Origin of the sequence: Hahella sp. CCB-MM4 (assembly GCF_002260525.1) — a bacterium.
GTDB lineage: Bacteria > Pseudomonadota > Gammaproteobacteria > Pseudomonadales > Oleiphilaceae > Hahella.
In genome coordinates this window covers 749,165-793,051 of record NZ_MRYI01000002.1, presented here as the reverse complement: position 1 = coordinate 793,051, position 43,887 = coordinate 749,165, and the positions used below count along the sequence as shown (strand labels likewise).

Annotated in this window: 40 protein-coding genes and 1 pseudogene (1 of these 41 running past the window's edge); 27 read left to right on the top strand and 14 right to left on the bottom strand. The window is 49.7% G+C overall.

All coding sequences use genetic code 11. The features are described from left to right. Window positions 1–163 (top strand): annotated as a pseudogene (locus BTA51_RS07150) (carbohydrate ABC transporter permease); the annotation flags it as partial. A 215-nt stretch (window positions 164–378) separates the two neighbouring features. Here BTA51_RS07150 and BTA51_RS07145 read toward each other — a convergent pair. Then, on the bottom strand, window positions 379–1,758 hold the full coding sequence (locus BTA51_RS07145) for a substrate-binding domain-containing protein (protein ID WP_094706700.1): 1,380 nt from the start codon (window positions 1,756–1,758) through the stop codon (window positions 379–381). 133 nt (window positions 1,759–1,891) lie between these two features. Here BTA51_RS07145 and BTA51_RS07140 point away from each other — a divergent pair, with 133 nt between their 5' ends. From BTA51_RS07140 to BTA51_RS07120, 5 genes are all read left to right on the top strand, one after another. Further along, complete coding sequence (locus BTA51_RS07140) at window positions 1,892–2,656, top strand: DUF1566 domain-containing protein (RefSeq protein ID WP_246840957.1); 765 nt, start codon at window positions 1,892–1,894, stop codon at window positions 2,654–2,656. Window positions 2,657–2,696: 40 nt separating this feature from the next. Then, the gene (locus tag BTA51_RS07135; protein ID WP_094706699.1) at window positions 2,697–3,695 is read left to right on the top strand and encodes a serine/threonine protein kinase; all 999 of its coding nucleotides are present in this window, start codon (window positions 2,697–2,699) and stop codon (window positions 3,693–3,695) included. A 110-nt stretch (window positions 3,696–3,805) separates the two neighbouring features. Further along, window positions 3,806–4,594 carry an ABC transporter substrate-binding protein gene (locus tag BTA51_RS07130; protein WP_168188088.1) on the top strand — a complete coding sequence of 263 codons (789 nt, stop codon included), beginning with the start codon at window positions 3,806–3,808 and terminating at the stop codon, window positions 4,592–4,594. 216 nt (window positions 4,595–4,810) lie between these two features. Next, window positions 4,811–5,770: a fatty acid desaturase family protein gene (locus tag BTA51_RS07125; protein ID WP_168188087.1), complete on the top strand. Its 960-nt coding sequence runs from the start codon at window positions 4,811–4,813 to the stop codon at window positions 5,768–5,770. A 67-nt stretch (window positions 5,771–5,837) separates the two neighbouring features. After that, complete coding sequence (locus BTA51_RS07120) at window positions 5,838–6,590, top strand: DUF2461 domain-containing protein (protein WP_246840956.1); 753 nt, start codon at window positions 5,838–5,840, stop codon at window positions 6,588–6,590. Window positions 6,591–6,669: 79 nt separating this feature from the next. Here BTA51_RS07120 and BTA51_RS07115 read toward each other — a convergent pair whose 3' ends face one another. The 3 genes from BTA51_RS07115 to BTA51_RS07105 form a co-directional block, all read right to left on the bottom strand. Then, window positions 6,670–7,776, bottom strand: coding sequence for a branched-chain amino acid ABC transporter substrate-binding protein (locus tag BTA51_RS07115; protein ID WP_094706696.1), 1,107 nt, complete (start codon window positions 7,774–7,776; stop codon window positions 6,670–6,672). 106 nt (window positions 7,777–7,882) lie between these two features. Next, window positions 7,883–9,727, bottom strand: a complete 1,845-nt coding sequence (locus BTA51_RS07110) for an ABC transporter ATP-binding protein (RefSeq protein WP_094706695.1) — start codon at window positions 9,725–9,727, stop codon at window positions 7,883–7,885. A gap of 188 nt (window positions 9,728–9,915) precedes the next feature. Further along, window positions 9,916–10,335 (bottom strand): DUF4399 domain-containing protein, encoded by a 420-nt coding sequence (locus tag BTA51_RS07105; protein WP_168188086.1) that lies wholly within the window; start codon window positions 10,333–10,335, stop codon window positions 9,916–9,918. A 167-nt stretch (window positions 10,336–10,502) separates the two neighbouring features. Here BTA51_RS07105 and BTA51_RS07100 point away from each other — a divergent pair, with 167 nt between their 5' ends. Both BTA51_RS07100 and BTA51_RS07095 read left to right on the top strand, forming a co-directional pair. Further along, on the top strand, window positions 10,503–11,156 hold the full coding sequence (locus BTA51_RS07100; RefSeq protein ID WP_094706693.1) for a DUF2959 domain-containing protein: 654 nt from the start codon (window positions 10,503–10,505) through the stop codon (window positions 11,154–11,156). Between the two features lie 14 nt (window positions 11,157–11,170). Then, window positions 11,171–11,632 carry a thioesterase family protein gene (locus BTA51_RS07095; protein ID WP_246840955.1) on the top strand — a complete coding sequence of 154 codons (462 nt, stop codon included), beginning with the start codon at window positions 11,171–11,173 and terminating at the stop codon, window positions 11,630–11,632. A gap of 16 nt (window positions 11,633–11,648) precedes the next feature. On the opposite strand, the gene BTA51_RS07090 is transcribed toward BTA51_RS07095, so the two are convergent. From BTA51_RS07090 to BTA51_RS07080, 3 genes are all read right to left on the bottom strand, one after another. Then, complete coding sequence (locus tag BTA51_RS07090; RefSeq protein WP_094706691.1) at window positions 11,649–12,074, bottom strand: CBS domain-containing protein; 426 nt, start codon at window positions 12,072–12,074, stop codon at window positions 11,649–11,651. A gap of 103 nt (window positions 12,075–12,177) precedes the next feature. After that, a complete protein-coding gene (locus BTA51_RS07085) occupies window positions 12,178–13,647 on the bottom strand; it encodes a dihydrolipoyl dehydrogenase (RefSeq protein ID WP_094706690.1) in 1,470 nt (489 codons plus the stop codon). Between the two features lie 207 nt (window positions 13,648–13,854). Next, on the bottom strand, window positions 13,855–14,595 hold the full coding sequence (locus BTA51_RS07080) for a glutathione peroxidase (RefSeq protein ID WP_094706689.1): 741 nt from the start codon (window positions 14,593–14,595) through the stop codon (window positions 13,855–13,857). A 257-nt stretch (window positions 14,596–14,852) separates the two neighbouring features. Here BTA51_RS07080 and BTA51_RS07075 point away from each other — a divergent pair, with 257 nt between their 5' ends. The 10 genes from BTA51_RS07075 (at window position 14,853) to BTA51_RS07030 (ending at window position 26,671) form a co-directional block, all read left to right on the top strand. Then, entirely contained in the window at window positions 14,853–16,109 is a 1,257-nt protein-coding gene (locus tag BTA51_RS07075; protein WP_094706688.1) for an NAD(P)/FAD-dependent oxidoreductase, read from the top strand. Continuing rightward, on the top strand, window positions 16,109–17,023 hold the full coding sequence (locus BTA51_RS07070) for an RNA polymerase sigma-70 factor (protein ID WP_094706687.1): 915 nt from the start codon (window positions 16,109–16,111) through the stop codon (window positions 17,021–17,023). Before BTA51_RS07075 ends, BTA51_RS07070 begins: the two co-directional genes overlap by 1 nt. A gap of 174 nt (window positions 17,024–17,197) precedes the next feature. Next, window positions 17,198–17,791 (top strand): hypothetical protein, encoded by a 594-nt coding sequence (locus BTA51_RS07065; protein ID WP_094706686.1) that lies wholly within the window; start codon window positions 17,198–17,200, stop codon window positions 17,789–17,791. A gap of 310 nt (window positions 17,792–18,101) precedes the next feature. Further along, on the top strand, window positions 18,102–18,494 hold the full coding sequence (locus BTA51_RS07060; RefSeq protein WP_094706685.1) for a DUF2750 domain-containing protein: 393 nt from the start codon (window positions 18,102–18,104) through the stop codon (window positions 18,492–18,494). Between the two features lie 415 nt (window positions 18,495–18,909). Then, window positions 18,910–19,695 (top strand): hypothetical protein, encoded by a 786-nt coding sequence (locus BTA51_RS07055; protein ID WP_141215560.1) that lies wholly within the window; start codon window positions 18,910–18,912, stop codon window positions 19,693–19,695. Window positions 19,696–19,977: 282 nt separating this feature from the next. Then, window positions 19,978–22,536 carry an Ig-like domain-containing protein gene (locus tag BTA51_RS07050; RefSeq protein ID WP_094706683.1) on the top strand — a complete coding sequence of 853 codons (2,559 nt, stop codon included), beginning with the start codon at window positions 19,978–19,980 and terminating at the stop codon, window positions 22,534–22,536. Window positions 22,537–22,684: 148 nt separating this feature from the next. After that, window positions 22,685–23,107, top strand: coding sequence for a DUF6174 domain-containing protein (locus tag BTA51_RS07045; RefSeq protein WP_094706682.1), 423 nt, complete (start codon window positions 22,685–22,687; stop codon window positions 23,105–23,107). Between the two features lie 10 nt (window positions 23,108–23,117). Further along, the gene (locus BTA51_RS07040) at window positions 23,118–23,396 is read left to right on the top strand and encodes a hypothetical protein (protein ID WP_094706681.1); all 279 of its coding nucleotides are present in this window, start codon (window positions 23,118–23,120) and stop codon (window positions 23,394–23,396) included. A 442-nt stretch (window positions 23,397–23,838) separates the two neighbouring features. Continuing rightward, complete coding sequence (locus BTA51_RS07035; protein WP_094706680.1) at window positions 23,839–25,425, top strand: autotransporter domain-containing protein; 1,587 nt, start codon at window positions 23,839–23,841, stop codon at window positions 25,423–25,425. Between the two features lie 13 nt (window positions 25,426–25,438). Further along, window positions 25,439–26,671 (top strand): Calx-beta domain-containing protein, encoded by a 1,233-nt coding sequence (locus BTA51_RS07030; protein ID WP_168188085.1) that lies wholly within the window; start codon window positions 25,439–25,441, stop codon window positions 26,669–26,671. A gap of 123 nt (window positions 26,672–26,794) precedes the next feature. Here the strand turns inward: BTA51_RS07030 and BTA51_RS07025 are convergent, their stop codons facing one another. Both BTA51_RS07025 and BTA51_RS07020 read right to left on the bottom strand, forming a co-directional pair. Then, window positions 26,795–28,063 carry an esterase-like activity of phytase family protein gene (locus BTA51_RS07025; protein ID WP_094706678.1) on the bottom strand — a complete coding sequence of 423 codons (1,269 nt, stop codon included), beginning with the start codon at window positions 28,061–28,063 and terminating at the stop codon, window positions 26,795–26,797. Window positions 28,064–28,357: 294 nt separating this feature from the next. Continuing rightward, window positions 28,358–28,837: a GNAT family N-acetyltransferase gene (locus BTA51_RS07020; RefSeq protein WP_168188084.1), complete on the bottom strand. Its 480-nt coding sequence runs from the start codon at window positions 28,835–28,837 to the stop codon at window positions 28,358–28,360. A gap of 219 nt (window positions 28,838–29,056) precedes the next feature. Here BTA51_RS07020 and BTA51_RS07015 point away from each other — a divergent pair, with 219 nt between their 5' ends. Further along, complete coding sequence (locus tag BTA51_RS07015) at window positions 29,057–29,947, top strand: DMT family transporter (protein WP_094706676.1); 891 nt, start codon at window positions 29,057–29,059, stop codon at window positions 29,945–29,947. 21 nt (window positions 29,948–29,968) lie between these two features. On the opposite strand, the gene BTA51_RS07010 is transcribed toward BTA51_RS07015, so the two are convergent. Next, a complete protein-coding gene (locus BTA51_RS07010; RefSeq protein ID WP_094706675.1) occupies window positions 29,969–31,072 on the bottom strand; it encodes a PLP-dependent cysteine synthase family protein in 1,104 nt (367 codons plus the stop codon). A 214-nt stretch (window positions 31,073–31,286) separates the two neighbouring features. Here BTA51_RS07010 and BTA51_RS07005 point away from each other — a divergent pair, with 214 nt between their 5' ends. Further along, a complete protein-coding gene (locus tag BTA51_RS07005; RefSeq protein WP_094706674.1) occupies window positions 31,287–33,797 on the top strand; it encodes a M48 family metallopeptidase in 2,511 nt (836 codons plus the stop codon). A gap of 88 nt (window positions 33,798–33,885) precedes the next feature. Here the strand turns inward: BTA51_RS07005 and BTA51_RS07000 are convergent, their stop codons facing one another. Further along, the gene (locus BTA51_RS07000; protein ID WP_094706673.1) at window positions 33,886–34,221 is read right to left on the bottom strand and encodes a hypothetical protein; all 336 of its coding nucleotides are present in this window, start codon (window positions 34,219–34,221) and stop codon (window positions 33,886–33,888) included. A gap of 199 nt (window positions 34,222–34,420) precedes the next feature. Between BTA51_RS07000 and BTA51_RS06995 the strand changes: the two genes are divergently transcribed. From BTA51_RS06995 to BTA51_RS06985, 3 genes are all read left to right on the top strand, one after another. Further along, complete coding sequence (locus tag BTA51_RS06995; RefSeq protein WP_094706672.1) at window positions 34,421–35,029, top strand: MarC family protein; 609 nt, start codon at window positions 34,421–34,423, stop codon at window positions 35,027–35,029. 116 nt (window positions 35,030–35,145) lie between these two features. Further along, window positions 35,146–35,532 (top strand): MAPEG family protein, encoded by a 387-nt coding sequence (locus tag BTA51_RS06990; RefSeq protein WP_094706671.1) that lies wholly within the window; start codon window positions 35,146–35,148, stop codon window positions 35,530–35,532. Between the two features lie 72 nt (window positions 35,533–35,604). After that, window positions 35,605–36,570, top strand: coding sequence for a LysR family transcriptional regulator (locus tag BTA51_RS06985; protein ID WP_094706670.1), 966 nt, complete (start codon window positions 35,605–35,607; stop codon window positions 36,568–36,570). Window positions 36,571–36,574: 4 nt separating this feature from the next. Here the strand turns inward: BTA51_RS06985 and BTA51_RS06980 are convergent, their stop codons facing one another. Continuing rightward, on the bottom strand, window positions 36,575–37,708 hold the full coding sequence (locus BTA51_RS06980) for a sterol desaturase family protein (protein ID WP_094706669.1): 1,134 nt from the start codon (window positions 37,706–37,708) through the stop codon (window positions 36,575–36,577). Between the two features lie 223 nt (window positions 37,709–37,931). Here BTA51_RS06980 and creD point away from each other — a divergent pair, with 223 nt between their 5' ends. After that, window positions 37,932–39,323: a cell envelope integrity protein CreD gene (creD, locus tag BTA51_RS06975; protein WP_094706668.1), complete on the top strand. Its 1,392-nt coding sequence runs from the start codon at window positions 37,932–37,934 to the stop codon at window positions 39,321–39,323. 31 nt (window positions 39,324–39,354) lie between these two features. On the opposite strand, the gene BTA51_RS06970 is transcribed toward creD, so the two are convergent. Then, window positions 39,355–40,818, bottom strand: coding sequence for a PLP-dependent aminotransferase family protein (locus BTA51_RS06970; RefSeq protein ID WP_094706667.1), 1,464 nt, complete (start codon window positions 40,816–40,818; stop codon window positions 39,355–39,357). Window positions 40,819–40,859: 41 nt separating this feature from the next. On the opposite strand from BTA51_RS06970, the gene BTA51_RS06965 reads away from it, so the two are divergent. The 3 genes from BTA51_RS06965 (at window position 40,860) to BTA51_RS06955 (ending at window position 43,684) form a co-directional block, all read left to right on the top strand. Next, window positions 40,860–41,537 (top strand): pyridoxamine 5'-phosphate oxidase family protein, encoded by a 678-nt coding sequence (locus BTA51_RS06965; protein ID WP_246840954.1) that lies wholly within the window; start codon window positions 40,860–40,862, stop codon window positions 41,535–41,537. A 153-nt stretch (window positions 41,538–41,690) separates the two neighbouring features. Continuing rightward, complete coding sequence (locus BTA51_RS06960; RefSeq protein WP_094706666.1) at window positions 41,691–42,821, top strand: aminotransferase class V-fold PLP-dependent enzyme; 1,131 nt, start codon at window positions 41,691–41,693, stop codon at window positions 42,819–42,821. Between the two features lie 113 nt (window positions 42,822–42,934). Then, entirely contained in the window at window positions 42,935–43,684 is a 750-nt protein-coding gene (locus BTA51_RS06955; RefSeq protein WP_246840953.1) for an ABC transporter substrate-binding protein, read from the top strand. Between the two features lie 4 nt (window positions 43,685–43,688). On the opposite strand, the gene rtcA is transcribed toward BTA51_RS06955, so the two are convergent. Next, window positions 43,689–43,887 carry the 3' portion of an RNA 3'-terminal phosphate cyclase gene (rtcA, locus tag BTA51_RS06950; RefSeq protein WP_094706664.1) on the bottom strand. It continues 800 nt past the right edge of the window, so the window shows 199 of its 999 coding nt (coding positions 801–999); the start codon falls outside the window, past its right edge — the gene reads right to left on this strand; its stop codon occupies window positions 43,689–43,691.

The following is a 43,887-nucleotide window of genomic DNA, read 5'->3' as shown; positions in this document are numbered from 1 at the left end:
GGCTCCGCTGACCGCCCTGGTGGCCAGCTACTCCAGCCCCGAAGGACTGTTCTGGGCCAAGCTCTCCGCCGTCTCGACCCTGGCCTGTGCGCCGATCCTGATCTTCGGCTGGCTGAGCCAGAAACAACTGGTGCGCGGACTGTCGTTCGGTGCGGTGAAATAACTTATTCAACGTGAAAGCGACAAGGGGAAAGATCCTGACAGTCAGAGTGCCGAGGGATTTTGAGCCGAGCTATGGGGATCTGGTGAGACGACAGCCGGCGCGGTGTCATCTGTTTGATAAGGAAAGGCGATTGTTTGACAAGGAAGGCAAGGCGGTTCGTAAGTAGGGTAATCCCGCTCAGGCCGCCTGAACAGCGGCCTGAGAGAGCATAGCACTTAGCGTTTGATCCAGACTTCCACGCGTCCGTTGCGGCTGGCGCCAGTCTGGCCGCCACTTTGAGCAACCTGCATATACTGACCGTAACCGGTGAAGGCTTTCACCTCAACCCCCATTTTTTTCAGGGCTTTCTGTACAGACAGTGCACGCAGCTCAGAGATTTGTTGGGCACGGAATTCATTGGACTGCTGGTCGGCAAAACCGATCAGCATCAACTCGCGGGCCTCCCGGCTGTTGTCCTTCAGAAAATCCACAACCCGCTGGATATCTCTTTGGGCTTTGTTATCAAGCTTGGTGCGGCCTTCCGTGAAACGGAAATTGACTGACAGACGCTGGTAATTGGCCGTCATACGCTTGAAGGATTCGGGGACGGTATCGTCCAGTTGAGGCTCCACCGCGAGAAGGTTCTGCTCCACAAAGCCGGTTTCGCCAACAACCTTTTGCCCTTTGCTGGACAGCACGAAGTCGATGAAGTCCTTAACCACCGCATCCTGGGGGACTCCCAGAGTGTAGAAAAACAGTCGCCGGGACAGCGGATAGTCTTCCGTGGCGATGCTCAGGCGGCTGGGCAGAATCGCAGGAGATGTATCGCTGTCGGCTATGGCAACCGCCTTGCTGTCGCGGATGCTGGCAAAGCCTGCAAATCCGACTCCGCCGGGATCCTTGCTGACGTCATCAGACAGTTGGTCATTGGATTCATAGCGCTTGGCTGTATCAACCAGTTTGTTTTTGCCCAGGACCAGTGTTTTGAATGTGTCCCAGGTACCGGAAGCCTCATCACGGGCATAAATATTGACCTTCTGGTCCTTACCGCCCAGTTCCTTCCAGTTTTTGATCGTGCCGGAAAATAGCTGCTCTAACTGCGCCTTGGTCAGCTTTTTAATGGGGTTCTTGGGATGTACAAGAATCGCCAGACCGTCGATAGCAATGACATGTTCAGAGGACATGGAGGACAGGTCGGCCTTTTCCCTCAAAGCATCGACTTCTTTGTCTTTGGCAGGACGGGAAGAGGCCCAGATGTCTGCATTACCTGCTTCTATGGCCTTGAATCCGGTGCTGGAACCATGGGCCGCCAGTACAACCTTACTTTGATGGCTGTTCAGGCTGGCAGTAATGTAACGTTCGTTCTCCACTTTAGTGTTGCTCAGCTGTGGTTTTTTAACATCATGAAGACGAAGGTATTCAGTCACTAAAGCCGGAGCCAGATGAGCGCCGATGGTATTGGAACCGTGAATGGCAAAAAGATCGTCCGGGTTGGACTGCAGTGCCTTATCCAAAGGCTGAGAAGCTAAAGTGTTGGCTGAAAAGAAGAAGAATCCTGAAAAGATCATCCATGGTGTGAATCGCGTCCAGAGTGTTGATCTAACCACTTGAAGCATTTGCAAAACCTATAGCTGAAAAGTTCAGCGCGGGATCATATAGTGTTACTGTTACAGTCTCAATGCTTGCTTTGTGGGCGGATCGCGCGATTTGCGTGAATTTATGTAAAAGTCTGAACATTGTGGTGGTTGATTGAGTAGATCCCGGGTCATTGTTCTGGTTTTGTTCCTGATTGGAATCTTTTTGTTGTTATGGCTTGGTTGGAAGTTACTTCACCCGGGCTCCTCTTCCTCATCCCTGACCTTTCCTCTGCCCTCAGATGTTTCGCAAAGTACTCCTCCTCAAGTCCCCGTCCATTCATCCGTAGAAATAGCATCAGATAACGTGGAGAGTGGACAGGAACGCTTTTACAAAGTGGATTTTGAGGGCAATCTGCTGCCGGCGGATGCTGATTTCTGGACCTGTGTCTATGACAGCTCGACCGGCTTGTTATGGGAGGTCAAGCGTGATGATGGCGGATGGCAGGATCGTGAGCATACCTATTCCTGGTTCTTTTCTGATCCAGAAAACAATATTGAAGGAGCCGACGATATCAAAGCCGGTAGTGAGGACCAGGGGGATTGCTACGGTACCAGCTGCGACACACAAGGGTTTATCGACGAAATGCGCCAGGAAAAACCCTGTGGATCCCATGAGTGGCGTTTGCCGGAAGCGCATGAACTCCGGTTGCTTGATCACCCGACAAATTATTATCCGGACATTGATACACGTTATTTTCCGCAAACCATGTCCGGCCGTTATTGGACCCGTACCGAAGTACCTGAAAGCCCCAGTCTGGCCTGGTCGGTAGATTTTCATAACGGCTTTCCCTATATCGCAGAAAAACGGCTGAGTTTTCATGTCCGGCTGGTGACAGAAACTCCCAGGCTGAATGACATTTTCAACGCACAGCCCTAGACTGTAGCTCCCAAGTACCATAAATAGGCTGACAGACCCAATGACCTCCGATTCAGGCGAATTACATCCCTTTGAAAAGCTCACCCCTGAATTCATCCTCAATGCGGTGGAAGCGGAGGGTTTATGGTGTGATGGCCGTATATTCCCTCTAAACAGTTATGAAAACCGGGTTTACCAGGTGGGAGTGGAAGACGCCTCTCCCCTGATTGCCAAGTTCTACCGTCCCGGACGCTGGGATTATGCGCAGATCAAGGAAGAGCACGATTACACCTATGAACTGGAAAGCCATGAGCTCCCGGTAGTCACCCCTTTACGAAGAGAAGATGGTGAGAGTGTCCGTTCCTTTGAGGGATTCTATTTTTCCCTGTATCCCCGCAAAGGGGGTCACGCACCGGAACTCGATCAAATGGATAATCTGTTTATTCTGGGTCGGTTGATGGGACGGATACATGCTGTATCAGCCACTTCATCTTTTCAGCATCGCCCCACCATTGATGTTCGCTCTTATGGTGAAGAATGTGTGGAGTTTGTCAGCGCACACTTTATTCCGGATAGTCTGAAATCAGCCTACGGGTCGTTGACCCGGGATCTGTTGGCCATTCTCAGGGAGCGTCTGGATGAAGAATATTTGCAGAGTTGTATCCGAACTCATGGAGACTGCCATATTGGCAATATGCTTTGGCGTGATGACTATGTTCACTTTGTGGACTTTGATGATGCGCGCATGGCTCCGGCGATTCAGGATATCTGGATGCTGCTGTCCGGGGAGCGCCATCTCCAGGTTCAGCAACTCAGCGAGATTGTGGAAGGGTATGAGGAGTTCTATGAATTTCCTCTACGACAATTGAAGTGGATTGAACCGCTGCGGACACTCCGCATGTTGCATTACTGTGCATGGCTGGCCCGTCGCTGGGAAGATCCGGCATTTCCACGCAATTTCCCCTGGTTCAATACGGAAAGGTATTGGGGAGAACATATCCTGGAGCTACGCGAGCAATTGTCCTTGCTCAAGGAACCTCCTTTGGCATTACCCATCTAGCGGTCTATCTTTAATTTAAGTACAGAATTAATAACTGGCTGTTTAACCCCAATTATCAGTGGCAGAAAATATGACTGGCCAATTGAAAACCGGGAATGGCGGGAGTTCGAATGATGAAGCGAGCCGGGATATTTCTTGCCACATTCTTCTTTATCGCGGGGGCTGCGATGGCAGATCCCACGTTGCGGGTTTCGGTCGGTAATTGGGAACCCTATATCGGACAAGACCTGCCTGATGAAGGAATGGCGGCTGTTATCCTCAGGGAAAGCTTTGCTAATGCCGGGTACGATATCGAACTCGATTTTTTACCATGGAAACGCGCCTTTGGAGAGGCTCAGGATGGTCATTATGATGCCAGCTATCTATGGGCTGACAGGGAAGAAAGGCGTGAGCATTTCTATTACAGCATTCCGGTAATTGTCACTACCAACGTCTTTTTCTACCGGCGTGACAGTAACTTCGATTGGGATGATTACGGCGACCTCAGTCAATATAACATTGGGGGAGTACTCGGATACCAGTATTCCAAGGAATGGGTGGAGGCTGTCGATGGCCGACAGTTTCATCCCATTATGATCAACTCAGATAAAATCGGCTTCGACATGTTGAAAGTGGGTCGCCTGGATGCGTTTCCCGCTTCTTACCTGGTTGGTCTGGACATATTGCGAAGTGATTTTTCCGAGCAACAACGGCACGATATTCTGGTTCACCGACGCAAAATTACCGTTCATGGCCTGCACTTGATTGTGGCGAAGACCATCCCTCACGCCTTGGATATCGTGGCGGATTTCAACCGTGGCTATTCCAAGCTGGCCAAGGAAGGACGTTTTCGTAAAATCGCGCTCCAGTACCTGAGTCTGGACAAAGAAGAAAATACCAGCAATGTTCTGCCGGAGTAGTCTCACTAACCGAATGTGCTTCACCAGCCTGAACGAGTATCTCTACAACCTAAATAAGTATCCCTACGACCTGAACGAATATCCATACAACCTGAATAAGCATCTCGGCCCGATCAAAGTTTGAGCGTTTTTGTCAGTCTTTTGGAAGTTATCCCCATTATCAACTCTGTGGTCGGGGTTTAGAGTGAATGAACGTTCACATCAATGATCATAGGAATGAAAATAACAAACTTCCTGTCAGCAGAAGAACAAAAAGAATTAAGAACGGGGTCTAATTTCCGGGGCACTATGGGATTTATCGTCTCTTGGGGGATGATTGCTGGTGTGAGCGTCCTTTATGTCCTATTTCCCAATATCGCCACTTTGCTACTCCTGCTTTGGATCTTCTCCAACCGCCAAATGGGGCTGGGTGTACTACTGCATGAATGTGCCCACAGATCATGGTTCCGAACACCCTGGTTGAATGATGTAGCCGGTCACTGGTTTGCAGGCATGTGGGTTCTGGTTCCCTTACCCTTTTATCGCAAATATCACTTTATCCACCATACCAGGACAGGAACTTTGGACGACCCTGATCTGGATAATATCAAATCCTACCCGGTCACAAGGCAGAGCTTCCGGCGCAAAATGTGGCGGGATTTTACCGGTCGATCCGGGCTGAAGAGCTTTATTGGTCTGATGTTGTACGTAAATACAGGAAGGCCGGGGAATGCCATATCCATGGGTGTTCAAAAGCAGGAAGTGAGCCGGGAAGAAGTCGTACACGCCACGCTGGTGAACTACAGTCAGTTACTGCTGGTGCATGGTTCTGCAGCGATGCTGTTAGGCTATTTTGGGCATCTTGAGCTGCTGTTATGGTGGTGGGTGGCGTTCCTGTTCGGATACCCGTTTATTCTTCGAATTCGGCAAATCGCAGAGCATGCCGCGATGCCGGCCCTGGCCTCGGAAGATGTCAGGGACACGACCCGCACCACCATTGCCCGCTGGTGGGAACGTCTTATTTTTGCCCCACACGGTGTTAACTATCATTGTGAACATCACGCCTTGCCGACGGTGCCAGGGTATCATCTGCCCCGCATGCATCAGTTGCTGAAGCAGCGCGGATTCTACCAGCATCATCCTGATGCTTTGGTAAACGGCTATCCCGATGTCATCCGAAAAGCAATGTCAGCATAGTGTCAGGATCTTCTCTACATCCCTGAATTGAGACAAAATCACTTCTGGCCGTTGAAGGATCCCGTTTGTGGAATGGGTTCTGGGTGTCGCGGCTGCAGACCCTATGACTCGAATGACCAAGGAACCTATCACTATGGCTGCGGGATTCTCCCCCTCATTTCTGGCGTTCTTTAACGAATTAACCAACAACAATCATCGGGAATGGTTTGAAGAAAACAAAACCCGGTTCAAGCAGGATGTCCAGCAACCTTTAGTGGCCTTCATTGAAGCCATGGAACCGGAGTTGATGAAGATTTCACCCTACTTTGTCGCGGATCCCCGTCTCAACGGCGGTTCAATTTTCAGAATCTACCGGGACACTCGTTTTTCCAAGGATAAAACGCCCTATAAAACCCACGCAGCGGCACAGTTTCGTCATCAGTTTTATAAGAATGTGCATACGCCGGGATTTTATGTGCATTTCGGAACAGACCGTATGATGTGTGGTGGCGGCATCTGGATGCCGGAACCAAAATCCTTGTTGAAGATCCGTGAGCGGATTCGTGATAAACCAGAACAGTGGCAGCAGGTGATTACGGATAAGAAACTACTGAAGGCTCATGGAGGCGTATCGGGAGATGGGCTCAGCCGACCCCCGAAGGGATTTTCAGCGGATGAAAAACACCTTGAGGATATTAAGCGGAAAAGCTTTTTTGCTATGTCAGAGTACCCTGCTGATGAGGCAGAAAAGGCTAACCTGGTTAAAACCGTATGCGGCGCTTTTGCCGCAGCGGGGCCGTTAGTGAAGTTTTTATGTGACGCAATGGAAGTGCCCTACTGATTCGCCACTAACTGATCCAGCAATAAAAAAGGGCTGAATTGATCAGCCCTTTAGTATGTTGCTCATTATGCCGATGGCGTTACAGCGGCGATGAAGTACCGTCCTTATGCCATTTGAACAACCCGAACTCAAATCCTTTCAGGTCGCCTTTGCTGTCCCAGGTCAATGGACCCATCGCAGTATCAATGGTTTCGGAACGAAGGACATCCGCCACCTTGGAAGAATCGTCCGCACCGACTTTGCTCATGGCGTGGGCCATCGCCTGTACGGCGGCAACACTGGTCCAGACGAAAGGACCGGTGGGATCCTGACCCTTGGCATTCATCATATCCACGATTTTGGAATTACGTGGGTCCAGGTCATAGCGGGAAGGTAGGGTTACGATCAGGCCTTCTGACGCTTCACCGGCAATCGCTGAAATTTCCTTGTTACCCACAGCTTCAGGTCCCATGAACTGGGGACTGAAGCCGGAAGCATGGCTTTGACGCAGGATCTGTCCCAGTTCTGGGTGATACCCGCCGTAATAAACCAAATCCACATTGTCTTTTTTCAATTTGGCGATCAGGGATGAGAAGTCTTTGTCGCCAACGGTAATACCTTCAAAGGCCACAACATTGACGCCTGATTTGTCCAGGCTTGCTTTAACCGCGCTGGCAATACCTTCACCGTATTGCTGCTTGTCATGGATGATGGCAACGCGCTTGGGTTTGACCACTTCAGAGATGTATTTGGCAGCGGTGGGACCCTGGGCGGAATCCAGACCGATAGTACGGAAGATAAACTGATGCCCACGCTCAGTGATGCCTGGGTTGGTGGAACAGGTAACAGCCAGAACCCCTTCGTCTTCATAGACGTCAGTTGCAGGCTGGGTAGAGCTGGAGCAGAGGTGGCCTACTACGAACTGAATACCGTCGTTAACCACTTTGTTGGCTACTGCGACCGCTTGCTTCGGTTCACAGGCGTCATCATATTCAACGGCTTCCAGCATCATTCCGTTGACACCGCCGGCCTGATTGATCATATCGATGGCGGCGTGAGTACCATTAAATTGCATTTCACCATATTGGGAAACAGAACCGGTCTGAGGCCCGGCGATACCAATTTTAATTGTGTCGGCAGCGTTGACGGAAAGGCTGAGACCAACCCCAGCAACAAGAGCGGCTAGAGAACGCAACTTGAATGTCATAGGTTTTTTCCTAAGTGTTATTGTTAACATTGTGTGACGATCACCGAGTAAGCCGTTAAATAAAGCTCGGGTCTATAGCGTAAAACCCTTATATCATTTGGCAGAATCAAGTGGTCGCCGGATTGGGGGATTGCCCGGAATCTGCGATGGTTTCCTCCCTATCGTCCAGAACACCACCTGTCTGTACCTGCCACTGCGACCAGTAAGCGCCGCGACGTTCCAGCAATTGCTCGTGATTCCCCTGCTCCACAATTCTGCCATGCTCCAGTACAACGATGTTTTCCGCATGGACAATGGTGGACAGACGATGAGCGATCATTACGATGGTGCGGCCGTGAGCGATTCGTTTCAGTGAGCGTTGAATGGCGGCTTCGGTTTCGTTATCCACTGCACTGGTGGCTTCATCCAACACCAGGATCGGTGGATCTTTCAGCAGTGCCCGGGCCAGGGACAAGCGTTGACGCTGGCCGCCGGAAAGTTTGACCCCGCGCTCGCCTACTGGCGTGTCCAATCCCTGTGGCAGACGTTGAATAAACTCCCAGGCTTCCGCCGTTCTTGCGGCATCGATGATGGCATCGTCTCCGGCCCCTGGATGACCGTAGGAGATGTTGTCGCGGATCGTACCCTCGAACAGGAACACATCCTGGCTGACCAGGCCGATGGCGCCACGGAGCGTTTTCAGTGGCAACTGTTCTATAGGGATGCCATCCAGGTCGATGTGGCCGGATTGAGGGCGATAGAACCGTAACAGAAGTTTGATCAATGTGGACTTGCCCGATCCGGTGGCACCCACCAGTGCCAGGGTGGTCCCGGCCTTGACGTTCAAATCCACCCGGTGAACACCACCGGCGCCAGCGGCATATTCAAAGTCCACCTGTTGAAAGCTGACTTCACCTTTGATTGGCGCATCAGGAGTGCGGGTACCCTCATCTCGAACATCTATCGGGGTTTCAATCAGCCCGAGAATTCTACGGGTGCTGGCCATGGCCCGTTCGAACAGGTCAACGGTCTGAGCCAGATTGGTCAAAGGCCACAGGAGACGCTGGGTCAGGAATACCAACACGCCATAGGCGCCCACATTCAGATCACCCTCTAGGGCCATAAAGCCGCCGATAGTAAAGGTGGCCAGGAAGCCGGCCAGGATGGCCATACGAATCACGGGAATAAACGCGGAACTGACGGCGATGGCTTTACGATTGGCTTCCACATAGCGCTCACTGCTCTCCCGTAAGCGCTGGGATTCCATCAACTCTGCAGTGAAGCTCTTGATGGTGGCAATACCGCCAATGTTGTTCGCCAGACGTGAAGCCAGCCCTCCGACCTTTTCACGGACATCCGCATATAGTGGTGTTGCCTTACGCAGAAAATAGAAGGCTCCCCAGATAATGATGGGAATAGGCGTAAAGGCCAGCAGCGCAATAAAAGGAGATAGAACGAAAAACACCGCGCCGACGGCCACAACTGTCACAAAGACTTGGATCAGATTGTTGGCCCCGCCGTCCAGGAATCGTTCAAGCTGGTTAACATCATCATTCAACACCGACACCAACTGACCGGAACTACGGGCCTCAAAAAACGCCATGTCCAGCCTCTGGATATGGTCATAGGCATCCTGGCGCAGATCGGACTGCAGGCGCTGGCCCAGATTCCGCCACAGGATCAGATGCAGGTATTCAAACAGGGATTCTCCGGCCCAGATGAAAAAAGTGAGAAGGCCCAATATCAGAATTTGTTCCTTGGGCGTGGAAAAGCCCATGGCGGCAACAAAACTTTCTTCCTGATTGACCACCACATCGATGGCTATACCGATCAGGATCTCCGGCGCAATATCAAAGAGCTTATTGATGATAGAGCACAGGCTGGCGGAAATGATGCGGCGACGATAGCCGCGAGCATAGCGCAAGAGACTGAGGAGGGCTTGGAAACTGGTTAACTGGGCGCTGGATGTCATGCTGAATTCTTTGGAATAGAGTATTTAGGGACAAAGGCTTATAAGCTAAGCCTTTGAGCATATTATGCAAGTAGGAATGCCACTAATGCCAAATATCGAATGTTAAGTCGTTATTTATACCAGACGGATTACCCCGTTGCAGTGGCTCTCCGTCTGTAGGGGAGGTAACCGCTTTTATACCACGATGATTATTCCACTGTAATAGATATCAGATTGGAAATCTCGGGCGGATTCACTGGTCGATGATTATGGTCGACGAAGACCAGCTGCAAGGTATGTTGGCCAGACTGAAGATACAGTGATACTTCGGTCTGGCCGTCGAAGCGCTTCACATTCCCTCCCAACGGCCTTGTCATATCAGGAACTTTTCCGTCTATCAGCAGGTGGTAGTGGCCGGCTCTTTGAGACTGTGATTCGGCAGAAGGCATTCCGAAACCATGAAGTTCGAGCTGAACAGTGACAGGAGAAGGTACTTTGGCTCCATCACTAGGTGAGATGATGTATGCTTGCGTCCCTTGCTGTGAAGGGACGGCTGAAAAGGCTGCAAGGGGAAGCGTGAGAGTGGTCAAAGCAAGACCGGCTGTACAGCATAAAACTTTGGCGTTCATAGCGTAGTCCTTTAATCTGGTATAAATTCTGTCCATAAACGGTAGATAGACCGAACCTCCTCAATTGGAGCGCACAATATAGTAAGAGTACCGTACGAAATCCAGGGTGAACCCTAGGTGGATTTGGGCTAGTAAATTCAACACTTTATAACGAAAAAGGATGACAAATGATCCGGAAATATTGGCGACTGTCCTGGGCCGTTTTGGCAATCTTATCCCTCAGTGCATGTCAGAGCGCTTATTACAGCGCTATGGAAAAAGTGGGTATTCACAAACGCGATATCATGGTGGACAGAGTAGAGGCTGCCCGGGATGCTCAACAGGATGCCAAAGAGGAATTCAGTTCGGCACTGGATCAATTCCAGCAGATGTTTGGTAAACAGGATACGGACCTTCAGGACCAGTACGATGAACTGAATGCCGCTTACGAAGACAGTCAGGACGCTGCCGATGATGTGAGCAAGCGGATTGATGCCGTTGAAGATGTGTCTGAAGCTCTGTTTGATGAATGGGAAGAAGAGCTGAATCTCTATACCAGTAGCAAACTGCGTCAGGATAGTGCCAATAAACTTCGTGAAACCAAGCGTAAATATGCCAGTCTGATCGGCGCCATGCGAGCAGCGGAAAAGCGTATGGAGCCGGTACTGAATGCTCTGCGTGACCAAGTGCTTTACCTCAAGCACAACCTAAATGCCCGTGCCATTGATGGTCTGAAGGGAGAATTGAAATCGGTGGAAACCAATGTTGCCCGGTTGATTAAGGATATGGAGAAATCCATTGCTGAATCTGAGGCGTTTATCGCCGAACTGCAAAAAAGCTGATCCTGGATATGACCATGGAAATTGAATGGGATTTAGCCAATCCCCATACGCGTCCGATTCAGGTGGTAGAAGAGGATACGGATCGTCTTGGTCATACCAACAATACGGCGTATTTGCGCTGGATGGAGGAAGTGAGCTGGCATCATATTGAACCATTGGGTATGGATTGGCAGGCCCATGAGGAATCTGGCAAGGCGATGGCAATCACCCGCACGGAAATTGATTACCTGGCCAGTGCCTATGCAGGGGAAGAGCTGATGATTGCCACCTGGATTACGGGTTGCGATGGTCGCCTGACATCATCCAGGCAATTTCAGATCGTACGTCGCCGGGATGGTCGCACTTTGGTAAGGGCTAAATGCCGATATGCCTGTATCGATATGGCCAGCGGGCGCCCCGCCCGCATGCCAAAGGCGTTTGTCGAGTGCCATCGCCGTGCGATGGATGCTCACGGTCTGACAGGACAGTCTGAGTAGACTGCCCTTGTCAGTGTCAGGCGGCGCGACTCTTTCTGCCGGAACCGGTCTGCTGGTTGTATAGTGCCCTAAGCACATGCGCTCTGGAGATCACCCCGACCAGTTTGCCTTCATCCACAACGGGATAGACTTTTGGTGTGTGGTCTTCCATAAAATGGGCAAGGTCGATAATGCTGTCATCGGGCTTTAACGTCAGTGCTTCTTTTCTCATGACATCGTTGACGGATGTGGCTTCTTCCGCATGATAACTGCTGTTGAGCAGGCTTTTGATGCAGTCTTTCTCGGAGATAAACCCCAAAACCTCTTTTTTGGAGTTTATGACCGGAGCCCCTGTAATACCTTTGTTGATCAGCACCTGCACTACTTTGGTCAGTGGAGTATTGCAGTAGATCACTGCAGGTTGCCGGTCCATGAAGTCACTGACTAGGATATGTTCGTTCATCGCTTATCTCCCTTGTTGTGGGCGGGCGGGGCTATCTGCTCTTCTGGCCACCCGGCTCCAGGTGGATATAAGCTGGAGCCTTACGGTTAAAAATTGTACACCTTTATGCGCCGGGACCACAGTCCATACAACGTTCAATGACAGCAGGTCCGAGCTGGAGATTGCTATTCAGGTCGCGCAGGGCGGTTCTCACACCCTCTTCAATCACTGGATGATAGAACGGCAGCTCCAGTATTTCTGATACGGTCAGTCGACGTTGGGCTACCCAACTCAACAAGTGCCCGATGTGTTCGGCACCCGGCCCGACCATTTCTGCACCGAGGAATAAACCAGTGCCCTGTTCGCCGTAAACCTTTAACAGTCCGACGTTTTTACCCATAACCCGGCTGCGCCCCTGGTCCTCGAAGGAGACATGTCCTGTCGCGTAACAGCTGCGGCAACGCTCCTGGACTTCCTGAATCGATAGCCCGACATTGGCAATTTGTGGATCGCTGAACACCACACCCAGTGCTGTACGACGTTTACCTGAACGAACCTCCGGGAAGCGTCCCGCGTTGTCTCCTGCTATACGGCCTTCATCGGCGGCTTCATGTAGCAGGGGGAGATCATTGTTGGCATCCCCGGCCATGAAAATATGGCTTGGCCTGGATCCGCCTGAATCCGTCAGGCTGCGTGTTTGCATGGTGTAACGGTCAAACACCGGCACGTTTCGTTCATCCAGCTCGATGCCCGCATTTTCGATACCGATATTGTCTACATTGGGGCGCCTGCCAGTGGCGGCCAGAACATAATCAAAGGTTTCAGTGATCAGACCTTTTTCCCGATGCTGGTAAGTAATTTCAACACCATTTTCTGTACGTTCCAGACTTTCTACCTTGGCATCCGGGTCCAGATAGAACTCCCGGTTGAATACTTTTTCTGCATAATCGCGAATTTCCGGGTCCTTTATCGGTCCGATAGCGCCGCCTACACCAAACATGCGGACATCAACCCCCAGACGGGAGAGTGCCTGTCCAAGTTCCAGACCAATCACTCCGGGACCAAAGACTGCAACGCTAGCGGGCAACTCTTCCCACTCAAAAATGTCATCATTCACTACCAGTCGGTTTCCGGCTCCATGCAGAAATCCGGGGATGTTAGGGCGGGAACCGGTTGCGATAACTATTTTTTTGGCTTCGACCACTAAGTCTTCACCAACCTTGAGAGTGTTTGGTCCTGTGAATTGCGCGTAGCCCATCACCTTATGCTCGGCTTTAAAGCCCTCGACGGACTCCTTCACAAAGCCCACAAAGCGGTCCCGTTCGGCGCGTACCCGTTGCATGACTTTACGACCGTCAATTTCCGGGTCGTTGGAAGCCACCCCAAACATATCTGTATGACGGTGGTGGTGAGCTGCTTCTGCAGCGGCAATAAGCAGTTTGCTGGGCATACAGCCGACCCGGGCGCATGTTGTGCCGTATTGATTTCCTTCAATGAGTAATATGCTGTCAGTGTGTTCTCGTGCGGCACGGTAGGCACCCATGCCTGCTGTTCCGGCACCGATGATGGCAACATCAACTTGTTTTGTGATCATGGGTCTGTCCTGTAGCTTTTGTCCGTTTTCCGGAAATTCGACATCTGAAAATAGTAGTGGAAGAACTGGAGCCTGAATTGAGTAGACTCAATTTGCTTTCAATAGTTCATACAAATGGATACTGAGACCGGCTCCAGATCACTACGTAGAACAGACATCCTTGTCTCAATCGAGCATCCCTTGAGTCAGTATTTCTACCGCGAGGCATCAGGCCTGGGCAGCGAAGTAAGCTTCCAGGTCGTCGGCACCGCCGATGCGTTCTCCGTCGATATATACCTGTGGTGTGGTACCCATCCCGGTGACAGCTTGAAGTGAGCTGTAGCTCAGACCGTTCACACCCAGAGTGATGGATTCAAAGCTGACACCACGATCAGTCAACAGTTTGTGAGCGCGGGCACAGTGTGGACACCCTGGTTTGCTGAATACGGTCACTCGCTGTGGCAATTTGGCCTCTGCATTGATGTGGTTCAGCATGGTGTCGGCATCACTCACCTGGAATGGGTCGCCCGGTACGTCCGGCTCGATGTACATTTTTTCGATGATGCCGTTTTTCACCAGCATGCTGTAGCGCCAGGTACGCTTACCGAAACCAAGGTCCTTTTTCTCCACCAGCATGCCCATGCCCTCGGAGAAATCGCCGTTTCCATCTGCCAGGAAATGGATGTTGTCGGCTTTCTGGTCTTCCTTCCAGGCGTTCATGACAAAGGTGTCGTTTACGGACAGACAGATAATGTCGTCAACACCGTTCGCTTTAAATACCGGTGCCAGCTCGTTATAGCGGGGTAAGTGTGTTGATGAACAGGTGGGTGTGAATGCTCCCGGCAGGGCGAACAATACGACGGTTTTATTGGCGAACAGATCATCAGTGGTGACCTGTACCCATTTATCGCCTTCACGCAGATTGAATGTGACCTGTGGAACTCTTTGTCCTTCGCGGTTCGCTAACATGGATATACTCCTCAAAATTCTTTTGTGTGAAATGGTTTGTCCTGAATACGGAAGTCATTATAGGTATCGTCTATCTAATAATTAAAATTGTTAGTTGCTAACTATTTAATAGGTGTTAGCTATCAATAATGGAAAATCTATAGAAAATTGTATGTCACATTTCCCGTGTCTCCTGCGTCTCTTATTCAAGAGCACCTCACATTAAGTCGTCCCATAGGCATTCACTGTCAGTGGGAATGATGCAGGAGATATAGGGAATGGCAGATAAAGATGAGCGCAAAACGAAAATCCTGGTACTAGGCGGTGGTTATGGCGGCATGATGGCCATCAGTCGTTTACGAAATTGTCGTAAACCCATCGAAATTACCCTTGTGGATGCAAAAAGTAGCTTCGAACAGCGCATTCGCCTGCATGAAGTGATGGCCGGCAGAAATCCTGCCAGTCTCCGTTACGAACAGGTGTTTAGCGATAAGGTAAAATTTATTCAGGCAAGAGTGGTGGCTCTGCAAACTCCCGAAAGGCGTGTGGAAATTGCTACACCGGACGGTGATAAAGTATTGGATTACGACATCCTGATTTACGCCTTGGGTAGCACGATGGATGAAGCTGCCATTCCGGGGGTGGCGGAATATGTCCACTGTGTGAATACTTACCAGCAGGCTTTGGAGATTGCGGTGGAGATTGTCAGAGCAGGGCGGGTAACGGTGATCGGTGGAGGGCTGGGAGCCCTGGAAATAAGCACTGAGCTTGCGGAGGCGTACTCCCAGCTTCAGGTCAGTCTGGTGAGCCGTTCTGTTATTGCCGATGATTATCCTGAAGAGGCCCGAAATTACTTGTATTCCCGCTTCCAGAAGCTGGGCATTGATCTGTATGAACAACAATCTATTGAAGAAGTATCTGAAGAGCGTTGTCGACTGGGAAATAATGAGTGGCTGGAACATGATCTGTGCCTATGGGCCGGAGGGTTTTCAGTGAGCCCGGTGGCGGGTCAGTCTGGTTTGGAGGTGGATGAGATCGGACGAGTGGTGACGGACCCATTCCTACGATCTGTTTCCAGCGAGGCAGTCTATGCTGTAGGTGATAGCGCCAGGGTGGTTGGTGCAGATGATCAGCCTCACCGTATGGGCTGTGTTACGGCAATGCCTCATGGTGCTTATGTTGGTGGCGCAATCAAACGTCAATTGCTGGGCAAGCCAGTGAAGCCGTTCCGGTTCCGCTATGTGATGCGCTGCCTATCGCTGGGGCGAGCTGCTGGGTTGGTACAATTTACCGATAGTGCTGACCGGCCGAATAACTTCTTTCTAATTCGCACAGGTGGTCGCTGGCTGAAGGAATTCATATGCAGATTGACCTTCTACTCAGTGAAATGGGAATTATCAACCGGTTGGCCAATTTATACCTGGTTGAAAGGAGCCACCTCTGGTGGGCATGATCTCGCTCAGGTTAATACTGCTGGTGGAATCATGATGGGACGTTCCGATAAGGTACAATCAATCGGCGTGGAGAAAGCCTGATGTCAGAGGATAAAATATTGGCTGTGGATAACCCAACCCAAATAACTCATGAATCATTGTACGAACAGCAGCGATCCCTGCTGTTTGGTATCGCCTACCGCATGACAGGCTCAGTGATGGAATCCGAAGATATTCTTCAGGAAGCCTTTTTGAAATGGCACGAGGTAGATCTGGATTCTCTGGAATCTCCTGCAGCCTTTCTCAAAACCATTGTGTCGAGGCTGGCCATTGATCACCTTCGCCGGGATAAATCCCGCCAGGACTATATCGGACCCTGGTTGCCGGAACCCCTGGCTGATCAGGAACAAGAACTGCCCTGCCCGGCAGAACGGACAGAGTTGTACCAGTCGCTCTCCATGGCATTTATGCACCTCCTGGAAAAGCTGACCCCGGTGGAGCGGGCGGTGTTCGTGTTGAGAGAAGTCTTTGGATTTGATCATCTAGAAGTTTCCCGGATTGTGGAAAAATCCACGAGCAATTGCCGACAGATAGAGCGTCGGGCGCGTCAGGCTCTTAAACTGGATCGCACCAGATTTGAAGCGAGCAACAGTCAACATCAAACGCTTATGAGTGAATTCATCAACGCTATGGCCAGCGGTGATGACGCGAAGCTGCTATCAATGCTGGCAGAAGATGCCATCTTGTACTCGGATGGCGGCGGCAAAGCGCTTGCGGTGATTCGGCCTCTTTATGGGGCGTCCCGCATTCTGGAATTCATCAAGGCCGTTCGTCGCGGTTTGAGCCCGGATTCACGTATTCAAATCCGCCAGGTAAATGGAGAACCTGCAATGCTGGTGGTGCAGGGGGAGGAGGTTTCGTCCTGCGTCCATTTTGCCTGGAATGGAGATAAGCTGTCGAATATCTATATCATGCGAAATCCGGATAAGCTCAAGGGGCTGCTGGCGAACGGCTGAATTGGGTATTTCTCACACTTTTAGTCTGCAATATGTCACGGAGGATCAGCAGGGATATCTTTATCCTGTCATTTCGATTCAGTGTACCTGTCAGGTGTTTTTCAGGCAGTGAAATCACCTGAGGCGAATCGTGCAATGAAGCAGTAAATGTAAAAATGACAGGGAGATAACAACATGAAGAAATACCAGGAAAAAGTCACCGATAGCCACTATCAATTGAAGAACTCTGTTTCATGGAAACGCCGATTGATCTCAATTGCCGGTGCGGCAATTATGACCGGCGTGGCAGGTACAGCACTGGCAGCGTCTCCCTGGACCTCTGTAGGCTCGGCGGGTGTGGTGGACGAAGCCGATTTAAGTGAGTTCTTTATGAGCTCCGGCTACACAGGGATTCTGCCAGCGGCCCCGGCAAACAGCAGCATAACCCTCCGCTACAACGTCACGGCCACAGGTGATTTGGAAAACGGCGGGGTAAACAAACGCCTCAGTGCCCGATTCAGGGATAACGGGCCGGGAGCCAGAGTGAGATTGTATTTGAGGGAATACAATTACCTGTCGGGCACCACAACCACACTACTGTCTCTTGATAGTGATACGGTTGCACCGAGTGCTGGTTTTCAAACCCTTACCGTCAGTGACGGGTGCTTTTCGACCAGCTTCAACTTCACCCGGAATGCCTACTATATCGAAGCAATATTAAGTCGTACGACGGCTTCGGGTACGCCTAACCTGGCGATCCTCAGAGTTGAGGATGCCGATGTCTGTTAATGGTCGCGCAGGAATCACCTCTCATGTTTGAAGAGAGGTGATTCCGATAAGTTACTGCTTTCGAAAATTATTATTCATATCCCGCCCTCTCCTTCATGGCTCAGGTTGGTATTCACCTGAACCAACTGTTAATGACCTTTCCCGTTGGTGTTACAGTCCTCATAGAACTAGGTGGCTTGAACAGAGGAGCGAGACCAAAACTTTACAGCGCAATCCATTCCTCACAGGTGTATCCTAAGCGGCAAAGCCCGCATGCAATTAGCTCGCTTCATAGAGCGCCAGCATTCTTTTTGATAAGTCGAGAAAGCACATGAATCAAGATCAGATTGAGCAAATACTGAAACTAAGTTGTGATGAGAGATATGACTATTCACTGGTGGACATGGTGGACAGCAAAGAGATCTGGATTCTTATCAATGGCGACGACCAGTTTTTGAAGCTGTTTTCGGAAGAAGAGGATATTGAATACCTCCCTATCTGGCCCGCTGAGGATTTCGCCAAAGCGTACGCCAGCGACCTGAATGAGGGATTGATTCCCAAAAGCATCGCGCTCCCCCACTTCCTGAATAAATGGATTCCCGGACTGCAACGCGACGGCTTGCAGGTCAATGTTTTCCCTTCGTCGATGGACGATTCAAGCTGGATCATGCCAGCAGATGAGTTAAGAGACGATCTGAAGAACGAGCTGTCCAATCAGGTATAAATGCACGAAAAGCTCTTAATTTTTACTATTGGTTCTTTAAGTTATCGGTGACGCGTTGATATTTTCGCAATAGAGAAAGCCCTGGGAATTCTCTCGTAACGATAGGGCTCTCTATCACATAACTTGGTAGCTCAGAGGCTGGGAATTATAAGCCCCAAAATTGTATTAAGTATTACTGAACGATACTCAAAGGTGTGATTGATTGCACTTACCTCATCATCGTTCAGTGTTCTGTCGCTGTTCGTATCATGTAGCTCTTATTCATCAAACGACAACAATGAGAACTACAGGGATAAGAAACATGCGAATTCTAAAAAGCCTGGCGGTTTTTATACTGCCTCTCATCATGTTGCAGGGATGTGCCATTAGTCCCCGCAACTCTGCTTCAGTCGACTTGGATCAGATTCTTAGTCCGGTGAAAGACTCGCTGATATCCGAAAATAAAAAGCCCTTAGTGTTTCCGGCAGCCGTTGGAATTTTAATGGTCCCGTCTAACAACACCTCTATGGTTCCGGATTCAACTTTACGTTTGGCGGCTGGAACCCTTAAAGCCGAGCTTTTGAAAAACAGTGATTATGTCAATAGAGTCATTGTCGTTAACAGAAGTGATATCTATGAAAAGCATTCTCTTGAGGAAATCAGACAGCTTTATGGTGTTGATATTTTGACAGTGATCACCTATCAACAAGATCAACGTAGTGATCGTAACGGTTTTTCTGCATTAATGGATTTTGCCATTATTCCGGCATTTACGGTTCCGTCAGTGAAAACGACAACCACCTCGGTAATAGAGGGTACTATAGTCCACCTTCCCAGCAATGCGGTAATTTTCAGAGCCTCCGGTTTGGACAGCCGTTCCCGTTACATGACACCTGTTGCTACCCAGGAAAATGGAAGAAATGAAGAATCCATCGAAAGCCTGGTTTCTTCTGTTAAAGACTTCGGCACGGAAGTCAGTGGAGTGTTGGACGGGCTAAAAGAGTTTAATTTGTCTAATGCCATTTCCATGAATGATGTTATTGGAGAGTCACCTGATTCGACTAACTTGGCGGCAGCCGACGACAATGGCCATAAAAAGGACCAGTGGGAGGCAGTTAACAATTACAAGAAATCGGGAGGCGGTTCAGGCAGCCCCTTCGAGGTTATATTATTAACTGCGCTGGTGATCTTCCTTAAATGGACGGCCAGAGCCAAATACTAAACTTGAACCGACCTTTATTGAGAAAGTTGTTATGGAGAAACTCTCATCGGATCAGTTGGTGAGGTTTCTCCTTATTCTATGTCAGACTCTCTGTACACAGGAATAAGATACGTACGTTTGAAGATATCTTGTTTAACGTGACTAATTATTGTCTAATGTGGCCACTTTTGGGCTTGCTTAGTCTGTAGTATGCCCTCTCATAATTTTGAGATTATTAACTCGCCGTAGCTTCTTCTAATTCTAAATTTTCCTGCCAGGATGTTGTATCAAAAGGAATCTTCGATGCTAAAGTATCTACCATTCTTAAGTCTGGTCTCTTTGCTTTCTGCCTGCGGTGGAGGCGGTGGTGGAAGTTCAGAGAATAACGCTGGGTCTCCGCCCTCTATTTTAACCGGTCAATTGGTAGACTCGGCAGTTAAGGGTGTTTCATATGAAACACCAACAACAAGCGGTATTACTAACTCCAAGGGTGAGTTTCATTATCGTGAGGGGGAATCTATCGAGTTCAGAATCGGAAATATCAGGTTGAATTCTGTACCGGTAGTTGGTCAAGTTATACATACGCCAGTTTCATTGACCGGTGCATCAAAAGCCTCAGATAGCTCTGCCATCACTATAATGCAATTACTTCAAAGCCTTGATGAGGATAGGAATCCAGATAACGGGATTGCAATTTCAGACCAGGTAAGAGCACGGGCTGAAGCGTTATCGGATGAAGTTTCTGCCGACACTATTTCTTCCAATCTTACAAATATTGTTGCCAATTTAACTATGGATGGTCGAGTTGTCGTTAGTCCGGATATCGCTCTGAATCACTATTTCGAAACCGCAGCATTGATGTCAAATGAGATTGGAAGCGATCAATTGGGGCATAGTTTCCCACAATTTACCGATCTGTTAGTTAAGCCATCACTTAACGATACTCATAGTGCGCGTATAGAGGCAATTTTGGATTCGGCCACAGGAGCTGCATATGCAACTGCTCAATTCGGTGATGGCGATGAGATCCTGATGGACCAATTAGATGATTCGACTTATTGGTTTTTGGACAGGCAACTTGATGAGATCGAGAACCAGACTGCAATCATAAGATTGAAAAGCATAAAGGGAATTGTCATTGCCAGCTATTTTTCAGGGATTATTGTCACTCCGGATATCGATAATGATGGTGTTGAAAATTCGCTGGATGCTTTGCCATTTGATGGAATGGAATCTGTAGATACTGACAATGATGGGATCGGTAATAACCTTGATCCTGACGATGATGGAGATGGTATTGACGATGCGTATGACGATGCACCTTTAGATAGTTCCGTTTTCGATACTACAGCTCCTAGGGTTATCTCTACCGAACCAAAGAATGGCGACAGAACGACAGCCGGCAACTTAACAATAGGCGCTACCTTCAGTGAGAGAATGTTGCCCACATCAATCACCGATTCTGCCTTTGTATTAAGTAACGGAAAACAGCCCATACCTGCCCTGATTAGTTATGATGAGGACTCAAAGTCCGCATTTTTGACACCAATTTCGGATTTGGTTATTGGGCAATCCTATACTGCCAGATTAAGCGCAGATATATCAGATCTACAGCAAAATACGCTCGGAGATGCATATATATGGAGTTTTGAAATCGAAGGTTCCTGGGGAGACGTCGAGCCTCTCACAGAACATTCGATATCTGATGACAATCTCATTTTCTCTGTGGATAGAAACGGAAATGGCATTCTTTTCTGGTACGAGGCGAACGTCGCTTGGGTTTCCAGATATGATGATGAGGGTAATCTGGTAGATATGGCTAAGATTACTGAAAGTAGTGATCCACTGAGTGTCATTTCAGTATCCACCCTAACAGATGACAGCGCTAAGCTTTTATGGATCAAGCGGGTTGATGATACTAGAGAACTGTGGATTACAAGTTACTCGTTTGAGTCTGGAGAGATAAAGTCCTCTTTGCTCTATCAAACTGAGAATGATCAACGGCTTAACAATATACAGATAGCATTCAATGATTCGGGGCAAGGAATTTTGTCTTTTGGTGTCGGTAGTAGTGAGCCCTCAAATGGAATTCTCATAGGCTTGTCATTTAATGGTAAAACCTGGAGTAATCCCACATTACTTAGCAATAAGTCAGACGATTATTGGGGATGGGTCAACGTTGATATAGATGATGATGGAAATGCGTTAACCATATGGGATACCAGTACAGGTGAAGGGAGTGTAAAAGCCATTTATTACAAAGCGGGAGAAGGATGGGAGGAAGCCCAAATTCTTAGTACCGCTACTTCACAGTCTCCCAAGGTGTCCTTTATATCTCCAGGAAAGGCCATCGCAGTATGGGGAGATTTTCAATTTACTGGTAAGGGAATTCAGTGGGCGAGTTTTACGCCAGAAGCCGGATGGAGTGACCCCAAAAAGGTGACTGACGCAAATGCTAACAATTCGATCTCACTAGTAAGTGACGATAGTGGGCGGGCCCTGATTGCGTGGAGCTCTTGGATGAGTGGGGACTTCTATACCTCTGAATACGCGGATGGTGGCGAATGGAGTGAACCATATGCTCTGGATCCTCATACTCGATACGTTCTCAGCAAGCTTCAGGCTCTCCCATCTGGAGGCTTTGCAGTGGTATGGCGAGAAAGGGATCGGTATGAGTACTCGGATCTCAAGGCGGCAATTTATAGAGATGGCATCTGGGGACTACCAACGGTTCTTAATGATATCGAACTAAATGCTGGAAACTTTGGTTTGAATGTACTGAGCAACGGTGAAATCTGGGTCAATTGGGAGCAAGGTATGAATGTGGCTAATCCTGGTCCAGTTATTCGAAAGTATCATTGAGGACATCGGTTGGTAATTATGGGGGATGGCAAGCTATCTCGCTTTGGAGCCATAGGATTATGTATTCAAAGTGGCAGGTGACAAATATACATTCTCCCTTCTTTATACTCCACCTCTCAGTAGCTGGGATATTGGGGGAGTATAGGCTTTGAGAATCATTCTCCTGTTATTAGCTTTTGTTTTGCTTGCCAGTTGTTGTCAGTCCGGTGAATCTAAAATTGAAGAGATGGTTGTTGCCAAGAATCAATGGCAGATAATCTCATATGGCAAGAATTACAGGTTTGAATTGGAATCAAGGATGGGTAGAACGCATTTAGTGAAAACTTTTGTGGTTGTACCTGGATCGTTGAATAACAATCAAGACGGTGAGTTTGCCACAATTAATGATCTGTTTACTTTTGCATTCAATTCACTCAAAGACACCGAAGCAGTGGTCGAGGTCGTCTATGATGACCAATATGGCTATCCAAGTAGCGTGACTGTGAACCGGAAGAATCAGGTTGATGGTAATTCTTTTGTTACAGTAAAAGACCTTGAGTTTTTGGAAGATACTTCGGATAAGTCAGAATAAGGAGTATATCGTGCACACCTTGAGATATATATTGGCCGTCGGTCTGTTTTTTCTTTCCTGCTATCTGGTCTTTGATCTTGTTGTTCATGGGTTCAATGTATTTGTTCTCATCGGAGTGATTGTTGGATTTTTGCTGGCACATTTTATTAAGCCAAAGAACAGTGAGGGATATGATTCCGACATTATCGATATTCTGGATTTCATCATTGATATGCCGTTCAAAGCCATTGCGTTGGCATTGAGATCGCTGGGTTCATTCTTTGGCCGTGGAGGGTTGGATTTGGATTAACGCCCTCCTCCAATGGAATGATTGAGAACTGGTCTACCATTTGGCCTATGTCCCTCACTTCTTTATCAAGATAAAATGCCACCTCTTTGCATGATGCATAACATTGACGATCAGGACAGATCGTAAGCACGAACATATACCTAGAAATATAGATAACTAGAAACCTAAATAACTAGATCTTACTCCACCGCCAACAGTTGTCAGCCAGCACGCCTTTGTCATGGGTGTGTGGCAGGACAGCGTCTTTAAAATACCAGATACGGCCGTCGACTATACCAATCCTAAAAGGTCTATTCGGTATCACTTGAGCTTCAAAGAGCATTCTCTTGGAAGTGCATGGTACTCAAATAATAACGACAGGCAGTCTGTTAACTGCCAAATGAAACAAGCAAAACGATAACCCTACAAAAAGCTATAACCTTACAAAGAGCAAGGATGACTGATGATTCAGAAAGACTCTCTGCATACTTTCCGTTGGCTGGTTCCGGCGGGGTTTATACTGTTGTCTCCACTTGCCCTCGCTGCGGCCCCGGTTCCTGTGGACGATAGCCGGACTGTTCCGGTCAACAAGGATATTACGATTGATGTCCTGCGGAACGACTTTGATCCGGATGGCGACAGTATATTCATTGACAGCACTACATCACCAGCCCATGGCATTATTACCGTCAATGGCGACGGTTCTATCAAATACTCACCAGATGAAAACTATCTGGGCGCAGATTCATTCACCTATACCCTGATCGCCTCTGATGAACAGGTCAGCGAGACCGCTGCCACAGTCAGTATCAATGTGGCAGACACCATCGTGACACCATTTACTGCTGGACGTAATGACCGCAGCGTGGCCAGTGCATTGGATGATATGTGCATCAGACTGACGTCGACACCGGAAGATGAGCTATCTTCCGGCAGCCGGAAAACGCTTGAACGTTGTGAGGCGTTGCTGGAACTGAGCGCGACAGACCCAGACCGCATTGATGGAATCGTCAATAAGATCGGGCCTGAGGAAACTGTTGCACTGATGCGCAGCAATTCCGGAGCGACGGCCAATCAAAGCAGTGCTGTGGGCCAACGTACTGCGCAGTTGATTCGAGGTATCAATCGTTTCTCCATTAACGGTATCGCTATGAATGAATCGTTGACTGGCGGTGCTGCCGGTGATGATTCACCTTCCCGTTTGGGCTTCTTCGCCACCATTCTTCATGAAGGGGCGAAAAAGGATACAACTGATCTGGAAAGCGGTTTTGACTACGACGCCAACGGCCTGGTTGTCGGGGCGGATTATCGTGTTACGTCGAAACTCGTGGCAGGTGGAGCTGTTGGCTGGACCCAGAATGATCTGGAGTACAGTGACGACGGCGGTGAAGTGGATACCGATATCCTCAACCTGATTGGCTATCTGACCTATCAATCCGGGAACTTGAGTCTAACCGGCCAACTTGGCTATGGCACCAGTAACTATGACAGCAAGCGTCACATTCAGTACGAGGAACCGACCAGTACTTTGGATGTTACAGCTCAGGGTGAAACCAGTGGTGACCAGATTTATCTAAGTACCTCGGCTGAGTATCTCTGGTCCCATGAAGCTCTCACTCTATACCCCTATGCCAGAGCTGCGTACCTGCATAGCCAAATTGATGGCTACACGGAAAACGAAGCTGAAGGATGGGAGGTTGAGTTAGGGGAGCAAGAGCTGGACCAACTGACATTGAGCCTGGGTATTCAGGGCCAATATGCCCTGAGTTATGAATGGGGTGTCCTGACCCCAACGGCTGATATAGCCCTGATGAGTGAAGCCTTTGCTGACCAGGGTAATGTCGTGGGTCGCTTTGCTTTCGATACAGATCCTAACAATGTTTTTGAAGTTGAAGCAGACGAAGAGGACCAGTTTTTTTATCAGGCAGGCATTGGTGCGGTATCAGTGTTTACCAACGGCCTGTCCACGTTTATCGAGGCCCGCATGACGGGCGGATACTCCGATGTGTCTGCTTACCAGCTGTTGGCCGGCCTGCGCTATGAAATGTAACCAGGGGAATTCAATGGAGAGGATTATCACCATGTCACAAATCATGCGAAACATTGCTACCGGTTTAGTTTTGTTGTTGGGTACGTTGATATTGGATGGTTGCAGCCAGTCCAGCAGCTCATTGGACTCAGATAGGTATGAGCAAGAATCCAACAACAGTGCTTCCGGTGATCGGGATTCCGAAAGCGAAGGTGGGAGTGGCAGCATTCAGGCATTGGCCACGGCTCCCGTCAGTGGTGCTGAATATCTCACTGTCGATGCAGGGCGCGATCAGGTCGCAGACCCGAATGTGGTGCTGTTTCTTCATGGAGAAGCAGACTCAAGCATGGACGATATTACGGCAGTGTATTGGAATCAACTGAAGGGGTCCGACGTAACTCTCGCCAATCCAACCGCACTCAACCCTGCATTTATTACACCTGACATTACCGGCCCTGAGTTGCTGAAGTTTAGGCTGACGGTCAAGGATGCTTCCGGAAATGTTAACTATGATACTGTTTCAGTCAGGGTTGAACCGCAATCCAGCCTGGTGACGGTGGTAGGTGTGGTCGTTGCAGAAAGCGCAGATTACGCTCTCTTCCAGATCCGCCTGTCTCCTGCTCAAGCCTCTGACTTTGTGGTCGATTTCGAAACGGTTAACGGCACATCAATGGACAGCGTTGATTACGAAGCAACATTCGGCACCGTGACCTTTGCTCCTGGTGAGACGCTTAAGGAAGTTCGCGTACCTATTTTGGCTGACGAAACCGGTGAAGGTATTGAGACTTTCGGTTTGAACGTCAGCTACAGTGTTAATGGAGAGCCCTATGTGGCCCAGGGAACTGCACTCATATACGACGAGGTGGATTTAGGTGAGGCCCCTCCTCAGGATGATCTGGAAGGAGGATCCGGGGTGGTCAGGGTAAATTTGGAATGGCCGTCAGATGCTATCGACCTGGATATCCATGTGACTGACCCTTGCGGAAATCATATCTCATTTGCAAACAGGAAGGCCGTCTGCCAAGACCTGACCGGTCAGTTGGATGTCGATAATGTGGATACAAGTGTCACTGAAGCTATAGAGAACATTTTTTGGGAAGAGGCTGCCCCCCTCGGCCACTATAAAGTGGAGTTGAACCATTATGCTGGTGCAGCGAGCTCTTATGTTGTCAGGGTCTACTATGGCAACAACAGTCAGGTATTTTCCGGCAATATTGAGTTAAAACAGACGGTCACCATCCTGGAGTTTAATTACGAAGGTAATTAAGTAAGGTCATCTCGTTCGGATAGGCGCGGAGTGTCCGCGCCTATGTTTACTGGGCGTAGAGTTCTACTGGGTTTAAGGCTTTTCTGGGCATAAAGCCGTTTTAATCAGAACGGATGCCTAGTTTTACAGCAACGGCTTACTCAACTTAAAGGTGTACAAAGTATTGGCGTCCACTTTGTGGGTAGCGTTCAATATCTTTTGTGTGACAACACCCTGATCATCGACGGTGACGGCAAAGTCATCATCGTTAATGACGCCAATATCCCAGGCGCTGCGAATCCAGAGTCCTTCCAGTTTGTCATGCGGGTATTGCAGGTCTGCCAGAATATCCGCAACCAATTCTTTTTTTACCGGCTGGATACCTTCCTGAGCCAATTCTTCCCAGGTGGATTGTTCCAGGGTCTTGCCACTCACCAGCATACCGGTAGCCGCGTGGAAATCGCCGCCCACTTCTGTGGCATGACTCAAGTCAATCTTATAGAGACGCTTATATTTGGCCTTCTCGCCGAGAAAACCACCATCGCGCTCTATCACCAGGAATTCATGGTCATTGATGGCCGCAATCTCGGAGTTGGAGAGATTGTCCGCATCCTGTCGGTAAAGGTACTGCCTGGTATTTCCGCTGGCGATATCGAATGTCACGATTCTGGTCAGGGTTTTGTTGCTGATTTCCTTCTTGGAAGGATTGAACATGGTCGACTGCATAATCCCGACCAGGGTTGTTTCATCTGGCGTGATGGCAAGGCCTTCCATACCACGGTTAGCGCGTCGATTGGCGAAAACGGCTGGAAGTTTGCGATGACCTGTGCCGGACCCGAACGGGTTGATGCGTTCCAGTTCCACGCCCTCTGACGAATAATGAACGATGTGAGGACCGTACTCATCGCTGATCCAGAAGGTCCCGTTTTTCATGGCAACCAGGCCTTCGGAGTCCAATCCGTAAGGATCAAATCCCAAAACATTTCCTTGATTATCGTAGGGGACCTCTCCTGTAGCGCCCATACCTTCCGGGTTAGGTAGACCTGTAATAGGTTTGCCGCTGGGCGTCTGCAGCAGAATGGTCCTGACAATCTCTAGGGAGCCATCTGCCTTTAATTGAACTTCCGCAATTTGAGGCGTGTAGTCGGAGGCTGGGAATTTTTTCCCCTTACCTGCAGGCCCGGTGAAACTGGCATTGGGTCCGCGATCTGTTAACACATAGAAGTGATCGGGTTTTGTCGGGTGTGCTGTCATGGCTGAACCAAACCCCCCGTTGTGGACTTCGGTACCATTGTCCAGTCTGGACATAACAGAATAAGGTAAGGTACTTGCACCAAACTCGGCAGCGATGGTCGTTGTCGCGGAGACGCAAATCACCACAGCCATCAGACTGCGTAATCCTGAAAGTTTCATATGGGATCCTGTTAATGCTGTAAGGAATGTGGGTCGACAGTTGAGTCTGTTCAGAACCTAATACAGCAACATGACGGAAACATGACAGGCTGTGTCCAAGTGCATTAACCCAGGCAGTGGCTGTGCGTGATGCCGGTTAGTGCTTTTTGGATGTTGTTAAATTAAGAAATGGATGTGGATAAATTGAGAATTGGATATGGATAAATTGAGATAAGGGGGCGGGCAGTTTTGGTTGTTAAGTTCGATCGTCTGGAGATAAAACCGGAACTCCGCAGAGTTCCGGTCCAGGATTTGTCAGTTCAGAAGAAGACGCAATCTGGGCCCTATAGCCGCAAACCCGTAATCTTCGTAGAAACTGAAAGTATTGTCCCAGCGGGAGCCCGCCGGCGCACCCAGCTCCAGTCTCTCCCAACCCTGTGAGCTGGCAAAGCGGGATGCCGCTGCCAACAGGCCCTGTCCGATACCCATTTTGCGGTGGTCCCTGGTGACGTAAAGCTCGGATATTTCTCCGAACTCTCCGCCGGCATACAGGGCTGCACACCGATGCAGGGTAATCAATCCTACAGGGAGGCCATCTTCCTCTGCGATAAAGGCAACAATTCTGTGGCCTTCAAGCAGGGTTTGAGCCGTATTGGTGAGTTTTGTCTGGTCAATCTGTTCCTGGCCATGGAGGTCCAGTTCCGAATAAAGTTGTGCAGCGAGTTCCGCTACAATACCAGCATCTTGAGACGACGCGGTCCTGATTTTTATTTCTGTTAGAGTGGTCGAAGCCATAGCTCTCGTTGCCTCGATTATTGGTTGTAATACAGGATCAGCTTGAACTGATTTCTTTTCGTTATTGAAAATTATTTTTTGTGTAAGAGAACTGTATACCATAGCCTGAAGTCCAGGTGTAGCCTAACCGGCGCAAAAACATGGGCTGTCCGACAATCGATTTTGCTTTATTACGCAAGTTGCCGTTAGGTAAAGCAAAACACTTATCCTGAGGTATTTGTGCCCCTTTCATCATCATTGAAAGCCGATTTGATACTTGTTTTAGTGACCCTGTTGGCCGCTGCCGGCTGGATCTTTTCCAAAGAAGCATTGGTAGGTCTGCCGCCGTTATTATTCATCTCTTCACGCTTTTTTGGTGCAGGCGTCATCTTGGTCCTGACAGGCAAAACGCGTTTGAATTCATTGGATAAGGCGCAACGAAAATCAGCTTTCTTGTCAGGTCTGGCCTTTTCAGCGGCTCTGTGTGTATGGATTTTTGGTCTGCAGTATACCCAGCATCTGGGCGTGGGAGCATTCATCACCAGTCTGGCGGTGGTGCTGGTTCCGATTGTGGCTTTTGTTCTCTATGGTGAACGTCCTGCACGTACCAGCTGGATTGCGTTGCCGATCGCTCTGTCTGGCCTGGCAATGTTAACGCTGAAAGATGGTCTGCACCTTGATGGCGGGCACCTCTTTTTTCTAGTGGCGGCACTAGTATTTTCATTCCAGTTTACCTACACCTCCCAGGTGGTGAGGCGAATGTCCCCCATTGCACTGACTGCGGTTCAACTGTTAACGGTCGGAGTGGTGGCATTTTTGCTGTCTTTTATGTTTGAGACTTGGCCGGAGTCCGTCACCCCTGATATCTGGTGGTGGTTGTTTGCCAGCACCGTGATAGCCACCTGCATGCGATTCTTTTTCCAGATATACGCTCAAAGCCTGGCATCTGCCAGCCACGCCGCCGTGATTATGATTCTGGAGCCTGTTCTGACGACCTGCCTCGCCGCAATCTGGTTCGGAGAAACCATGGCGGCGACCCAGGCAATGGGATGTGGGTTGATTTTCACCGCATTGATGGTGGCGCGGTGGAGGTTTGTACGTGAGATGGTCGGCGGCCTGATCCGCCGCTGAGACCATCTATAAACCTTTCTGTCAGGAACAAATGGTGCGTAATTGTTGAAGATAAGGGTCAAGATCCAGACCCTGCTTGCTGACCCATTTGTCATCGTAGTAGCTGTCCAGATAACGCTCGCCACTATCACAGATCAGGCTGACGACGCTGCCGCTGGTGCCGGTGTGCTGCATTTCCTGCATCAACTGCAGGGCTCCGTAGACATTGGTGCCGGTGGAACCTCCACACTTGCGGCCCAGAATGCCTTCCAGCCAGCGTATGGTCGCAATGGAAGCTGCGTCAGGGATGCTCAGCATACGGTCGATGACATCCGGCTGGAAGGAGGGCTCTACCCGTGGACGTCCAATCCCTTCTATTCGTGATCCGTGCTCGCTGGTCAAGTTGGGGTTTCTGTTCTGGAAATAGGGATAGAACACGGAGTTTTCAGGATCTACCACACATAATCGGGTGCGATGATAAAACTCCGGATTCAGCCGGATATAACGTCCGATAGTGGCCGAAGTGCCACCGGTGCCGGCGCTCATGACGACCCAGTCAGGTATCGGGTGGGATTCCTTACCCATCTGATGGAAGATGCTTTCGGCAATATTGTTGTTGCCACGCCAGTCCGTTGCCCGCTCTGCATAAGTGAACTGATCCATGTAGTGGCCGTTGAGCTCGCCGGCAAGGCGTGTGGCCTCGGTGTAGATGTCTTTACCCGGCACCTTATGGCATTCACCGCCGTAGAAACGAATTTTATCCAGTTTTTCCTTCGCGGTGGTTTCCGGAACCACCGCAATAAAGCGCAGGTTCAACAAGCGTGCAAAATAAGCTTCGGAGATTGCGGTGCTCCCTGAAGAGGACTCGACGATAGTCGTGTCTTCATGAATGTATCCGTTACAGAGACCATAAAGAAACAGGGATCGCGCCAGACGATGTTTCAAGCTGCCGCTCGGGTGGGTGGATTCGTCTTTCAGGTAAAGTGTAATGTCATCAAAGCATGGCAACTCAACTCTGATCAGATGTGTATCGGATGACCGGTTATAGTCTGCGTTGATTTTCCGGATCGCTTCACATACCCAGGACTTATTGATATTGCCGGCGGAGGCACTGGTCGTGGTATTGGCAATCGAGTTCTTATTCATGGGAGCTGCCCGCTGTTGATTAACCGTTTATCGAAAAAAACTAGCCGATCATCTTAACTGAAGCTTTTTGGAAAGGGGAATTCTGGTAAACCACCATAGCTTGGGGTAAATTTCGGGCAGTCAATCTACGATACAAGTTGTATCGTTTGAATGGTTTATTGAATAAAGATGACAAAAGTCTGGTTTTGACATTTTTGATTGAACACGGGGAAATATGGAAGGGAATTCTGCCAGTCGCTATTTCGTTCGCAGCGCCGGGGCGGCCGATCGGGATCCGGAAACCATTGTCAGCAGCCTGATCAGGCACCTGAATGTAACGGAAGCCCAAGCCATCAGGATCATTGCGCAGCCTGTCATGCTGAAGAAGCAGCTTACTGAAGAGCAGGCGCGGCGGTACGTCAAAGTGCTCGGTAAGATCGGGCTATTGGCGGAGATGCATCCCCATTCCCCTGAAACAAAACAGCATCCTCTTTCTGATTCCCCTAAAGCAGCCGAAAAAACAGATATTCGACAACAGCGGGCTGAAACCCGGGAATTGGTGGAGTTATTCCAGCAGACCTTTCGGCAGCCAATTCATCAGTTGCCTGTTACCCTGACCTATAAGCTGGGTCTCATCTCAGTGATGCTGATCAGTCTGGTTGCTCCCACTATCTATTTTTCCCTGGTGCTGGGGTCGGTGTATGTCACCTGTTCCTATGCGGTATATCTGCTGACTTTGTTTGATCATAAGACACCGAATTTCTTTCTGTTCATTGCCTATCTCATTCCTATCGTCATAGGGATCATATTTACACTATTCCTGGCCAAACCTTTTTTTACCAGAGAGGAGGAATCCCCCGATCTGCTTCTGGACCGCAGCAGGTATAAACGTTTTTACCGCTTGATTGAGCTGTTGGCGGAGCGCATGGGCATTCCGGCGCCGGTGGCGATTTATGTCAATGACGAAGTGAATGCCAGTGTGGCTCCGGAAAAGGGGTTGTTCAGTCTGGTGCAGGGGAAGTTGGTTTTGACCGTCGGCCTGCCTCTGGTGGCAGGTCTCAACAGTCGACAGTTTCTTGGCATCATTGCCCATGAGTTTGGCCACTTCACTCAACGGAATGCGATGTTTGCAAGCCAGGTGATCAATAATGTAAACGCCTGGATGTGGGACTGTGCTTTCGGGGAGGATAACTGGGATCGACGTTTGAAAAAGTGGTCCGAGTACTCGCCGGTCTTTGTCGTCGAGATGGGAATATTTCTGTGTCGGAATATGATCCTGGCTACCCGCTGGCTGATGAAATATATGTACCTGTTTAATCTTCGTACCACCTGCTGGATGTCCCGGGAGATGGAATATGATGCCGACCGCTATGGAAGCCTTGTGGCAGGAAGTTGTATGACTCGAGAAATCTCCGAGGCTATACGTTGCCTGATTGTCGGAAGACAGCAGAGTGAACAATTGTGGCGGGCCACCTGGAACGATAGCCGGCTACCGGACAGTCTGCCGCACCTGGCGGCTATTCTAAGCAGTCAGCTGACCTCCGAGCAGCGACAGCACATCGCAGAGGAAATGGATAAGCAGCAAACTGAGGTTTGGGATACTCACCCGGCAAACAATGACCGAATCGCGATGGCCGAAGCGACTAACTTTGAGGGCATCTGGCAGCATGATTTTCCTGCGGCGAAGCTTATGCCCTGCTTTGATTTACTCTGCAAGACGATGACACTGAGAATCTACAGCCAGGAAGGGCTCAAGGATGTGGAGAAAGCGCTGGCACCGTCTGAGCAAATCCTGCAACTGGAGCAGAAGCAAAAAGCAGTGGATAAGGCGGTCAGTCAATATCTGCGCGGCATGTACAGTCCGCGAATCATCAAACTGCGGACAAGTGCTGCGGACCCGATGTCACTGGAAGACGCCCGAACTCAATACCTGCAAAACCTGAAAAAAATTGAAGCGCAGCTTGAGTTGTTCTGGCAGACAGTCGAAAAATGCCGCTCAACCCGGCGGGCGATGGGGTATCTGGAAGCAGGATTTTCCATCGACAATGAGGACTTTGGCTTAAAAGCCGGCACCCTCGATGCAGCCCAATCCCATTACCAGGAGTGGGGACGGGAATTCAAGGAACTTCAGGATCGTTTGTCTGATTCCATGGATAGGTTACTGAGTAACAGAATTGCGGTTGCGATTGATCTGATGGAGTCTGGAGTCCAGTCAAAAGCGATACATCTACGGCAAACACTTGTTCAGCTTAGGCAGGCAAACAGCATCTGGTTTGAGTTACCGGAATTAATCATCGTTCTTGACAGTTTGCTGCGGGAACAAGGTACGGAAGGTTCTCCCGATGGGCTGGAAATTGCGATTAACCAGTATGCCCAGTATGGAAAAGAGATTCTGCTGCAATTCTCGCATATCGCCAAAGGCATCAGCGTGCATCTGGAAACCCAGGAACAACAGTCGTTACTGGACTTTGCCAACGGCTGGGATATAGATGTGGAAAACCTGGAGGGGCTTGATCCTGTTTCCATATATCGACTGCTGGACGGCTGCCGTCGGGTACTGAATTTTATATCGTACCGGACGCTGGGTGAGTTGGCGGCACTATGCCTGAGTGTGGAGGCCAGCCACCAGTTGTTGGATGAAGCAGAGTCGGACATCCGTCATCGCCGGAACCCCGTGAACCCGGAGAACCCAGAGAAAAAAGAGAACAAAGATATCCAACCCGCGGACGAAAACGCCGTCGCTTGAAAATATCGATCAGTACTAGCCTGGAAAGCTCTGACGACGATTAGAGCTAGCCTTTTCCACCAGGGTTAAGCACCACTCTGGATATTAGTTAATTCCTTGGCTCTTGCGCTTCCCTGCCGCCGGGGCGATAACGGTCCATGACCGTGTCCAGGGAGTCATTGGTAATGGCAGGATTAGCCTTTTGCAAGCAGGGTAACAGGACGCTCTTATTCATGTGGACCCTTTCACTGGACTCAGGACGTGCTCCCCCTGGTGTCGGGTTGACGTTATTAAAACACTCGATAAATTGATCCGGTGTGATGCCTAAATCCCGGCTTATTTCATCGACGGGCCGTTTGGGATCATTTTTCATCACAGGAGGATTGGCCGCAGCAGTGGAAATGATCAGAGAGCCAAACACAAAGGACAGAAAACGCTTATTCATCTAGACCTCACTACTTGTCTAATAAGGGGTAAAAGCTGGTTGGATAGATTGCTCAGGCAAAGTCATTCTAGTAGGTACATTTGCCATATGCTTTTCCATCAGCCAGATTAATAGAATACGCGCTTTTCCGGGGAACCTGGAGGCTGTACTAACGGTCCGAAAAAGCGCCCCACTGTGAAACCACTGTAAGGGGGGCTTTGTGAGTCTGTTAATTTCCACCTGGATTAAATTTTTCTTCCTGTTTGCACCATTCTTCGTGCTGTCCATGTTTCTGACCCTGACACGGGGTGAATCCCGGGCAAGCCGCAACCATGTGGCCCGTAAGGCTCTGATCGCTTCGGTCGCGATCAGTCTTGTATTGTTGTTCTTTGGCCGTGATCTGTTTGATGTATTAGGCATCACACTCGATTCTTTCCGTATTGGGTCCGGTATTCTGCTGATGATGTCTGCAATCAGTCTGGTGAAGGACGGTACCCGCACCCACGCCACTAATGTGCCCCTGGAAGAACGTGATGATGTTTCTGTCGTACCAATGGCCGTACCCTATATTATTGGCCCGGCGACCATCGGAACCATCCTGGTTTACGGTGCGGAATTACAGGGTTGGGATATGTTGATCGGCATTGTTGGTTTGTTGCTGGCACTGGCATGTCTTGGTGCCATACTGTTTACTGCCAACTTTATCGAAGCTCTGCTCGGCCGTACCGGCTTGAATGTGCTGAGTAAAATTACCGGTCTGGTGTTATCCGCGATGGCTGCTCAGATACTGATGAGTGGTGTGATGGGGTATCTGGCACCTTTGCAGTAATGGATGCACTCACCATAACCTCAGGTTATGGTGGGCATGAAAAGATGTGCTTTTACGCTGTCCTCCGAGTGATCTAAAGTCTTATCACAAGGTCTGTTAACTTCTCAGATAATACTATGGAGGCTGGTTTGTATTTCACGGGATATATTGCTGCCATTCTGGCACTGATTTTAATTGCTCTATCCTTGAATGTTTCCCGTATGCGGATCAAGCATAAGGTGAGCTATGGTGACGGCGGAGTTAAACCTCTGACAGTCGCTATACGCGTACACGGAAACTCACTGGAGCAATCTCTGCTGTTTCTGTTCCTGTTATTCTTTGTGGAGCAGGCGGGTCAGATGTCCATGGCTTATTGGCTGGGGATTGGATTTGTTGTCGTGAGGCTGTTTTACATTTGGGCGTTACTTGGTAAGCAGCATAGGGTCAGACAGATATCCCACGCGGTGACACTGGTAATTCAACTTGTCGCTGCCATTACCATCCTCCTTCAGACATCATCCTGAACTGAAACCTTGTCAGGCGCAGCCAGCCGGTAGATCATTGTGCTTTTATTGATCCAGTACCGGGGACATTCCATGCTGCGCCTTGATATCAAGCAGCTGCGCTTGGTGAAAACCATCGCTGATACCAAGAACATTACCCACGCCGCCGCTCAGCTGCACTTGTCGCAGCCCGCATTAAGCAAGCAGTTAATGGAGCTGGAGAGCCGGTTGGGTTTTCCTTTGTTCCTGCGTACCCGAAAAGCCATGGTACTGACTGAGCCGGGCCACAGTTTCTATCGTCATGCGGAGCGCATTCTGCAGGATATCCTGGTGATGGAAGAGCAGATGGCAAAATTCAGTGGAGGGGCCAGTGGGCGGCTTCGAATCAGTATTGACCGGGTCCACCAGAGTGATTGGTTGAGCCCGGTTATGGGGCGATTCAGGAAGCTCTATCCACAAGTTGACCTGGAAGTGGTTCAAGTGGATCGTCTGCTGGAAAGTCTGACAGCTCAAAAGATTGATCTGGCCATTCTGGGGGAGGCTTTGCCCACTTGCGGTTTGAACTATGTTCCACTGCAGGACGATGAAATTATTGCCATCGTTCACCGGAAACACCCACTAGCCAAAAAGCCCTACCTTAGAGTAAATGATTTGCAGGGGCAGGACTTTGTCTATTATTTCAAACTGGAAGGCAGCTATCTGCATCAGCGATATTTACAGCCTAACAATGTCACATTGGGCCGCTTTCACCGAATTCAGGATCTTGAGGCTTTGGTGTCCATGGTGGAATCCGGTGACGGCATGAGCATTTTACCTCGAAATCTGGTTGCCAATGCCCTGGCCGATGGGCGGGTGGAGGAAGTGCGTATCGGCAACTATGGTTTTCATTTTTCCTGGCATGCGGCTTTTCGTGCTGAGACAGCCAAGCCTTATCTGAAGGAGTTTGTGGACCTGATCCTTCAGCAGATAGAAGGATCAGGTCGTCACTCATCGGGAATACGGGCGATAGAGGTCAAACCGGCAATTCAGGCATCTGCCAAGTCCGGCTTAGTCCGTTAATCCGTTAATTGGTAGATTTACCAAACCAGCTTTTGAAGGGATAGAGAAACTGTCCAACGATACCGTCGGGTATATCGTCAGATACCGTACCATATTGGCTGGCCAGTTGTTTCGGCATGTAAGTGGTACCAAACAACCAGTCATATAGCGGCAGGAATCCCGCATAGTTCTTGTCGATGGCGGCTTCTTCCGAAGAATGGTGCCAGTGATGAAATTCCGGTGTCGCCAATACCCAGCGCAAAACCGGAAAGCGGAATTTTACGTTCGCATGGATAAAAATGGCATGGAAAGATACGAAGACCAGATAGGCGTATAAGGCTGAAGGCGCGAAGCCCAGCACGAATATTGGCAGATATCCTGCGAAGCGGTTGGCCAGTATTTCGAACACGTGCAGACGGGAAGACGCAAGCCAGTCCATATGCTCGGTAGAATGATGTACCGCATGTATTTTCCACAGGGCAGGAATTTCATGCATCGCCCGATGAATCCAATAGGTACCGAAATCCACAACCAACAGAATTTCAATGAATTGAAGCAGGAGCGGCTGAGCAGCTATCGCTTTCTGGAATTCCCAGGTGGTTACCTGGTGCAGAAACACCTGAATGGGAATGATGGTGAAAAAGCTGATCAACTGGATGCCCAGATGACTGAACATGAAGTATTTGATGTCTGTCACCCAGCCTTTGCGCAGGACTTTCTGTTCCTTCACTTTGGGAAACGCCCGCTCCAGGGGAATGAATACCAAAGCCAGAACCAACAGAGTCAGGATGAAGTAGTCCAATCCTACATAGAGATTACGGGTATCAATGTCCGGTGCTTCGATACGGCCGGATCCCACCAAGGCTGCAATTGTCGCTAACAGCATTCCGGTCAGTCCATACTTCATGGTGCGATGTTTCATCATGGAGTACAGACCGAAACCAAACCCGATGGCGATGCTGATCTGAAGGGCAACCCTCAATACATCAGCATTGTAGAACCCTCGAAAGTCTGGTGTGGTAAACAGCTCCGGTAGCAGAAAACAAAAGGCTCCGAATAGTGACAGAATCCCGATGCCAATGGACATGGCCGCACTGATTTTGCCCTGTCCGGGGGTTAGTTCAAGATCTTCGTATTTATCCCGTAATACCTTGCTCACGTCGTTCTCCTGTCCTTATCGCCTGTCACTACTTTAGTCGTCTGTAGGAATGGCGTCTATTGGAGCATTTATCATCTTTGGAGGCCACTGTTCTGTTACAAGTGCATCACCATTGGGCTGTGAGTATCAATATGTGCGCCCTGCCATAATTGGCCATGATTGTTACCGGGGTTTGCCGGATTTGTCTGCTGTAATCGACCGGGGATAACAGAGGAGAATCCTGGTGAGTGAACAAGACAAAGCATTAAAGCATCGATTTCGGGAGCGCCTGACCGGATCGCCCCTGGCCAAGGCGTTGATGGTCGCCTTTTTGATATTGCTGTTGCAGATTCCGGTATCGCAAGTGGAGGATCTCATTTGGGAACGGGCCAATCGATATGACTCCGTGGTGTCGGAAATTACGGATAAGTGGGGAGGAGAGCAGTCACTTACCGGCCCCCTGTTAATTATTCCGATTGAGTCGAAAATCAAGTCGGCAGGCGGCGAGTATGCTTCCGGCTACACCAAACGGCGCTATCTGATGGTGACCCCTTCTTCGTTGGATGTCAGTGTGAATATGGAAAGCGAGGTTCGTTATCGGGGCATCTATGAAGTACCTCTGTATCAGGCCAGGGCTGAGTTATCCGGGCAGTTTGAAGTGCAGGAGGCTCTCTCCTCTCTGGATCCACAGGATAAGGTGCTGTGGGATGAAGCTGTACTGTCCATTGCTCTGGGAGATGTGCGTGCCGTCCAAAGTCCACTGACTCTTGAGTGGAACGGTTTACCTTTGTCACCACAGCCGGGGACCCGAATGGCAAATTCGGAGGGTATACATGCCCGTTTGAGTGGTGGTGTTCCGGATCTGGAAACCCGCATCCCGTTCAGAGCGAGTCTCGTATTGAACGGTAGCCGCGGACTATACATCACTCCTATCGGCCAGGAGAGTCAGGTGGAGATTACCGGCAACTGGTCAGATCCCAGCTTTCAAGGAGACTGGTTACCTACCCGGCGTGACATTGATGAGGCAGGTTTTTCGGGGAGTTGGAATATTCCCTTTCTGGCGAAAGGATTGCCGGCTTCCTGGATGTTTGATCAACCCTCCTGGACCCAGGATACATTGCCTTCTGTTGGTGTGATGGCGCCCCAGTATACCGGCAACTACCAGACGATTGAGCGCAGTGTGAAATATGCAGTGTTGTTCCTGGCCTGTACCTTTGCCTGTCTTTGGTTATTTGAAGTGCTCTCGGGTGTGCCGATACACGCGATCCAGTATTTATTCACAGGGTTGACGCTGTGTTTGTTCTATCTGTTGTTTTTGTCGTTATCTGAGCATATCGGTGTATGGCTGTCCTATATCATCGCCAGCTCTGCAGTCGTCTGCCAGCTTGGCTGGTATTGCAGCTATTTCAGCGGTAACCGTTACCGGACACTGGCATTGGTGGTGATGTTGGTAGTGCTTTATGGATACTTGCTGTCGTTGCTGCAGGAGCAGGATTTCGCATTGCTCTATGGTTCATTCGGTTTGTTCGTGTTGCTTGCCATAGGGATGTTTGCGACCCGCAAAGTGGACTGGTACCGGTTGACTGAGCTCCGACTTCAGAGTGGTCGGCAGGACCCTTCGACAAGCTCAGGGTGAACGGAGCCGCGATATCGTAAGCAAGTACTGATCAGGGCATGGCGTCAAACCATTCCCTGATCAATTCAACACAGTTCCGCATTTGAGTTTGGTTAGCGCTGGCAAAGCCCAGAACCAGCCCGGAGCGGGGAGAATGACTTCCCTCCGAATGCCCATCGATAAAATGTGCACTGAGCGGTGCACTTCCAAATCCTTTCTCACGCAGCCAATGGCAGAGTGCCAGGTCATCAAACTGACCTTCCAGAACCAGATGCATGCCGGCACTTTCCGCAACCGGGGTGAGAACATCAGCGAGGCTGGTCATTACCAGAGACTGAAAATACTCCCACTTTTCGCGATATAGCTGACGCATTCGGCGAAGATGGCGTACAAACTGGCCACTTTCGATAAACTCAGTCAGTGCCGCCTGTATGAATAGCGGGCTTTCTCCACTGGTGATACGTTTCATCGCCACGAAATCATCCACCAGAAATTCCGGTACGACCAGATAACCAATGCGCACGGATGGCATCATGGTTTTGCTGAAACTTCCCAGGTAAAGGACAGGTGAGTTATCCAGCAGACCCTGCATGGCTGCAATGGGCTTGTTGTAGAAATGGAATTCGCTGTCGTAGTCATCCTCAATAATCCAGGTGTTGTTCTCGATGGCCCAATTCAGCAAGGTCAGCCGTTGTGAAAGATCCAGGATGCCACCAAGGGGATACTGATGAGTTGGAGTGCAATACAAGAGTTTTGCCTGCCCGGCCATGGGCAGCGAATGTACATCCAGGACCTGGTCTTTCAGGGGCACCGGTACCAACTTGTGGCCATATCGTCCCAGGGCGTAGCGGGAACCACGATATCCTGGATTCTCAATCAACACGGAATCCCCCGGTTGCAGAAAGATATCTGCCACCAGGGATAAAGCTTGTTGGGCACCGTTAGTGATGATTACTTGATCCGCATGACAATGTACTCCCCGGGATGAACGCAGATAGCCGGCAATCGCCTGGCGCAGCGGGAGATATCCCTGCATGCCGTCATATCCCATTAGAGGGCGGCGATTCTCCTGATGATGAATGACCCGGTTCCAGTGACGTATCGGAAACTCGCGGATGTCCGGCAGCCCTGGAGTAAATGGAAGGTTGTTATCCAGGTCGGAAGTCCGGATCGGGTCAATGTTTAGCGTGTTGATCTTAGGTTTGAGAGCAGAGATGCTGCGGCGAGGAGTCTTGGAACCAAGTGGAGAACGAAGCACAGAAGTAATATCACTGTGAACAAACACGCCACGGCCACTCTGAGTCTGCAGGAAGCCTTCTGCTTTTAACTGGTCGTAGACAGCTAATACTGTGTTTCGGCTGATCCCCAAGTCTGCAGCCAACTGACGTGATGAAGGCATTTGGCTGCCAGGCTGAAAACGCTGATCGATAATGCGTTGAGCCAGCTGCTGATACAGCTGTACCTGCAAGGGTTGGTTGCTGTCAATGGTCAGGTCGGTCGTAATCGCCAGGGGCATCTGTCACTGGTTCCATAAATAATCAGAATCTGGATCTGTTTATGGTATCAGATATTTTCTTTAATACCTCCATCATCAACATGTCCAATGGGAGGAATGATTCCATGCAGGTGGATGTCACTGAAAACTGCGAAGCTGAGGAAAACTCTGTACCAGCAATGACTTGCTGTCCCCGTAGTAAGGTACGTCGGGGAACCAAGCGGGCGTCTTATGATCGGGCACGGGTTTATGCTCTGATCGATCGCCTGAAAACCGGGCATATCGCTTTTGTGGAAGAGGGTGAACCCCGTTGTATTCCCATTACGCTTTGGCGTCATGAAAATGATCTTTATGTCCACGTGCTGAACGGTGGGAGGATGTCGAAGGTCATGGGAAGTGGTCAGCAGCTCTGTATCTCGTTTGCTGTGACCGACGAATGGGTATTGAGTAAATCGGCCTATCATCACAGTGCCAACTATGAGTCAGCGGTACTCTACGGCAAAGCTGAAAGAGTGACTGATAAGCAGACATTCAATGACGCTTTCGAGGCCGTCATCAACCAGTTCGAACCCGGACGTTGGGATCAAGTCAGGGAGCCCAGTGACAAAGAGCGAAAGTCCACAGCCCTGTTCCGTATTCCTATCGAAGAAGGTTCCTATAAGGCCCGCACCGGTGGCCCTAATGAAGAACCGGAAGATCTTAGCCTGCCGGTATGGAATGGGGTCATACCCGCACAATAGCTCGGCGGTACCAGCAGCAGTGGTATTGGCTAAATACTGATAGTCGCTCTTTTCCCCGGGGTTTTCTCCTGCCCGGGGAGTTCTTATAATCCCAGTCCCTATCCTGCTAAAGGATATGTTACAAATAAAAAGAATAATTTCAGGAGATGCACCATGCCAGGCTTACTACCCGACGTTGATCCGCAAGGATTGATGGAATTTTCTGTCGTCTTCACAGACCGTTCACTGAACCATATGTCCCAATCCTTCCAGGAGGTCATGCGGGATATATCCAATACCCTCAAACAGGTTTATCACGCTTCCGCCGTCGCTGTGGTGCCGGGTGGTGGAACCTATGCCATGGAAGCGGTGGCACGACAGTTTGCCACCGGACGTAAAGCGCTGATTATCCGGAACGGATGGTTCAGCTACCGCTGGACGCAGATCATTGAAATGGGCCAGATTACCAACGATACCAAGGTGCTGAAGGCCCGCAGGATCGATGAAGGTTCCCAGTCCCCATTTGCGCCGGCCTCGATTGATGAGGTGGTGGCGACGATCAAAGCTGAAAAGCCCGATGTGGTATTTGCCCCCCATGTTGAAACCTCTGCAGGTATCATTTTGCCGGATGAGTACATCAGAGCCGTTGGAGAGGCGGTGCATGAGTACGGCGGACTATTCGTGTTGGATTGCATCGCCTCCGGTACGGTATGGGTGGATATGCAGGCCTGCAATGTTGATGTCCTGATCAGTGCACCACAAAAAGGGTGGAGCGCTTCGCCCTGTAGCGGCCTGGTGATGATGAACCAGCATGCTCTGGAAAAACTCGAAACTACCACCAGTACAAGCTTTGCCTGCGACCTGAAAAAATGGCATCAGATTATGCAGGCTTATGTGAATGGTGGACATGCCTACCACGCTACGATGCCAACCGATGCGTTGAAACAGTTTCGCGATACCATGCTGGAAACCCGGGATTATGGATTCGATAAGGTCCGGAATGAGCAACTCGAGTTGGGCCGAAAGGTCCGTGAGCTTTTGGCTTCAAGGGGAATCACAAGTGTCGCTGCAGATGGCTTCGGCGCGCCGGGAGTCGTTGTCAGCTATACCACGGATGCGATGATTCAGAACGGGAAAAAATTTGCTGAGCTCGGATTGCAGATTGCCGCAGGCGTTCCTTTACAGTGCGATGAGCCTGATGACTTCCAGACATTCAGGATTGGCCTGTTTGGTCTGGACAAGCTGCATAACATTGATCGCACGGTGGGAATACTGGAAAACGCCCTGGAACAACTGAAGGGCTGATTCGGGTATTGTCAGTGCGGAAGAGGTGCATTCCTTCCATAGACCATAAATCTGATATACGTACTCTGATGCTCGGAGGCATGGTCTATAGTTAGAAGATGTAAATCTTCGTCATGTTGGTAAAGGAAGCGTTGGCTGCCACAATGGGTTTGAAACGATTTATCGTACTATGTTGCCTGTATATTGCAGTCCCTTCTGCATTGGCCCACGAGAAGATAGCTTTTTATCTGGAAGACGAGCCGATTTACACCTCCAGTAATCAGCAAGCCCCCGGCTTCCTGAATGAAGTGGTAGCAGCGCTCAGCAATGATCTCAGGCTCAACCCTGTCGTTCACTATCTACCATGGATCAGGGCTCAATATATGGTCCAGAAGGATCCCAGGGGAATAATCTTTCCCTTGGGGCGTACTCCGTCCCGAGAAGACAAATACCAGTGGCTCTGTAAAGTCCTTGACGTACCGATTATGTTCATCGGCGTTCAGGGTGAGGTTATTCCCGACAGCTTCGAAGCAGCTCGGGACATTCGCGGTATTGGGGTGATTCAGGGAACTCCCCAGGAAGAAAAGCTGAATGCGATGAATATCCCCTATATTTCTCTAACGGGAGAAGAGCTGTATAAAGCCCTTGAGAGGGGAGATGTTTCGCTGATTTTTACTGCGCAGCCTGAAGCCGTATATGGCTGGAGCCAGATAAAGAACGACAGTAAGCTGCAGTTTGGGGAAGTGCTGATGACACTTCCCTTATGGATTGCGGCCAGCAGGCAATTTGAAATGCTTACACCCGAGCAATGGGCCGACGCCCTGAATAATTTCAAGGCATCTGGCCGCTACGATCAGCTGTATCGCCAATATTTTAATCCATGAAAGTTTAATAGCTCAGTCTACTATTGCCAAATGACAACGGTCTTCCGGTAAACCGGCTGATAATTTCCATGTTGGTTTCGGCATGTAGCGACAAATGTGTGCAGCTGAAACACCCCCCACCCGCTACGACCATTGGCAGCATCATCTGGTCTGCCAGGTGTTCTTCAAGAACCGCATCTGTAGCAAGGTATTCCTGAACCTTA

Bases quoted from the DNA above. Each gene is read 5' to 3' on its own strand.
- BTA51_RS07145 (WP_094706700.1), bottom strand. From the start codon at position 1,758: ATGCTTCAAGTGGTTAGATCAACACTCTGGACGCGATTCACACCATGG.
- BTA51_RS07135 (WP_094706699.1), top strand. From the start codon at position 2,697: ATGACCTCCGATTCAGGCGAATTACATCCCTTTGAAAAGCTCACCCCT.
- BTA51_RS07130 (WP_168188088.1), top strand. From the start codon at position 3,806: ATGATGAAGCGAGCCGGGATATTTCTTGCCACATTCTTCTTTATCGCG.
- BTA51_RS07125 (WP_168188087.1), top strand. From the start codon at position 4,811: ATGAAAATAACAAACTTCCTGTCAGCAGAAGAACAAAAAGAATTAAGA.
- BTA51_RS07115 (WP_094706696.1), bottom strand. From the start codon at position 7,776: ATGACATTCAAGTTGCGTTCTCTAGCCGCTCTTGTTGCTGGGGTTGGT.
- BTA51_RS07110 (WP_094706695.1), bottom strand. From the start codon at position 9,727: ATGACATCCAGCGCCCAGTTAACCAGTTTCCAAGCCCTCCTCAGTCTC.
- BTA51_RS07105 (WP_168188086.1), bottom strand. From the start codon at position 10,335: ATGAACGCCAAAGTTTTATGCTGTACAGCCGGTCTTGCTTTGACCACT.
- BTA51_RS07100 (WP_094706693.1), top strand. From the start codon at position 10,503: ATGATCCGGAAATATTGGCGACTGTCCTGGGCCGTTTTGGCAATCTTA.
- BTA51_RS07095 (WP_246840955.1), top strand. From the start codon at position 11,171: ATGGAAATTGAATGGGATTTAGCCAATCCCCATACGCGTCCGATTCAG.
- BTA51_RS07090 (WP_094706691.1), bottom strand. From the start codon at position 12,074: ATGAACGAACATATCCTAGTCAGTGACTTCATGGACCGGCAACCTGCA.
- BTA51_RS07085 (WP_094706690.1), bottom strand. From the start codon at position 13,647: ATGATCACAAAACAAGTTGATGTTGCCATCATCGGTGCCGGAACAGCA.
- BTA51_RS07080 (WP_094706689.1), bottom strand. From the start codon at position 14,595: ATGTTAGCGAACCGCGAAGGACAAAGAGTTCCACAGGTCACATTCAAT.
- BTA51_RS07075 (WP_094706688.1), top strand. From the start codon at position 14,853: ATGGCAGATAAAGATGAGCGCAAAACGAAAATCCTGGTACTAGGCGGT.
- BTA51_RS07070 (WP_094706687.1), top strand. From the start codon at position 16,109: ATGTCAGAGGATAAAATATTGGCTGTGGATAACCCAACCCAAATAACT.
- BTA51_RS07065 (WP_094706686.1), top strand. From the start codon at position 17,198: ATGAAGAAATACCAGGAAAAAGTCACCGATAGCCACTATCAATTGAAG.
- BTA51_RS07060 (WP_094706685.1), top strand. From the start codon at position 18,102: ATGAATCAAGATCAGATTGAGCAAATACTGAAACTAAGTTGTGATGAG.
- BTA51_RS07050 (WP_094706683.1), top strand. From the start codon at position 19,978: ATGCTAAAGTATCTACCATTCTTAAGTCTGGTCTCTTTGCTTTCTGCC.
- BTA51_RS07035 (WP_094706680.1), top strand. From the start codon at position 23,839: ATGATTCAGAAAGACTCTCTGCATACTTTCCGTTGGCTGGTTCCGGCG.
- BTA51_RS07030 (WP_168188085.1), top strand. From the start codon at position 25,439: ATGGAGAGGATTATCACCATGTCACAAATCATGCGAAACATTGCTACC.
- BTA51_RS07025 (WP_094706678.1), bottom strand. From the start codon at position 28,063: ATGAAACTTTCAGGATTACGCAGTCTGATGGCTGTGGTGATTTGCGTC.
- BTA51_RS07020 (WP_168188084.1), bottom strand. From the start codon at position 28,837: ATGGCTTCGACCACTCTAACAGAAATAAAAATCAGGACCGCGTCGTCT.
- BTA51_RS07010 (WP_094706675.1), bottom strand. From the start codon at position 31,072: ATGAATAAGAACTCGATTGCCAATACCACGACCAGTGCCTCCGCCGGC.
- BTA51_RS07005 (WP_094706674.1), top strand. From the start codon at position 31,287: ATGGAAGGGAATTCTGCCAGTCGCTATTTCGTTCGCAGCGCCGGGGCG.
- BTA51_RS07000 (WP_094706673.1), bottom strand. From the start codon at position 34,221: ATGAATAAGCGTTTTCTGTCCTTTGTGTTTGGCTCTCTGATCATTTCC.
- BTA51_RS06990 (WP_094706671.1), top strand. From the start codon at position 35,146: ATGGAGGCTGGTTTGTATTTCACGGGATATATTGCTGCCATTCTGGCA.
- BTA51_RS06985 (WP_094706670.1), top strand. From the start codon at position 35,605: ATGCTGCGCCTTGATATCAAGCAGCTGCGCTTGGTGAAAACCATCGCT.
- BTA51_RS06970 (WP_094706667.1), bottom strand. From the start codon at position 40,818: ATGCCCCTGGCGATTACGACCGACCTGACCATTGACAGCAACCAACCC.
- BTA51_RS06965 (WP_246840954.1), top strand. From the start codon at position 40,860: ATGGTATCAGATATTTTCTTTAATACCTCCATCATCAACATGTCCAAT.
- BTA51_RS06960 (WP_094706666.1), top strand. From the start codon at position 41,691: ATGCCAGGCTTACTACCCGACGTTGATCCGCAAGGATTGATGGAATTT.
- BTA51_RS06955 (WP_246840953.1), top strand. From the start codon at position 42,935: ATGTTGGTAAAGGAAGCGTTGGCTGCCACAATGGGTTTGAAACGATTT.